At 65.8% G+C, this 57,671-nt stretch carries 51 protein-coding genes and 1 other RNA gene (2 of these 52 only partly in view); 37 read left to right on the top strand and 15 right to left on the bottom strand.

The window, feature by feature from the left end; genetic code table 11:
* Both DJ018_RS15390 and DJ018_RS15385 read left to right on the top strand, forming a co-directional pair.
* On the top strand, positions 1-1,460 hold the 3' portion of the coding sequence (locus DJ018_RS15390) for a carboxylesterase/lipase family protein (RefSeq protein ID WP_165842940.1). Its footprint begins 94 nt before the window's first position; only the last 1,460 of its 1,554 coding nucleotides appear in the window; its start codon lies off the left edge, out of view; the stop codon is at positions 1,458-1,460.
* 39 nt (positions 1,461-1,499) lie between these two features.
* Positions 1,500-2,417 carry a fimbrial biogenesis chaperone gene (locus DJ018_RS15385; protein WP_133254314.1) on the top strand — a complete coding sequence of 306 codons (918 nt, stop codon included), beginning with the start codon at positions 1,500-1,502 and terminating at the stop codon, positions 2,415-2,417.
* A gap of 18 nt (positions 2,418-2,435) precedes the next feature.
* Here DJ018_RS15385 and DJ018_RS15380 read toward each other — a convergent pair whose 3' ends face one another.
* Positions 2,436-3,170, bottom strand: a complete 735-nt coding sequence (locus DJ018_RS15380) for a cytochrome c oxidase assembly protein (protein ID WP_111515858.1) — start codon at positions 3,168-3,170, stop codon at positions 2,436-2,438.
* 524 nt (positions 3,171-3,694) lie between these two features.
* Here DJ018_RS15380 and DJ018_RS15375 point away from each other — a divergent pair.
* Positions 3,695-4,855: an exodeoxyribonuclease VII large subunit gene (locus tag DJ018_RS15375; protein ID WP_205853784.1), complete on the top strand. Its 1,161-nt coding sequence runs from the start codon at positions 3,695-3,697 to the stop codon at positions 4,853-4,855.
* Positions 4,856-4,884: 29 nt separating this feature from the next.
* Here DJ018_RS15375 and DJ018_RS19495 read toward each other — a convergent pair whose 3' ends face one another.
* The 9 genes from DJ018_RS19495 to DJ018_RS15325 form a co-directional block, all read right to left on the bottom strand.
* A complete protein-coding gene (locus DJ018_RS19495; protein ID WP_240609580.1) occupies positions 4,885-7,122 on the bottom strand; it encodes a hypothetical protein in 2,238 nt (745 codons plus the stop codon).
* 276 nt (positions 7,123-7,398) lie between these two features.
* Entirely contained in the window at positions 7,399-8,091 is a 693-nt protein-coding gene (locus DJ018_RS15365) for a hypothetical protein (RefSeq protein ID WP_111515856.1), read from the bottom strand.
* Positions 8,088-8,384, bottom strand: a complete 297-nt coding sequence (locus DJ018_RS15360; RefSeq protein ID WP_111515855.1) for a hypothetical protein — start codon at positions 8,382-8,384, stop codon at positions 8,088-8,090. Before DJ018_RS15360 ends, DJ018_RS15365 begins: the two co-directional genes overlap by 4 nt.
* A 425-nt stretch (positions 8,385-8,809) precedes the next feature.
* Positions 8,810-9,094, bottom strand: a complete 285-nt coding sequence (locus DJ018_RS15355; protein ID WP_133254313.1) for a hypothetical protein — start codon at positions 9,092-9,094, stop codon at positions 8,810-8,812.
* Positions 9,095-9,403: 309 nt separating this feature from the next.
* Positions 9,404-9,901, bottom strand: coding sequence for a hypothetical protein (locus DJ018_RS15350; protein ID WP_133254312.1), 498 nt, complete (start codon positions 9,899-9,901; stop codon positions 9,404-9,406).
* A gap of 3 nt (positions 9,902-9,904) precedes the next feature.
* Positions 9,905-10,351: a helix-turn-helix domain-containing protein gene (locus tag DJ018_RS15345; RefSeq protein ID WP_133254311.1), complete on the bottom strand. Its 447-nt coding sequence runs from the start codon at positions 10,349-10,351 to the stop codon at positions 9,905-9,907.
* 11 nt (positions 10,352-10,362) lie between these two features.
* Complete coding sequence (locus DJ018_RS15340; protein ID WP_133254310.1) at positions 10,363-10,710, bottom strand: hypothetical protein; 348 nt, start codon at positions 10,708-10,710, stop codon at positions 10,363-10,365.
* 553 nt (positions 10,711-11,263) lie between these two features.
* Positions 11,264-12,637 (bottom strand): hypothetical protein, encoded by a 1,374-nt coding sequence (locus tag DJ018_RS15335; protein WP_111515850.1) that lies wholly within the window; start codon positions 12,635-12,637, stop codon positions 11,264-11,266.
* A gap of 978 nt (positions 12,638-13,615) precedes the next feature.
* Positions 13,616-14,968 carry a phospholipase D family protein gene (locus DJ018_RS15325; protein ID WP_111515848.1) on the bottom strand — a complete coding sequence of 451 codons (1,353 nt, stop codon included), beginning with the start codon at positions 14,966-14,968 and terminating at the stop codon, positions 13,616-13,618.
* A 233-nt stretch (positions 14,969-15,201) separates the two neighbouring features.
* On the opposite strand from DJ018_RS15325, the gene DJ018_RS19615 reads away from it, so the two are divergent.
* The 10 genes from DJ018_RS19615 (at position 15,202) to DJ018_RS15280 (ending at position 26,740) form a co-directional block, all read left to right on the top strand.
* Entirely contained in the window at positions 15,202-15,558 is a 357-nt protein-coding gene (locus tag DJ018_RS19615) for a DUF736 family protein (RefSeq protein WP_338066150.1), read from the top strand.
* A 188-nt stretch (positions 15,559-15,746) separates the two neighbouring features.
* Complete coding sequence (locus DJ018_RS15315) at positions 15,747-16,859, top strand: DUF3800 domain-containing protein (RefSeq protein WP_133254308.1); 1,113 nt, start codon at positions 15,747-15,749, stop codon at positions 16,857-16,859.
* Between the two features lie 830 nt (positions 16,860-17,689).
* Positions 17,690-18,622: a HEPN domain-containing protein gene (locus DJ018_RS15310; protein ID WP_111515846.1), complete on the top strand. Its 933-nt coding sequence runs from the start codon at positions 17,690-17,692 to the stop codon at positions 18,620-18,622.
* Positions 18,623-18,894: 272 nt separating this feature from the next.
* Positions 18,895-20,472, top strand: a complete 1,578-nt coding sequence (locus DJ018_RS15305; RefSeq protein WP_111515845.1) for a type I restriction-modification system subunit M — start codon at positions 18,895-18,897, stop codon at positions 20,470-20,472.
* Positions 20,469-21,671 (top strand): restriction endonuclease subunit S, encoded by a 1,203-nt coding sequence (locus tag DJ018_RS15300; protein WP_133254307.1) that lies wholly within the window; start codon positions 20,469-20,471, stop codon positions 21,669-21,671. The genes DJ018_RS15305 and DJ018_RS15300 overlap by 4 nt, the downstream gene beginning before the upstream one ends.
* A gap of 7 nt (positions 21,672-21,678) precedes the next feature.
* On the top strand, positions 21,679-22,350 hold the full coding sequence (locus DJ018_RS15295; RefSeq protein ID WP_111515843.1) for an abortive infection family protein: 672 nt from the start codon (positions 21,679-21,681) through the stop codon (positions 22,348-22,350).
* Complete coding sequence (locus DJ018_RS15290; RefSeq protein WP_111515842.1) at positions 22,343-25,234, top strand: type I restriction endonuclease subunit R; 2,892 nt, start codon at positions 22,343-22,345, stop codon at positions 25,232-25,234. The genes DJ018_RS15295 and DJ018_RS15290 overlap by 8 nt, the downstream gene beginning before the upstream one ends.
* Positions 25,235-25,289: 55 nt before the next feature.
* Positions 25,290-25,742, top strand: a complete 453-nt coding sequence (locus DJ018_RS19015) for a hypothetical protein (RefSeq protein ID WP_133254306.1) — start codon at positions 25,290-25,292, stop codon at positions 25,740-25,742.
* A 170-nt stretch (positions 25,743-25,912) separates the two neighbouring features.
* Positions 25,913-26,269, top strand: a complete 357-nt coding sequence (locus DJ018_RS15285) for a DUF2958 domain-containing protein (RefSeq protein WP_476742287.1) — start codon at positions 25,913-25,915, stop codon at positions 26,267-26,269.
* Positions 26,270-26,479: 210 nt separating this feature from the next.
* Entirely contained in the window at positions 26,480-26,740 is a 261-nt protein-coding gene (locus DJ018_RS15280) for a helix-turn-helix transcriptional regulator (protein ID WP_111515840.1), read from the top strand.
* A gap of 18 nt (positions 26,741-26,758) precedes the next feature.
* Here DJ018_RS15280 and DJ018_RS15275 read toward each other — a convergent pair whose 3' ends face one another.
* Complete coding sequence (locus tag DJ018_RS15275; RefSeq protein ID WP_111515839.1) at positions 26,759-27,820, bottom strand: tyrosine-type recombinase/integrase; 1,062 nt, start codon at positions 27,818-27,820, stop codon at positions 26,759-26,761.
* A gap of 154 nt (positions 27,821-27,974) precedes the next feature.
* Between DJ018_RS15275 and dusA the strand changes: the two genes are divergently transcribed.
* Positions 27,975-28,964, top strand: a complete 990-nt coding sequence (gene dusA, locus DJ018_RS15270; RefSeq protein WP_111515838.1) for a tRNA dihydrouridine(20/20a) synthase DusA — start codon at positions 27,975-27,977, stop codon at positions 28,962-28,964.
* On the opposite strand, the gene DJ018_RS15265 is transcribed toward dusA, so the two are convergent.
* Positions 28,908-29,435, bottom strand: a complete 528-nt coding sequence (locus tag DJ018_RS15265) for a TIGR02281 family clan AA aspartic protease (RefSeq protein WP_240609579.1) — start codon at positions 29,433-29,435, stop codon at positions 28,908-28,910. The two genes, dusA and DJ018_RS15265, sit on opposite strands and share 57 nt — an antisense overlap.
* Before the next feature lie 89 nt (positions 29,436-29,524).
* A complete protein-coding gene (locus DJ018_RS15260; RefSeq protein WP_240609578.1) occupies positions 29,525-29,752 on the bottom strand; it encodes a DUF1289 domain-containing protein in 228 nt (75 codons plus the stop codon).
* A gap of 119 nt (positions 29,753-29,871) precedes the next feature.
* Here DJ018_RS15260 and DJ018_RS15255 point away from each other — a divergent pair, with 119 nt between their 5' ends.
* Positions 29,872-31,356 carry a phospholipase D-like domain-containing protein gene (locus DJ018_RS15255; RefSeq protein WP_240609577.1) on the top strand — a complete coding sequence of 495 codons (1,485 nt, stop codon included), beginning with the start codon at positions 29,872-29,874 and terminating at the stop codon, positions 31,354-31,356.
* On the opposite strand, the gene DJ018_RS15250 is transcribed toward DJ018_RS15255, so the two are convergent.
* Positions 31,353-32,132 (bottom strand): endonuclease/exonuclease/phosphatase family protein, encoded by a 780-nt coding sequence (locus DJ018_RS15250; RefSeq protein ID WP_111515836.1) that lies wholly within the window; start codon positions 32,130-32,132, stop codon positions 31,353-31,355. The two genes, DJ018_RS15255 and DJ018_RS15250, sit on opposite strands and share 4 nt — an antisense overlap.
* A 218-nt stretch (positions 32,133-32,350) precedes the next feature.
* Here DJ018_RS15250 and DJ018_RS15245 point away from each other — a divergent pair, with 218 nt between their 5' ends.
* From DJ018_RS15245 to ftsA, 22 genes are all read left to right on the top strand, one after another.
* Positions 32,351-33,553, top strand: coding sequence for an acyl-CoA dehydrogenase family protein (locus tag DJ018_RS15245; protein WP_111515835.1), 1,203 nt, complete (start codon positions 32,351-32,353; stop codon positions 33,551-33,553).
* A gap of 34 nt (positions 33,554-33,587) precedes the next feature.
* Positions 33,588-34,730 (top strand): acyl-CoA dehydrogenase family protein, encoded by a 1,143-nt coding sequence (locus DJ018_RS15240; RefSeq protein ID WP_111515834.1) that lies wholly within the window; start codon positions 33,588-33,590, stop codon positions 34,728-34,730.
* A 51-nt stretch (positions 34,731-34,781) separates the two neighbouring features.
* Entirely contained in the window at positions 34,782-35,678 is an 897-nt protein-coding gene (locus DJ018_RS15235; RefSeq protein ID WP_111515833.1) for a DMT family transporter, read from the top strand.
* Positions 35,675-36,403, top strand: coding sequence for a peptidoglycan recognition protein family protein (locus tag DJ018_RS15230; protein ID WP_111515832.1), 729 nt, complete (start codon positions 35,675-35,677; stop codon positions 36,401-36,403). The genes DJ018_RS15235 and DJ018_RS15230 overlap by 4 nt, the downstream gene beginning before the upstream one ends.
* A 59-nt stretch (positions 36,404-36,462) precedes the next feature.
* A complete protein-coding gene (locus tag DJ018_RS15225) occupies positions 36,463-36,891 on the top strand; it encodes a VOC family protein (protein WP_111515831.1) in 429 nt (142 codons plus the stop codon).
* Between the two features lie 52 nt (positions 36,892-36,943).
* Positions 36,944-37,328: RNase P RNA component class A (gene rnpB, locus DJ018_RS15220), an RNA gene on the top strand.
* 276 nt (positions 37,329-37,604) lie between these two features.
* Entirely contained in the window at positions 37,605-38,069 is a 465-nt protein-coding gene (locus tag DJ018_RS15215; protein ID WP_111515830.1) for a division/cell wall cluster transcriptional repressor MraZ, read from the top strand.
* Entirely contained in the window at positions 38,069-39,004 is a 936-nt protein-coding gene (rsmH, locus tag DJ018_RS15210) for a 16S rRNA (cytosine(1402)-N(4))-methyltransferase RsmH (RefSeq protein WP_111515829.1), read from the top strand. Before DJ018_RS15215 ends, rsmH begins: the two co-directional genes overlap by 1 nt.
* On the top strand, positions 39,001-39,417 hold the full coding sequence (gene ftsL / locus DJ018_RS15205; protein ID WP_111515828.1) for a cell division protein FtsL: 417 nt from the start codon (positions 39,001-39,003) through the stop codon (positions 39,415-39,417). The genes rsmH and ftsL overlap by 4 nt, the downstream gene beginning before the upstream one ends.
* Positions 39,414-41,159, top strand: coding sequence for a peptidoglycan D,D-transpeptidase FtsI family protein (locus DJ018_RS15200; RefSeq protein ID WP_111515827.1), 1,746 nt, complete (start codon positions 39,414-39,416; stop codon positions 41,157-41,159). The genes ftsL and DJ018_RS15200 overlap by 4 nt, the downstream gene beginning before the upstream one ends.
* Positions 41,156-42,610, top strand: coding sequence for a UDP-N-acetylmuramoyl-L-alanyl-D-glutamate--2,6-diaminopimelate ligase (locus DJ018_RS15195; RefSeq protein WP_111515826.1), 1,455 nt, complete (start codon positions 41,156-41,158; stop codon positions 42,608-42,610). The genes DJ018_RS15200 and DJ018_RS15195 overlap by 4 nt, the downstream gene beginning before the upstream one ends.
* The gene (locus DJ018_RS15190) at positions 42,603-43,994 is read left to right on the top strand and encodes a UDP-N-acetylmuramoyl-tripeptide--D-alanyl-D-alanine ligase (protein WP_111515825.1); all 1,392 of its coding nucleotides are present in this window, start codon (positions 42,603-42,605) and stop codon (positions 43,992-43,994) included. The genes DJ018_RS15195 and DJ018_RS15190 overlap by 8 nt, the downstream gene beginning before the upstream one ends.
* Entirely contained in the window at positions 43,994-45,103 is a 1,110-nt protein-coding gene (gene mraY, locus DJ018_RS15185) for a phospho-N-acetylmuramoyl-pentapeptide-transferase (RefSeq protein WP_111515824.1), read from the top strand. The genes DJ018_RS15190 and mraY overlap by 1 nt, the downstream gene beginning before the upstream one ends.
* Before the next feature lie 18 nt (positions 45,104-45,121).
* Positions 45,122-46,537 carry a UDP-N-acetylmuramoyl-L-alanine--D-glutamate ligase gene (murD, locus tag DJ018_RS15180; RefSeq protein ID WP_111515823.1) on the top strand — a complete coding sequence of 472 codons (1,416 nt, stop codon included), beginning with the start codon at positions 45,122-45,124 and terminating at the stop codon, positions 46,535-46,537.
* Between the two features lie 19 nt (positions 46,538-46,556).
* Complete coding sequence (gene ftsW / locus DJ018_RS15175) at positions 46,557-47,729, top strand: putative lipid II flippase FtsW (protein WP_111515822.1); 1,173 nt, start codon at positions 46,557-46,559, stop codon at positions 47,727-47,729.
* Positions 47,730-47,739: 10 nt separating this feature from the next.
* Positions 47,740-48,834 carry an undecaprenyldiphospho-muramoylpentapeptide beta-N-acetylglucosaminyltransferase gene (gene murG / locus DJ018_RS15170; RefSeq protein WP_111515821.1) on the top strand — a complete coding sequence of 365 codons (1,095 nt, stop codon included), beginning with the start codon at positions 47,740-47,742 and terminating at the stop codon, positions 48,832-48,834.
* Between the two features lie 173 nt (positions 48,835-49,007).
* Entirely contained in the window at positions 49,008-49,430 is a 423-nt protein-coding gene (locus DJ018_RS15165; protein WP_111515820.1) for a response regulator, read from the top strand.
* A 49-nt stretch (positions 49,431-49,479) separates the two neighbouring features.
* Positions 49,480-50,901 carry a UDP-N-acetylmuramate--L-alanine ligase gene (gene murC / locus DJ018_RS15160; protein ID WP_111515819.1) on the top strand — a complete coding sequence of 474 codons (1,422 nt, stop codon included), beginning with the start codon at positions 49,480-49,482 and terminating at the stop codon, positions 50,899-50,901.
* Positions 50,901-51,806, top strand: coding sequence for a UDP-N-acetylmuramate dehydrogenase (gene murB / locus DJ018_RS15155; RefSeq protein WP_111515818.1), 906 nt, complete (start codon positions 50,901-50,903; stop codon positions 51,804-51,806). The genes murC and murB overlap by 1 nt, the downstream gene beginning before the upstream one ends.
* 77 nt (positions 51,807-51,883) lie before the next feature.
* Positions 51,884-53,266 carry a M20/M25/M40 family metallo-hydrolase gene (locus tag DJ018_RS15150; protein WP_111515817.1) on the top strand — a complete coding sequence of 461 codons (1,383 nt, stop codon included), beginning with the start codon at positions 51,884-51,886 and terminating at the stop codon, positions 53,264-53,266.
* A gap of 298 nt (positions 53,267-53,564) precedes the next feature.
* The gene (locus tag DJ018_RS15145) at positions 53,565-54,476 is read left to right on the top strand and encodes a cell division protein FtsQ/DivIB (protein ID WP_111515816.1); all 912 of its coding nucleotides are present in this window, start codon (positions 53,565-53,567) and stop codon (positions 54,474-54,476) included.
* A gap of 15 nt (positions 54,477-54,491) precedes the next feature.
* Positions 54,492-55,832 (top strand): cell division protein FtsA, encoded by a 1,341-nt coding sequence (ftsA, locus tag DJ018_RS15140; RefSeq protein ID WP_420849528.1) that lies wholly within the window; start codon positions 54,492-54,494, stop codon positions 55,830-55,832.
* A gap of 86 nt (positions 55,833-55,918) precedes the next feature.
* On the opposite strand, the gene DJ018_RS15135 is transcribed toward ftsA, so the two are convergent.
* Positions 55,919-57,671, bottom strand: partial view of a TonB-dependent receptor plug domain-containing protein gene (locus DJ018_RS15135; RefSeq protein ID WP_111515815.1) — the 3' portion only. Its footprint extends 527 nt past the window's final position; the window shows 1,753 of its 2,280 coding nt (coding positions 528-2,280); its start codon lies beyond the right edge, outside the window; it ends in the stop codon at positions 55,919-55,921.

Here is a 57,671-nt window from a genome sequence, read left to right as displayed (position 1 = left end):
TGCTCTCGGCGGGCCCCGTGGAGCAGGGCGTTACGGTCTTCAAGGGCGTGCCCTTCGCCGCGCCTCCGGTGGGGCCGCTGCGCTGGCGCGCACCTCAGGCCGCCGCCGCCTGGAGCGGCGTGCGACCTGCCGACCGCTTCGGCGCCAACTGCATGCAGAAGCCGATCGAGGGCGCGCTCGGCCCCTGGACTCCGGAATACCTGGCCCACGGCGACATCAGCGAGGACTGCCTCTACCTCAACGTCTGGACCCCGGCGGAAGGCCTCGGCGCCAAGCTGCCCGTCATGGTCTGGATCCCCGGCGGCGGCTTCAATCAGGGCTCGGGCTCGGTGCCGATCTATGACGGGGCTGGCCTCGCTCGACGCGGCGTGGTCGTGGTGACCGTCAACTACCGGCTAAACGCCTTCGGCTTCATGGCTCACCCGCAGCTTACCGCTGAAGGGCAGGGGGCTTCGGGCAACTACGGCCTGCAGGACCAGATCGCCGCGCTTCAGTGGGTCCAGGCCAACATCGCCGCGTTCGGCGGAGACCCGGCGAGGGTGACGGTGGCTGGCCAGTCCGCCGGCGCCGCCTCGGTTCATGCGCTGCTCGCCGCGCCGGCCGCCAAGGGTCTGTTCCACCAGGCCATCGCTCAAAGCGGTTCGGGCATGGGCTCCGGCGGCACGCCGCTGGCCAAGGCCGAGCAGGACGGCGTCCGCTTCGCCGAGGGGCTGGGCGCCCGAACCCTGGCCGAACTGCGGGCCCTGCCGGCCGACAAGGTGCTGGAAACGCCGTCCGGCATGCGCTTCGCTCCGATCATCGACGGGCGCACCGTCCCCGCTGACCCCACGCGGCCGGGTAACGCCGTGAGCGACGTGCCCCTCCTGACTGGGCTTACCGCTGACGAGTCGAGCGGCATGAACCGCAGCTACGGCAAGTCCACGCCCGCCGAGCTGCAGACCCGGCTGCAGACAGGCTTTGGCGCACTGGCGCGCCAGGCTGGCGCCATCTACCGCGCTTCGAGTGACGCAGACGCTGGGGAGGCGTCCAAGCGCCTGTCTCGCGATCGCGGCCTCGCCGCCACCTGGCTTTGGGCGCAGTCGCGCCTGCAGACCAGCCGACAGCCGGTTTACGCCTACCTCTGGACGCACGTGGAGCCGGGCCCGGAGGAGGCGCGCTACGGCGCCTTCCACTCCTCCGAGATGCCCTACGTCTTCCAGACCCTGGCCGCCTCGCCCGAGCGCCCGTTCACGCAAGAGGACCGCCGCATCTCAGACCAGATGGCCGCCTACTGGGCGAACTTCATCGCCAAGGGCGATCCCAACGGGCAGGGCCTGCCCACCTGGCCCAAGGTCCGCGCCGGCTCGCCGGTGATCATGGAGCTCGGCGCCCGGCCCGCTCCGCGCCCGGTGCTGGAGCCGGAAACCCTGAAGCTGTTCCAGGCCTATGCCGAGGCCGGCGGCGGCCTCAGCCTGTTCTGAAACCAAGTGACCAGCGCAGCCATTCTTCCGGCGAGGGGGATGGCTCCGTTGCTCACCCGCAGGCCTGGTCGTCGGCAGCGCAGGCTCTGGCTCACGCCAGGGCTCGCCTCACTTATCGCATTGGCCGCAGCGCCCGTCCTGGCGCAGGACCCTCTTGTCACGCCCCAGTTGCTGATCTCGCCCACGCGCCTGACCTTCAGCGAGACCCCGGGTCAAGGGGAGGTGACGCTGCGCACCACAGGCGCTCCTCAGACCTACGATGTCCTGCTGGTGGATCGGGTGATGACCCCGGACGGACGCATCCTCGAGGCCACCGATCCAGCTCTGGGACCGCTTGCGGGGCCGTTCCGCGCCAGTGCCCGACAAGTCCTCAGCACGGCTCTGACGACCGTTGCTGTTTCGCCGGAAGCAGGCTCCCGGGTGCGCGTCAGCTACGCCGGCGCGGGTGGGCTGGCGCCTGGCGAGTACCGCACGCACCTCACCTTCAGAGCTCAGCCGACCGCAGCGGCCGAGGCCAGCGCGCCGCGCGTAGTCTTCGCCTACGCCATTCCGCTGATCGTGCGGATTGGCGCTGTGGACGCCCGCGCCGCGATCGAAGCGGTGCGGCTGCGCCGGCTGTCGAGCCCCGGCGCCGCCCCCAACGCCGTCCTACAGACCACGCCGGCGCTTGGCGTCGAGCTGGTCCGTCTCGGCTCGAGCTCCGTCTTCGGAGACGTGGAGGTGCAATCGCTGCGAGATCCCGCCGGCCCGCTGCTGGCCGAGCTGCGTGGCGTCGCCGTCTATCCGGAAGTCGCCCGCCGCACGCTGGTGCTTCCGCTGACGCGGGAGCTTGGCCCCGGAGAGCGCGTGCGCATCCGCTACATCGACCGTGACGTGAAGCCTGGCCGCTTGCTGGCGGATGTGGAGCTGGCGCCCGGCGGCGTCCAGCATGCTCGGTCAGATCGCACGGCGCCCTAGGCCGATCGGCGTGCCGCCTCACGCGCCAGCGCGTGCTTGCGAGCTCGACGCCAGGGTGCGTCCCACGAGCGCCAGCGCCACGCCAAGATAGGCCAGCGCCATCGGCGCCCACATGATCAGCCCGGCGAGTTGCTGGTCCTCCAGGGGCGACAAGCCCCAGGCTGCGGTCGTCGCCAAATGGGGCGCATAGAGCGGTCGGCCAGCGAAAGTCAGCAAGGCGCCCAGCAGCCCCGTCGCCATCATCACCCCCAGCAGGGCGCCTGCCGCCGCCAGGCTCGCGCTCTGCCGAACCGCCATCCAGAACAGCACGGCCGAGCCAAGCAGCGAGACCTGCATCACCCAGTAGAGCAGGTCGCTTGACAACGCCGCGCCATAGGCGGGCGGCGAGTGCCAGATCCAGAATAGCGCCACGTGCGCCAGACTGGCTGCCAGCAAACCGAGGGGCGCCGCCGCTGGCCGGCGCGGCGCCCAGGCGATCAGCGGCGCAGCCGCCACCACCAGCAAAGCATGGTGCAGAACGCGGGCGGAAAAGAGCGCCGAGCTCAGCGCACACAGCGGCGAGACGAAGTTGATGGCCAGCACCGCGATCGCCGCCCATCCTGCCGTGGATTGGACGGTGCTGCGCCCCCGACGGAGGGCAAGCCACGCCGCCGCGATCGCCAGAACGCCGAGCACCCACGGGTCCAGATTCCAGCGCGCCGGCAGTTGGGCCGGAACAGGCCCTTCGCCGCAATAAGGGATCACCCGGTCCATCGCCGCCGACTCCCGTCAGTTCGCCTGCAGGCCTAACCGGCGGCCAAGGCCACGGTTCCCGCTGCGACACCCCGCTCGCGCCTTCCTCTGGAGCCTGTCGGCGCTCTGCCCTACATAGCGGCCTTGCGGCGCTCCAGCCCGCGCGTCTCCGCACTCATTGCGCCAATCCGTGAGCAACGTGAACCACCCGCAATCCCACAGGCTCTCCGTCGCGCCCATGATGGACTGGTAAGAATCTCAAGGAAAAACAGCCGGTTATAAGTGAGTGGGTGCAATAATTGCACGCGGATGTTCGCCTTCTTTTTCCTTTCCGTTCGCACGAAGATGTTCGCGGATCTGCGAGCGGAGGCCGATGCCGGCGTAACGCGACCGCCTTTTTGAACTACCCCAAACTTCGATGCGCGACGGACCGCCTGTTGCTTACCTGAGGCTGCGAGCAACAGCCTTAGCAGCGCAGCAACCACCTTCGTAAACTCCCCCTAAGTGGTCCCTGTTGGCACTCTGCGATGCACGCAGGAGTTGCCATGAACCAAATAGTGCCAAGCTCGACAGCTCCGGGTCGGGGAGCGATCACGCCAGAGATGCTTTGCTCGTCGGTTCGCCTCGAGGGCTTACGGGATAGCTTTCTGATCAAAGGCTACGCTCAGAACGTGAAGCCGTGGGTTCGCGAAGGTGAGCTGAAAGCTGTCTTCGGGAAGCTGAAGCTGGGCAACGTTAGCGTCGGCTTCAAAACAGATCCGTCGAACGCCCCGGAGGAGGGCGCGCCGGTGGTGCTGCGTGGCGTTCTTTCCCTTCAGCCAGGACCAGTCCCTGGCGCTTATCAGATCTTGGTGGTCGGCGAACAGGCCGGGACGTGGTCGCCTGGACGTTCCGAAAGGATCATGGCTGCACCGCCTGACAAGCCAGACCGAACGCCACTAGAGCTGTTCGTTGAACTGCACGGCGCTGAAGGGCTTGCAGTGCTGGTCTCCGGCAAGGCCGAAGGTGACGTTAGCCAAGCTCTGACCAGAGCCAACCTGCAAAGACGGCCGTCGCTGATACGCGCAAACTTCACCAACCCAGACTCCGTACTTGCGGCAGCTCGACAAGCAGCACGCGACGGGTTCGCAGGGCTGGCGATTGCCAGGGGCGGGGGAGTGGCTCTCGAAGAGCTCGGCAACTCAAGTGCCGTAGCTAAGGGGCTTATCGAACTAGGGCTGCCCTTCTATAGCGCTCTTGGCCATGGAGACGATGTTTCTCTGCTGGACAAATATTCGGACCAATCCTTTCCTACCCCGACAGAGTTGGCTGCAGCGCTAGGCCGCGCGGAAGAGCGCGTTGCCTTGTTTGCGGCGCTCCAGTCGCGAGCAGATCGTCTCACGTCGGATCTAGAGCGCTCTGAAGTCGCGCGGGTGAAAGCCGAAGCAGAGGGCCAGGAGCTCGCGTCCAAGCTAAACAGGACCGTCTACGCCACAAGGCGAGGCATCGTCCTCTCGTGGCGGGCGGCTGCAGCGGTGCTCATAGCGGCGGCTGTTGGCACTGGCGGGGGTGTAATCTGGCTGGTCACTCAACGTCTACCTGATCGCGAACCCGAATTAGCCTCCGTGAGGGCGGACGGGACGAGCGGGACGGAAGAGAGCGCACCGCGGAAGGAAAAGAGCGCACGGACAGACGGGCGTTCGGTGCATTCGAAAGAGACGCGGTGAGTAGCACCGCACTTGGCACCAGCAAGGCGTCAGGCGATCTCCCAAGCTTGGTTGAGGACCTGAGCGGCTAAGGCTGCCTTGTCCTGAGGCAGGAAGCGGCCGTAGTGGGCCGCGACCGTCTCGGGTGTGTCCTGGATCGCGTAGCTCGCCTGCTCGTAGGATCCGGTCTGCTTCAGGATGTGGGTGGCGAGGACGTCGCGCACGTTGTGCGGTCCGTGCGGGAGCAGGCCCTTAATGGCGCCGCGCCCTGTCCATGGATTGTGGATCCCGTACCGCTGGATGATCCAGCGCCACGCCTCGTAAAAGGTGTTCTGGTCGTACGCGGCGTCATCGCTCGTCGCCTTCGCCGTCTTGACGAAGAAGGTGCCGGGATCGGCTGCGGGGCCCAGGAGCACCGCGCGGTGCTTGTCCAGGTACGCGGCAATCTCGCTGTAGAGGTCCGCCACGTCCGGCAGCACGAGCCGGAAGGCGCGCCCGCTGAAGAACGAGGAGCCGGCGTTCTTGAAGGCGACATGCGGCACGAACACCTCCCAGCCGCTGTCGCGTTCGTTCCAGCGCAACTCTCCCCGGCGCGCCTCGGCCAACTGGCGCTCTGTGCGCGGACGTTCGCCTCGAAGGCACACCATGAGCTGACGCAGGTTCTTCTGCCGGAAGCCGAGGTGGAGCCCGAGGCGCACCATCAGGATCGCCCTGGAGCTTTCGGCGGCGGCCTTCGGGTAGCGTCTCGCACACGGCCGAAGGCGCACAACCTCGTCAGCGATCTTCTTGTACTCACGTACCGGGCTCTCCGCCTCAAGGACGGGGAGGATCGGCTCGAACGGGTCGCGATGCACCCGGCTGACCCGGGCGATCTCCTTTGACCGTGCGAGCGCAATCCGGTGCATGGCGGCGCAGGCGCCGCTCCAGTCCTGCTGCACCGTCTGGATCTCGGACGCGGTCACAAGGTTCGGGATGGGGACGAGCCGATCCGCGAGAGTAGGCGTCTGCGTCAGCCAACCCGTCTCTGGAGATGTGAGGGCCACGGCCAAGCTCAACATGTCGACTTCCCAGGCGGTGAAGAAGCCGCGCCGCTTCTCCCGCCAGGAGACGTACCAATCCCAGACGCGCGGGAGCACCAGCATGCCAAGGCTGAGGTCAGCCGCCGCGACGCCGAAGCCGAGCACCGGCCCGGTTGGGTGAGCAGCCAGGGCGCCGAGAAGGAGGCTGAGCTGCTCCAGCTTCTGGGCGGCGGTCTCGGCGCCCCAGACGCCGCGCCTCCGGTAGCCGTAGGGCGCAAGGGTCGAGGTCTTGAACGCGAGGAGCGCATGCATCTCGGCCTCCAGCGCGGCCGGCGCGAGCTGGGCGCCCGGTCGTGTGCGAAGGCGCCCGCGCAAGCTCGCCTCGAGTTGACGGAAGCGGATCCCGAAAGGCTGGGTGGCGGCGGTGGCCTGGTAGCGTCGATAGTCGGTCGAGCCAGAGACCACGACCCGGCGCACCCAGTCGAGGATCTCCTCCTGCTCAACCAGCGGCCGGCGATCGAAGTCGTCGGGCAGATGCCAGGCTAGTCTTCGCCGCTCCGCCCTGCCGATCCCGACGACTCTTTGGCCGGTGGTGGCGCGGGAAGGGTGGGGCAGCTTTTCCTTGAAGTAGCCTGCTGGCAGCCGCCATCGCGCCTCCAGCAGCTGCAGGACCCGCAGGCTCTCGCGATGGACGGGCGCTTTGAGGCCGCGCCGCCAAACGCGGAGGGTCGACTGCTCAATCGGACAGGCTTGGTTGGCAAGCACCGTCGCCAGCCCACGTATCGTGTCGCCGTGGCGGCGGATGTGGAGGTCGAGCGCAGCAGCGAAGTCCGGCGGGTCCAGCCAGGTGAGCTCCCGCGGTTCGGGGAAGGAGGGAATCGCGATCGGCTTGGGTGAACGTTTCCGCGATCGCCGATGACGTCCGCCGGCAACTGGCGAGGTCGCGGTCCGCTCGGTGCGCTTAGGATGTCTCAGCGCCGGCGCCTTTCGCAGCTCGCGTCTCAGGGCCTCCAGGCCGGGGCGAAGCGCCTGCTTCGCAGCCTCCAACTGCTCCTCATCAATACGAGCCGCTGCGGCAAGCGCCGGCCAGTCGATGCCGCGACCGCATGCCGGCGGCATCTCGCGACGATGAAACAGGTCGACCAGGTAGTTGCGGAGCGCCTCGACCGCCCTCGGGGGCAACAGCTCCGCGCATCGAAGGCGCACATAATCGGAGATCATGCGCGGGAAGGCGGGGTTGGGCTCCGCCTCACGCATACTCTTTGACATGTAAGTAGAGACCCTCCCGGCTCGTCTGGAAGACGCAGGGGAAGGGCAGTCACCCTAAGGCGGGCGGGTCACGAGTTCAGGTCCCATGATGGCAACCAGCCGCAAGCCGCCGTTTCGGAAGTCTTCTAAGGGTGGGAAGCCGACGTTAGCTCCGCGCCCGCGAACGAACCTCACCAAGGCGCGAAGCTGCACGGCAGCTGCCCTGCAGAGGACCGCTCTATCGTCTGATCTCCAGAACGCCGGCTTTATCGCAGGCTAACCCGCGGCCGCGCACGATCAGGCTCTCGCTGCGGCTTCCAGCGCCGGCCGGCAAATGCGCTCGACGTCCATTACAACAGCAGCCACCTGGGCCGTTACGTCGTCCTCTGGACTGAGCTTGAAGGCGATGCGGTTTTGCTCCCGGATGAACTCGCGCATGTGGTCTGTGTCGATCTCGTCCGGCCAATCCAAGATCGCGCCGGCGGCAGCGAAGACAATGTTGTGCATCCTGATGAGCCGCTGGTACGGCGCATCGATTTCCGGACCGAAGATCGCTAGGGCGACAGGCCGACGTGCCTCCATCCGGGCAAACAATGGCTCATAGCTCCGTACACGGCGCTGCACTGCATACCCGCTGTTCCGGATCACCTCGTCAGGAACACCGTCTTCTGCCTTCTGCTCGTGGCGAGTTATCATGGGTTGGCGGATCACCTCGTAAGCGCGCTGCGCCTCGTAGAAGTCCGTTAGGACCTGCTCTGCGACCTCAACCCGCCGCTTTTCGAATGTCAGCCGCCGGTCATGTGTAGCCTTCCGCTCAGCCAAGTCGCGGTCGATCTCACCCTTTCGCTCCAGCGCGTCTCGCTCGGCTGCGAGCCGCTGGCGGTGGACTTTTTCAGCAAGCTCCTTGTTGACGAGCAGGCTCCAAGCGCCGAAGCCGCCGGCGATGACCGCCGCTGTCACGGCAGGGCCAATTAAGGTCTCCCAGTTCATTGACCGGCGTCGTCCGTCGTCGGCGCGTGGGCTCGCAGCTCAGCGCCGAGCGCGACGAGCTTGATCATAAGGCTGCAGATCGCGTCCCCTTCGGTCTCGCCCACAGCCTGCTCGTGCGCACCGCCAATGTCGTTCATGCTCGACGAATAGGCGACGAAGCGACCGGTCTGATAGCAGCGCGTTACCTGCGGCGTGGTCCACCACAGAAGCATGTACCGGGCGACGCGCTTCGCATCTTCCGGATTGTGGCGCAGCGGAGCGACGCGCTCTGCCCATTCCACCAAGCTTGTCACGGCCGCCCCTCACGCTCGTTTGGCGCGAATGTCCTCCGCGGCAGCCAGCCGCGCAAGCGCGCGCACGGTACAACGAGGAGGGTAGCGACGAGAGTCGCGGAAGCGGCGAGCTTCATCCCTCAGGTTATGCTCGTGCGTTGAAGGTCCGCAACGGGCCGGTAGCGGACCTCGGCGTGTCTCCGCAAAGCGGACGTTGGCCCTCACCGCCGGGGAGCAGACATTTTGTTCCAGACCGCGACACCGTTGTCGCGGCGGGTCAGGTGTTCGAACCTGCTCATCGCAGCCGACTTGCTGCCGCTACTGTATCCCTGGCGTACTTGGTCGGAGTCCGGCCCGCCCTGAAGACCTCGTTGCGCCACGTCATTCACGGGGGCACCCAGAGCGGATAACGACTTGCATCCTAAAGGATGGGGTTCGCGGCCCACTTAGGCCTTGCGCGCGAAACCGACTGACTTGTGGGCGGCAATCCGGATCAGGGTGACCTTGTCGCCGTCATCGTTCCAAACGGCCGCACTCAAGCCCCAATAGAAGCGGTGTTCGGCGGGCTCTCCGGCTTCCCTCGTCGTTGCGTCCTTGCCCTTGCCGGTGAGGAGCACGACCCGGTCACCCTTCGCAACGGTCGTCGGTGGAAACCAAAACGTGTGGCGGTGCAAATTGCTGGTAGTGCCTTTGGAGTCATAAGTGCAGTCAGCGAGGATGTAGTCCGCCAAGTCGCAGGCCTCCACAGCCTCCAGACGCACCAATTCTTGACTCGCATCGCCTCGGGCGCGTGCCGCAACGACCTTCAAGTGCATTCCGTACCCCGTCTCGGCGCCGCTTGCGCGGTCGCGGTTAGTTATGGCGGCGGGTTCGACTCTCGACCGCCAGCAAGGGCTGCTCGCATTCCGCCTGAGCACGTCGTGTCAGTGCTGCCCCATTGGCAGACATTCACCTGCCTTCCTAGAGGGCCTGGCGATTCGGTGACTTGGCAAATTCGCGCGGCTGCTTTGGCGCCGATCAACCTTGATCAGCCCAGCTCCTCACTCAGCGCTCGCTGCGACCTCTTTCGCCGCAGCACGCTCGAAGATCCGCCTGGGCAGGTTACCTTTCAACACCGGTAGCGGAGGCACCTCAGCCCCGGCAGCGCTGCACAAGGCAGCAAAGTGCGCGCGAAAATAGGGGTAGGCAGTGAACCGCCCGACCCGCTCTAGATACGCCTTCGCAGCTTCGGCGGGGGGTTTCCCGGCAACAGAGAACGCAACGACGTAGCTCGAACGCACCTTAAGGACCCAGCGCCGACCAAGCTTGCATCCTGCCTCGACCGCAATCTCACCGATCAAGAAGTTGGAATCTTGATCGTAAGTGCTGCTCTCGAGGTCACACCCGTAGCGGAAGGCGACTTCGTCGCTCGCTGCGAAGAAGGCGGGTTGGAGATCGAAGCTACTCTTCACGAGCTTGACATCGACCAACTCGGCCGCGTCCACCACTCGGTTATAGTCCTGCGGATCCACTTTGGGAGCAGGTTCTTTGCCAGACATTTGCTATGCAGCTCTACGGTAAGCGTCGAGCCAAACAATTTTGGCATGACCGTTGGATGCTGACGTCTCGACTTTGTTGGCGGAAGTCACCTCCTCCGCGCTCCAAGAGCTCACAGCGGAACTCGTGATGTTGAGCCAAGATGCGTCCTCATCGCCCACCACGGACGCTCGTGCGTGCGCGTCAAAGGTTCGACGCGTACAAAGCTTCGGCTCCTCATCCATCGCGGAATAGATTCGCGCGATGGTTCTGCACGTCAGGTTGCCGCCGGCATCTCCCAACAGTTGGCTCACGTACGCCGCGGAGACACCCAACCGTCGCGCAAGTTCAGACCGCGAGACATCCTTACGCTTCAGCATCAGCGAGATCTCATATTGAACTTCGGCAATGAAACCTTCTTCAGCGAACTCGCCGCGAAGTTCTTCGTCATCCAGATCAAAGAACGGCTTCATGAACATCATCCTCATTTAGACCCTAGCGCTTTGATCACCCGAAGCGCCTCCTCCCCAACCCGCTTGTACATCGCTGGGTCGGCCTGATTATCTTTCTTCGCGGGATCGATAGCTGAAACCAAAAATGTTTCTTTTCCCTCAATCTCGCGTGTAAAGCCGTAGTACCTAGCTTGGTAAGACTTGAAGACAGAGACTCGGATGTTGTCGCCAGCGCCCTTCCAACGAGTCTGGAACTTGAACCGTTCCTCGGGAATGGCTGCATCCTTTTGGTCTCGAACCCAAATTTTCATCCAGTGCAGTACCGAGGCTTGGTCTTTTTTCTCGACCTTCTTCTGGGCCTTCGCGAGCCCCGTGTTCACAACAACCCTCCGGGTGTCGCTCTCGGCGACGACCTCGTACTCAGGCAGTTGCTTGCACCAGTGGGGCGGCAATGTGGCGTCCGATCTTTAATATATAACTTAATCCATCCGCTGGATAGGCCCCCGATTCGGATTCGAGTCAAGCGCCTGGAAATCAGGTGCGCGCCCGCTCGCGAGCATCCTGGGAGGAGTCGCTCAGCTGTGTAACTCCGCCACGAATGAACATGCTTGCGACCGCTCGACTTGCCGCAGCAGCTGCAGCCCTCCGCCACATCCGCAGTGAAGTGCGCATATCGAAGGTCAGAGGCAAGTGAGCAGCGGCGCCGCGGACGTCGCTGGTTCGCGCTCGCTTCCATAGAAGCGAGCGCAGGACCGCCGACCGCACGTCAGCGGTTCTGATCCGGTGGCTCTGCTCATCCTGAGTACCTGGCACCCGAATAGTCGAACGTTCAGGCGTTATGATTGCAGCCAACCTGGTGCTCGTTGTGCGCAATCAGGCGGACCTCGCGCCTGCTGCAGAAAGGGACATTCAGCAGATGCGCCGATCTTCGGATCAGGCGGACGAGGGGGGAAAGGCGACGTCCTGTTGGCCGCCGCGGAATGAGAGGTATAGGCCGCGGTAGCCGATGATCGTCAGGACAAAGCGGACCGCCACCTCCCGCATGGTTTGCACATGTTCCCACAGGTCGACCTGATCGGCGGCCGCCTCGCCAGGCTCGTAGTAATAGCCACGATGGACGATACTATTGCGCGCTTTAATAGCAGCGCCGATGTCGAGCGGATTGATGCCTTCGAGCGGCACCTTCCACTGGTCCGCCAGGATCATGATTCGCTCGAAAAGCGGCCGCCGGTTCAAGTCTTGAAGTTTGGCTGGGAGAGCCTCGCGCATGGCGACGATGCTGGCCAACTGCTCCTCAGCCGCGTCAGCGAACGTGGCGCTGAGGTCCGCGCCGACAAACTCCCGAGCCCGTTTGGCAAAGGCGTCGAAACGTTTGCGTGGAAGATAAAGCTGTAGCGAGTTCGGCAGATTGGAATTGGCCAAGTTCTCAAGCGCGGTGACCAGATTGGTGAGCCGGTGCTCGGTGTATGTGGCCGGCAGCGTCATCCATTCGATCGCATAGCCGAGATGCTGGATAGCAACGGGAGGTGCCTCGAAAGACTCAAGCGCCGCTTTGAAAATCTCTTGCATGCGCATGGGGTGATGCACGTGCTGATGCGATCGGCGTGGGCTCGACTGGGAGACGGCGGTCCGCCGCCACATCCCGTCGAGCCAAGCGTCGCGGACCGGGTAGCCGACTTGGTAGGCCATCGCGAAGCTCATGCAGTCGTGGACATGGTGGAAGAGACGCTCGGCGTCGCCGAGCCATGCTGTCGTGTCGGCGATGGGGCCGTGCGCCTCAATTGACGTGACCCCAGAGATCCGGTCCGTTCCCTTGCTCGGATAGTTGCCCGCCATACGGATCGTGCCGACCGCAGTGGAACCGCTGAGGCCTGGCCAGGCCTCGAAGCCCCGCAACGCCCAGCGCAGCTTCGGCGGTGCATCTCCATTGTCCTGAGGTCGTGAGAACTCCGCCTGGCTGTAGCCCAAGTCGAGTGTGACGTGGGCGCTGGTGGGCGTTGCGCGTATGCCCGTGCGCTTCAGGATAACGCTGTTGGACTCGAAGCGGGTGCCCGCAGCCGACACCGCCGTGATTGTGTAGCGCTGCATCTTGGCAGCCTTGTCGCAACCGACAAGGTCAACGCGGAGCTGGAGAGCCTCACTGGTGGCGGGGATCGGGTTGACCCGGAAGCGCAGTTCGCCGTCGAGGCCAAACCGAACCCGGAACCTGATCGGCACCACGAGGCCGTCGCGCGTGATCGTTCCTTTGAAGGAGACGAACTGCGTGAGGTCTTCGGCTTCGCTGCTGGGAGGACTTCTCCGGCTCATCAAGCATCTAAGCATGTTCGGGCCGGCGGCTGTAGCCTGCACGGTGGGCCACCACCTACCTTAGCCGATCGAAAATGAGTGCCGCTGTTCCGGTACCTTACGATTGCGCCCGCCAGTTCGGATACTCGGTTGCGCGCCGGCGAGGGGCTCGAGCTTGCCTCTGGGCTTCGCGAGTAGCCGTCGCCGCGAGGCGTTGGCCGCGAGCGCGCGAGAGCAGATCAGAACCACCGACCTTCTGATGCCAGGTGTTCCGGGCAACCGAACGCTCGACCCCTACAGTTGCCCATAGAGGGGCGTAAGGTGCTCTCCCGACGGTGCGATTTGGTCGAGTCCCCCTCCGATCAGCGCGATTTCGTCGTTGGAGAGGCCGTGCAGCCAAGAGTCAGCAGGTCGTTTCACGCCGCCGCCGTCGCTGAGTTTCTGACCGCGAGCACTGAGGAGGTTGTCGGGCATCGGCAACCCGTGTCCGCTGCTGCTAGTCGGTCTGCCCGACGCCATGTCCTCGGGAGGGGGGGCGCCAGCTCGGCGATGAGGTTGTATAACAGGCGGTGGAACTCGGAATCCTGCTAGCCCAGGTATTGCGCCGCACGGGCCTAGTCCAGCTCCAGCGTCTTGCCGGTGAATTAGGGGCGGGCGGCGTCTGCCCCTGCAAAGTGTGCGAACAGCGGTCGCTTCTCGCGCTAAAGGGCCATAGTGCCATATAGACGGGGCTCCCGCATCGCCGGCAATGCGCGATATTGCGGCGCGGCTTCCCCTGTGGGCGTCGGTGATCATCCGTCGCCAAAGCTCCCAGTACACCGTCGGGGCAGCGAGCGGCTCCTCTGCGCTGATCAGGCCAATTCCGTCGCCAATCATGGCCAACCTGATGATGCGTTGGGCCGGCCGCTCCATGCGCGCCCCCGTGTTGGGACGCGCGACAGCGCAGCTTGAAACGCACGCCGGCGGGCAGGGCAGCTAGCGGCATGTGGTCTACTTGGCTCAGACGTGCACGTGGACGTCGTAGCCCAGGGAGCGGAGCGACTTGCTGGTGCGGCCATTGCGGGGAGGATAAAGGTCGGGGAGGGCCCAGCCGATGATCTCGCCCAGGCTGCTGACGCCTAGAAGCTCGACCTTCCGGCGGCTGTCGTTCAGGGCGTCCCACATCCGGTGTGGGACCTCTTCCGGGGCGCCTCCGTAAAGGACGAACGCTAGGGTCTCGGTGACCGGGATGCCTTTGCTGGTGGAGTCGCGCCAGATGCGGCGGGCCAGGGCGTCCGACTTGGTCTCCATTGGGTAGATGGGGCCGTCGGGTAGGCCAACTTTCGCGTTCTTCACGCGTCGTGCGTACTCGCGGCTTGCGTGGACGTGCCACAGCGCATCGGCGAACGCGTCCTCGGTCATGGTGGCGAGGGAGGCTTCGGAGAAGGTCTCCCGCAGCATGGGGGCCACCAGGTTGAGGGTGTTCTCCTCGTCCTTCACGTCGGCGAGGACCTTCCACCACTGGGCGGCTTCGGCGAGGGCCTTGTCAGGGGAACTCTTGTTCTCCTCGAAGTACCGTTCATAGGCGGCCTTCCGCTTGTCGAACGTCCGCTTGTAGTAGTGCGCATGGAGGAATTGGTCGGCCTGTGCACCGCGGGGCGCATCAGGCGCGACCCAATGGGGCCGGAACTCGTCGCTGCTCACCACATCGGCGATGTTGCGGATCGTCTGCAGTGTGGAAATCCATTCTTGCAGGAACTCATCCCGCGCTTGCGAGCCCGCTGTCGCCGAGCTGATGAACGCTGAGCCCGTGAACTTCTTGACGAGGTCTGTCGCCACGAATGCGTCATCCGCGTCCTTCTGCGCCTGCCGTCGCCGTTGAAGTTCAAGGCTCCGCCGTTCGAGGAGCTCGTAGAGCTCCTTGGTCAGGGGGGAGGATTCCTGGTCGATCTTGGCGAACAGCCGGTTGAGCTCCAGCGCCTGGCCAGAGCCCTCCAGTTCCTCATCGGTTAAGAACATCCCGGCTTCAATGTTGTTGTACCAGGCGGACGGCGTCAGGTTCGCCGAGCCGATGTAGGCGCCGTGTCCCCGCCACCAGATGACCTTCGGGTGGAAACAGCGGACAAGCTTGCAGCTGTAGCGGGCGGCTCGCCGCTCCAGGAAGCGCTTCAGGATCGGCACAGCGACAGGAACGCCTTCGTCGAACCGACCCCAGAATCGCAACGGGACCTCGTTGTTCCAGCACCAGTCGAACAGGAGGTCCTCGCGGGTGGCGTAGGCGACGGCGGCGTCGACGCGTTCCACCTTGTCGCCAGCGTTCTCCATGATCGTGCGCAGGTAGAACCCATTCACGCCGCCGAGCACCAACTGCATCGCCACCCTTTCGCACCTGATCCAGGCCGCTGTCCTCACCTAGCTTTGCCGTTCAAGCACCCGCGGTCGAGTCCTGCCAAGTTGTCTGACCAGGGCAAGCCTCGTGTCGATGCATCGCGTTGGCTCCGATCCCGGGTCGACTGGCTCAATCGACCTGATGGGCTTGATCTGGCCAAGGGGAGCCGGGACTTCGGCCGGGCAGTCCCCGCAACACTGGCGGTCGGCTTCTTCCGCTGGCCTGCGGCCATTCCCCGCCACACAAGCAAGCGACCTTCGACGTCCTCTGCCCCGGCTGCGGGCCTGCAGCTGCAGGGCCTGTAGTCCCCGTCCTGCGATCGCCGTCAGCCCGCCATCAGCGCGGTACCGAACCCAGGGGGACCCGCCATGGCGGCACCTTCACCAGGGAGAGCACCGGCAACTACTACGGCTCGATCAAGACCCTGCGCCTGAAGGTCAAGCAGGCACCCCTCCGGCCGCTAGAGAAGACGACTGACCAGGCCCCGGACTACCGCATGGACATGGGCGATCGACTCCGGGGCGGCGTGTCTCAAGACCGCGCGCGGATCGAGAATACCTTCCGGTCAAGCTGAACGATCCAAGCTTCGCAGGCGCGATATACTCCACGCTGGTCTAGGCCGACGACGGGTACAGCCCGATCTGGTCGCGCGGCCGCCAGGCTGTTTGAGTGCAGGGTTGCGCGCTGCCGCGCTGGCGGGGCGTACATTGCGGTGTGGGCAGGCACTGCCTTAGGCTTCTGGTCGGGCTCCAGAGGGGCAACTTGCGCGAGATCGACGTCAACGCTGTGCGGAACCCCCAAATCCTCCTGCACGGGCTCAGCGGGGCGGATCGGGTCTACACCTTCTATTACGACGAGACGAACAACATCCGCCGTCTCCACGTCACTGCGAACGGGTTCAACGTCCGGGAGCCCATGTGCTTTGTCTTAGGCGGGGTGGCCCATCGTGGAGCGCCGCGCCCCCTGGACATGGCCGCCCTCAAGTCAGCGGTGCGGTTGCAGCCCAACGCGACCGAGCTCAAGCTGGCGCACCTTGGCAAGGGCGACCTGTTCAGCCTCCTGAAGTCGTGGAAGGTAGAGGCCTACCTTGACTGGCTCCAGGCGCAGGACCTCCTCGTCCACTATTCCGCGGTTGACCCCCTCTATTGGGCGACGGTGGATATCGTGGACTCGATCATCACCCACGATCGGCTGGCAAGCATGCAGGCCTTCCACCGGGAGTTGAAGGCGGACCTCTTCACCATCCTCCTGGCGGACATCGAGGATGCCGCGCATCTGTTCCACCGGTTCCGCTATCCCGACGTCGGTGAGGCCAACCGCCCGGCGTTCATTGGCGAGCTACTGCAGCGGCTCGAGCAGCGGGAGGCGCTCATCGACCGGTTCGGCTTCAACGTCCTGAAGGGCGTGCTACAGGCCGGCGCCATGGACCCGTTGATCTACCTGCAGGATGAGGTGGCGGGCACACTCCTCGGAAGTTTCGCTGACTTCACCATCCATCGCATCTGCCTGTTCAAGAACGCCCAACATCGGCTCGACGTGGAGCCGGTGATCCAGGCGCGGCTAGCGGCCTGCACCTTCCTGGACGATGGCCGGGAGCTCAATACCTTTCGCTTCGTCGACTCTCGCGCGGAGGCGGGGGTCCAGGCTTCTGATGCTCTGGTGGGCCTCCTCGGGAAGCTTTTCTCCTACGTTGTACGGACTGGTCCCGCCCAACTCGTCGCCGATCGGCGACGCCTGATCCCAGGGCAAGCCCGGACCTTGGCCAAGCTGAACGCGTTGCTGGACCGCTCGGCAGAGGAGACGCCAGCGTTACTGCACCAGGTCGCCTCGATCAGTGCCCTGCGCGCAGGCCAAGCCTTTCTTGAAGCCACGTGAGCCCGATGATCGGGCTGGCGGCCCGAGGGGACCGGCGGTGAGCAGCGGCGGCCCCCACAGCCGCCGAGGGCGTGATCATGGCGTGAGCGGCTGTGTAGGGCAGGATAGCCTTGCAGGCAGCGTGTAGACATCAGCGGGGCCGCGGCTCCAGCCGAGCGCAATTGGACCTTGAGGTCCGCAGCATGTTGGCTACGGATGTCGGAACCACAGATCGGCGCGCTGCCGCGGCGGTTATCCGGGGGGCTGCACTCGGTAGGGGCCGCCCTTGTTGTTGATGCTTCGGCAGGTCAGCGGTTCGAGTACGCGTTGTGCTCCGCGCAGACTGAGACGTTCGCCTCCCCACCTGGCGGTTTCGGGGGTAAGGGCAGAGAGCGCCGTAATCCGGAGAAGGCCGACTTCGCCGCCTGGCGGTGAGAAGCTCCGAGAGCGAGCGGAGCGTGGAAGATTGGTCGGCCTGAAGTAGCAAAGGCGCGGTTTGCGAGACGGCGGACAGCGCCTTGACGACAATGGCGCGGAGAGGCTCCGGGAAGCGGAGCTCTTGCGAAAGCAAGCGAAGATCAGAGTCACGTGGCTCGTTGAGGCTCGAGCGTTGCTCGGTCCTGAGCACCAAGACGTTGTGTTTGGTGAAGCCATGCATCCGCGTGTGCGTGGCAGCCGGGCATGAAAGCCAAGTGCAGGCGCTAATCCGTGAGCTCCTGCGCCTGCGCCCTCCCACCTGGTTGCGGGAGGCGGAGGTAGGGCGAAGGACGGCGACCCCACCAACCGGAGGTGAGGCGGCTGCGGTGCCGCGGCTCTTGCAACGTTGAAGCGAACAGGGGAGTCTCAGGGCAATGAAGACGAGCCTCGACCATCTGCCGGAGGCCAAGCGCCGCGAGCTGTCGCGGATCGTGGAGATCCTCTTCGCCGAATTCGAGGACGCCCTCGCTGGCAAGACCGCGCCGCACCGCAAGGCCGGCCGCATCCTCAAGGTCGTGCTGTACGGCAGCTACGCCCGCGGCGACTGGGTGCAGGACCCGATCGGCGGCTACACCTCCGACTACGACCTGCTTGTCGTCGTCAATCACGAGGAGCTCGCCGACCTCGCCGAGTACTGGGGCCCGGCGGACGACCACCTGCTGCGCGCCTACCAGATCAGCCGCGAACTGACCGCGCCCGCCCACTTCATCGTCCACGCCCTTTCCGACGTGAACAGGCAGCTCAAGCGCGGCCGCCCGTTCTTCACCGACATCGTCAAGGACGGGGTCGCCCTCTACGAAGCCCCCGACCACCCCTTCGACCAGCCGCAGCCGCTCTCCCCCGAGGAAGCCCGCCACGAGGCGCAGGGCTACTTCGATCAGTGGTTCGAAAGCGCAGAGCGGTATTTCGCGAATGCACGAGAGAACGCAGCTCGCAGCTGGAACAACGAGTCGGCCTTCCTGCTCCACCAGGCCACCGAACGCCTCTACCACTGCCTGCTGCTGGTCCTGACGCTCTACAGCCCGAAGTCCCACAAGCTGAACTTCCTGCGCTCGCAAGCTGAGCGCGTCGCCCCGCAGCTGATCGAGGCTTGGCCGCGCGACAGCCGCTTCGCCCAGCGCAGCTGGGAGCTGCTGCGGCGGGCCTATGTGGACGCCCGCTACTCGCCCCACTACCGCATCACTCCCGAGGAGCTGGCTTGGCTGATCGAGCGGGTCGGTGTTCTGGCAGATCAAATTGAGCGGCTGTGTCGCGGCCACGTTAGAAGCCTTACAGCCCCTCCGGACGAAGTCGCCCAATCGTCCTAGTGAGCCTCATGACGCACCCCGTGCTTCTTCGATCTCCCGAGCTCAGGTTTCTGCCTTCTTCCCTGCTCGTGAGAGTGTTTGCTTCACATACCGGGCTTCCGTCCGTTCCTGACGTAGCTCTGAAGTCAAGTCTGAAGCGCGGGCTGCAGTACGCCTCTTGCTGTTAGTTCGGTCGGGACCGCTCAAGGGGTGAGCGGGCCCGAGAATCTTGCGAAAACGGGAGGTGCCGACTAGGTCGGCCAGGCGAAGGCCAATCGGGCCTGGGGGCGGAAATGACGAACGCGCAAAAGCGCCAGCTCCAGGCGGCGCTCTGGGGAATAGCGAATGATCTTCGCGGCAAAATGGATGCCGACCAGTTCAGGGATTACATCCTAGGCTTCATCTTCTACAGATATCTGTCCGAGCGCATGCAGCAGTATGCCGACCGACTATTGAAGCCGGACGGGCTGCAATTCAGTGATATTCGCGAAGGCACTGCTGAAGGCGAGGAGTATCTCGAAGCGCTTCGCACCGAAGCCATCGACGAGCTCGGCTATTTCCTGCGACCTTCAGAGCTCTTTTCTGCTGTTGCGGCGAAGGGGGCGCAGCGGGGCGACAACTTCATCCTGGATGATCTCAACCGCATCCTCGGGAACATACAGCGCTCCACCATGGGGGCGGAGAGCGAAGAGGACTTCGATCATCTTTTCGAGGATATGGATCTGGGCTCCACGAAGCTTGGTCGCACCGTTGGCGAGCGGAACTTGTTGGTCACCCGCATCTTGGGGCGTTTGAATGATGATCGCGTCGATTTTCGCTTAGACGAGGCCGAGAGCGACGTGCTCGGTGACGCCTATGAGTACCTGATCGCCCAATTCGCAAGCGGCGCAGGTAAGAAGGCCGGGGAGTTCTATACGCCTCAACAGGTGTCCACCGTTCTCGCGAAGATCGTGACCAGCGGGAAGACGCGGCTTCAGAACGTTTATGACCCCACCTGCGGGTCCGGGTCGCTCTTGCTACGCGTGGCGCGCGAGGTCGGAATTCGGAACATCGCTGACGGCTTCTACGGGCAAGAGGCCAATCGCACGACCTACAACCTCGCTCGCATGAACATGATCCTGCACGGAGTGAACTATAGAAAGTTCGACATCAAGCAGGATGATACCCTGGAGCGGCCGCAGCATTTGCATCGGCAGTTCGAGGCCGTTGTAGCGAATCCTCCTTTCTCCGCCAATTGGAGTGCGGATCCTCACTTCCTACAGGATGAGCGATTTAGTGCGTATGGCCGGTTGGCGCCCGCCTCTAAGGCGGACTTCGCATTCGTTCTCCACATGGTCCACCAGCTTGCCGACAACGGCGTTGCCGCGGTGATCTTACCGCACGGGGCGCTCTTCCGAGGCGGCGCTGAGGGAGACCTCCGTCGTATTCTGGTCGCGGAGCGGAATTACCTCGATGCGGTCATCGGCCTGCCGCCGAACATCTTCTACGGTACGGCTATCCCCACGTGCGTACTGGTGCTGAAGAAGCATCGCGAATGTCCCGAGGACATCCTCTTCGTCGATGCGAGCCGGAGGTGCGATCGCGGCAAGAACCAGAACGTGCTGCTCGACTGTGATGTGGACGCAATCGTTGAGGCCTACGTCAGCAGGCGTCCAGAGAAAGGATTCTGCCATAGGGCAACGCTGAAAGAAATTGAGGAGAACGATTACAATCTAAACATCCCACGCTATGTGGACACGTTCGAGCCTTCACCGTACATCGATCTTGCTGAGGTGACCTCTATTCTCAAGGCGCAGGAGCAAGATCTCTCAGCACTTGACGCAACTATAGCCAGCTTTTGCGAGGAGCTCGGGCTGGAGGCGCCGGTTTGAGAACGATCGCCTCACCGCAACTCAGGTTTTCGAACTTCTCTGAACCCTGGTCAGCCCTCCGGGCCGGCGAGGCATTCGACCAACGCCGTGAACGCGGTGTGCCCGGACTTCCGATTTATGCAGTGACCATTGATCGCGGCATGGTTCGGCGCGACAGCCTTGAGCGTGAAATCTCAGCCAACGCCAGCGACGAGGCCAATCTGAGGGCCCGAGCCGGCGACATTGTCTACAACATGATGCGTATGTGGCAGGGTGCTTACGGGCGAGCACCTGAAGACTGTATGGTGAGCCCAGCCTATGTCGTGCTGTCCGCGCGCTCAGGCTATTCTCCACGGTTTTTTGCCCATCTACTTCGCGAGCCGCGTCCTCTATACTGGCTGTGGGCTTTTTCGCACGGGCTCACCAACGATCGCCTGCGGCTTTATTATCGCGACTTCACACGCGTGCCGTTACATGCCCCTTCTTTGGAGGAGCAGGAGAAGATCGCCGATATGCTTGACGCAATGGATGCGCGCGTCGAGCTCTTGCTGAAGCGAGCCGAGACGCTCTCCCAGTACAGGGATGGGGTCATCCAGCAGTTGTTCAGCGGAGAATTGCGGTTTGCGCCGCCAAAGGGCGGCGCCTACGCGGATTGGATCGATGCGCGTTTAGGTGAAGTGGCGAGCTTCGCAAAGGGGCGAGGCGTATCGCGCGAAGACATCGCTCCGGAAGGGCTGACCCCCTGCATCCGCTACGGTGAGCTCTACACTACCTACGGCGAGGTCATAGGGCAGGTGGCCTCAAGGACCCACCTCGACCCCGCGGGATTGATGTTGAGCATTGCCGGGGACGTCATTGTGCCCGCGTCCGGCGAGGACCCTCTGGAGATCGCGTCTGCCGCTTGCGTACTGCAAGATGGCGTTGCGCTAGGAGGCGATCTGAACATCATCCGCTCCTCTCTCGACGGAGTGTTCTTGGCCTATCTGCTGCGCAACGCCAAGCGGCTGGAGATCGCTCGCCTGGCTCAAGGTTACTCGGTCGTGCATCTTTACCCTCACCACCTCAAGCGCCTGAAGATTCGATTCCCGGCGCAAATCGAGGAGCAACGGCACATCGCCGCTTTCCTGCAGGCCCTCGACAGGAAGGTCGCAGCCGTCCGGGCGCAAGCGGCCGCAACCCGCACATTCAAAGCGGGCCTCGCGCAGCGCCTATTCGTGTAGGTGGGCCGTGCAAAGTCTCCGCGAGTTGATCGAGCGGCATAGCGATGAGAACAGTGAGTTCCGCTACTACATCGGCAACATCGAGAAAGCCGAGCGTAACGAGATTGACCACCCAGATGTGACAATCGAATGCTGCGCAGCGCTGTTTCAAGGCCTCTCTAAGACCATCGTCAAGCGGCTTGCACCGGAGCAATACGGCTCGGAATTTGAGAATCTCTCGATAGGTCGCCAAGTAAAGGCGGCGCTCAGATGCCTCGCTGCGGGCGACGAGACGGTTGAGCTGGCGTTTCCAGTGGCGGCCGAAAACCTAGTCCGCATCATCGGTGAGCTAAGAAATCAGCGCGGCGACATAAGCCACGGCCGTCTGGTGCCGAAAGAGCTACAAAGCGATCGAAGCTTGGCGCGGCTGGTGCTGAACGTCACCGAGCCGCTGCTGCGCTATATGTTAGCAACCTACTTTGCATTGCAGCCTCAGCGGCGGCTTGTCTCCGACTACGAAGAGAACGGTATTTTCAACGCCTGGCTTGACGAGCAGAACCCGCTCTTAGGTCGGGTTTCGTATAGCCGCGCGCTTTTTGACCAGTATCCCGAGGAGTACTTGATTCAGCTTCAGGACTACCTCGACCAGTCCGCTGAGATCGGCGACGTGCCGGCGGGTGATGGGAGTTCCAATGACTGAGACCGAAGCGCAGCTGGAGCAGGGCCTAGTGGAGCGCTTGGCCGCGACAGGCTGGACGCCCATCAGAATACGCGATGAGGTAGATCTGCTCGGAAACTTGAAGGCCGAGCTTGAAGCGTTCAACCGTGTAAGCCTCACTGCCAATGAGTTCGAGCGGGTGCTCAACCACCTTGATCGCGGCGGAGTTTTTGACCGAGCAAAGACGCTGCGCGACCGCTACGAACTCACGCGAGAAGATGGCAGCCGCTTATTCATTGAGTTTTTCGACTCTCGTGAGTGGGCTCGTAATCGATATCAGGTTGTTCAGCAGCTGCCGCAGACAGGTAGCTACAAGACCCGGTACGACGTGACCCTCCTGGTCAATGGTCTTCCGCTCGTGCAGGTCGAGCTGAAGCGCCGGGGTGTCGAGATCAAGGAGGCCTTCAATCAGGTCAATCGTTACCATCGCCACAGCTATTCTGCTGGCTACCGGTTGTTCCAATATATCCAGATATTCGTGATTTCGAACGGGGTGAATACCAGATACTACGGGAACAATCGCAAGCAGAGTTTTCGGCAAACCTTCACTTGGAGTGGGCCCGACAACCTGGCGATCAATGCTCTGCCGGATTTCGCTGACGCCTTCCTTGACCGCTTGCATGTAGCGAAGATGATTTCCCGGTACATGGTGCTCCATCAGGGCGACCGGCAGCTCATGGTGCTGCGACCCTATCAGTATTACGCGGTTGAGGCCATTCTTGAGCGGGTTCGTCAGGGCGGCGACGGCGGATACGTGTGGCATACGACTGGGTCAGGAAAAACCCTCACGAGCTTCGCCGCGGCCAAACTTATCACTGATCTTGAGGACGTGAGTAAGGTCGTTTTCGTGGTGGACCGTGCAGACTTGGACTACCAGACCACTCGTGAATTCAACGCATTCAGCGAAGGCAGCGTCGACGGCACGCACAACACACACACGTTGGTCCGGCAGTTTACGGACAACACTAAGTTGATTGTCACCACCATTCAAAAGCTGAATACCGCGATCTCGCGAGTTCAGTTCTTAGAACAGATGCGTGCGCTTTCCAATCAGCGCATTGTCTTCATCTTTGACGAGTGCCATCGCTCCCAATTCGGTGAAACCCACAAACGGATCACAAGCTTCTTCTCGGACCATCAGCTTTTTGGGTTCACCGGGACCCCGATCTTGAAGGAAAACGCTAATCGTAGCGGAGCCTTAGCGCGGACTACGTCCGACCTCTTCGGCGATTGCCTGCACAAGTACGTCATCACGGACGCTATCCGCGATGGAAACGTGCTGCGCTTTTCCGTCGAGTACTGGGGCAACCTTCGTCGCCGTGATGGATCGCTCGTGGACGAGCAGGTAGCTGGGATCGATAAGAAGGAGTTCTTCGAGGACCCTGATCGGATCGGCAAGATCGCAGATTGGATTATCGCTAATCACGCCCGCAAAACTCATGACCGCGACTTCACGGCGATGCTGGCGGTGGGAAGCGTTGACGCGCTGATCGCGTACTACGAGGCATTTCGCGCGCGGAGGGAGAAGGGACTCCACGACCTCCGCGTCGTGACGATCTTCACCTATGGGGCTAATGAGGACGATAAGGACGCTAACGGCTTGATCGGGGAGCCGGAGTTCGAATTAGGGCCGGAAACCCCGCAGAACCGGCACACTCGCGATGCTTTAGAGAGTTGCATCGCTGACTACAACGAGATGTACGGAACTGCCTTCTCCACGAGGGACAGTTTAAGTTTCTACAACTACTACCGGGACATCGGGCGGCGGATCAAGCATCGTGAGCGTGAAGACGCACAACCGGCGGACCGCGTCGACATCCTACTCGTAGTTGGTATGTTCCTGACCGGGTTCGACGCGAAAAAAGTGAACACTCTCTACGTCGACAAGAACCTACAGTACCATGGGCTTATCCAGGCGTACTCTCGCACTAATCGGGTTCTGAATGAGGTTAAGTCGCAAGGGAATATAATAGCATTCCGAAACCTCAAGAAGTCGACCGACGAGGCAATCAGGCTATTCGCCGACAAGAACGCCGAAGATAAAATACTGATTCCACCATATCAGGGTATCGTCGCTGACTTCAACAACAGCACGCATCAGCTACTGGCGATAACTCCTGCTCCAGCCGACGTAGATCGCCTAGCCGATGAAAACGAACAGCTACTTTTCATCAGGACCTTTCGTGAGCTCGCGCGGTTGAGGAATGTCCTGTCCACCTTTGCGGAGTTTGATTGGGGGGACCTTGAGCTCTCCCCGCAAGCTTTCGATGAGTACCGCAGCAAGTACGCCGATCTGTACGAGCTAACCCGCCGTTCGCGCCAAGAAGGGGTTGTCAGCATCGTTGGCGACGTCGATTTCGAGCTTGAGCTGATCCGGCAGGATCGCATCAACGTCGCGTACATCCTACAGCTCCTGCGGGACATCAAGGATGAGGAGTCACGAGGGCAAACGCCGGAGGAAAGCCGCGCAAAGCTCGCTAGTGCACTCGATATGATCTCGGGCGATGTTCAGCTGCGCAGTAAGCGTGAACTGATCGAGAAGTTCGTCCAAAACAACATGCCGCCGCTTCAGACGGGTGGTGATGTACAGCCTGCCTTCCGGGCGTTCTGGTCTGCAGAACGATCCGCTGCCATAGAGGCGCTCTGCGCCGATGAGCGGCTGGACCGGGGGCGGTTCGAGGCCCTCCTGCGCGCCCATGTTTTCTCGCACGTCGTCATGCGTGAAGATGTAGCTGCGGCATTGGAGAAGCCTCCGAGCGTGCTCATGCGGCGGAAGGTCGTCGACCGTGTCTTACAACGGATGGACAGCCTCGTGCGCACCTTCGATGACGACCTCGACGGGATTGAAGATCCCGCTGTCGCTTGACCGATCTACTACTCAGCGCCTACTGAATGATGAGTCAGTAGGGAGATGAGTTGCAGTGCGTACGATCGCCATCGATTTCGAAGTTCACAAGCTCATCGAGATGGAGCGTACTAGCTTCGACGAAACGCCCAATGCGGCGCTGCGCCGTCTCTTGGGGCTGCCACGTTCAAGCGCCCGGACTGAAGGCGATCACGCCAAAGGTCCGGGCTGGACTTGCGACGGCGTACATCTCCCGGACGGCACTCAGCTGCGGATGAGCTACAGTGGCCGCTCCCATCGCGGCGAGATCGACGGCGGGACTTGGTTGGTGGAGGGCCAGCGCTTCCGCTCGCCCTCAGGCGCTGCTTCGGGCGTAGCTCGTACACGATCCGGCAAGCATCCGCGGCTTGACGGCTGGATCTATTGGGAAGCGCTCTTGCCAGGAACTGAAGAGTGGATCCGAATCCTCGAGCTTCGTTCTCGAGTTTTGCGCACTGAGGCGCACCGCTCAACCGATACCGCCATCTAGCGGCAACACGCTCTTGATACGCCGAGCGCTTCCCTCCGAGCCTGTGAAACGAGTGACATGAGCCTGGCCGCAGTTCGGGCGAGCCGGTCAAGCCTACCCTGCGGCGCGTTGCGGGCCTGACCGGCCGCGCCCTGCGGCCCTGCGCCTCCTGACCCTCGCTACGAGGGCTCATGGAGGATCGAATGCCGCTTCTGACCTACACGCACGTGCAGTTATTGCTAGCCAACGGACGTCGCCGCGCCGCAGGCTTGAACGTGGACCCGCCGCCCGTTGTTAAGCTCTTCACACCTGACGGAGCTGCAACCTGGCTGCTCACAGAGCTTGATCCCGACGATCCGGACGTAGCTTTCGGGCTTTGCGACCTTGGTCTAGGCACTCCGGAGCTCGGCCGCGTTCGCCTTTCCGAGCTTACTCGGGTGCACGGACCCCTTGGTCTTCCAGTTGAACGCGATCGTTCTTTCCGACCATCTCAGTCGATTAGCGCATACGTGCGGCGTGCCCGCCGGCTCGGCCGAATTGACGCATAGACGCGCAACTACGTCTTGCAGGGGGATCGGTTCGCGCCGGTCTCCCATTCGGCTGAGCACTTTGGAACCTCAGCGGCGTCACCCTGCCGGTTGCGAAGTGCGTTAGCTAGCGGGAACAGCGGAAGCTTACTGACGCCAGCGCGTAGGTTTCCGCATCGTCGTCGATCGAGCGGCCGGAGAAGCTGACGCTTCTTTATCAGGACGCCCCCGATGATCGAGCATGACCGCACCCCTGAACGCTTCCTCCGCACGGCGGAGGCAGGGCGCTTCCTGGGCCTTTCCGGCCGAACTCTTGAGAAGCACCGCACCTTCGGCACCGGTCCAACGTACCGGAAGATCGGCGGCCGGGTCGTCTATGCCGTCCGAGACCTGCAGGCTTGGGCCGACAAGGGGCGCCAAACCTCAACCTCCGAGCCGCGCGCGCTCAGTCCTGCGCGGCGTCTGGACGAAGTCCGCACCTTCACCCGCTGAGCGGGCTTTAGCGGCGCGTCACGCGACGCGAGCAGCCACAATGCCGTGAAGCGCCTCCGGCCGAAGGTGCGTGTAGCGGCGGAGCATCTTCCAGTCCTTGTGGCCGGTGACGAGCGACACCTGTTCGATCGTGAACCCCGCCTCGAACAGCCGGCTCGTGCCCTCGTGGCGCAGGTCGTGGAAGCGCAGGTCGTCGATCGCCAGCCCCCTGCAGGCCCGCCTGAACGCCGTCCCTGCGGACTTGTGGCAGTAGGGGAAGATCCGGTCGTCCTCGTTGCCGCGGCACGCCCGCTGCTCTTCGATCAGTTCCATGGCGTCGTAACCGGACACCGCCAGCAGCGGGATGCGTTGGTCGTTGCCCTTCTTCACCCGCGGGTCTTTGCGGTCCCGGATGGTGAGCATGCGGGTGCGGGTGTTCAGGTCACTCCAGGTCACCCGGCAGATCTCCTCCTGGCGCATGGCCGTGGCGACGGCGAACTTGATGATCCGACCCATCGGGATCACCTGGCGCGGATTGCCGTCGAAGTGCGCGATGAGCCGCGCGATCTCCTCATCGCTAGGGCGCCGGTCGCGCTCGTTGCTCTTGCCGATGAGGCCTAGCCGCTTAAGGGCGATGCGCGCCATGTCCACGGGCTCGACCTTCACCGGCAGGCCATGGATGGCCACGGCGTGGGAGAGCACCAGCCGGATCGCGCCGATGTCCATGCTTACGGTCACGGGTCCGGCGCCGGCGGCGGCCCGCTCACGCCCGAACTGCACGAGGCGCTCACGGTCGAGGTGGGCGACCTTCTCCTTCCCCAGCTCCCGCTTCAGCATCAGCAGGGTGGCGACCTTCGACCGGCCGGGCGCGCGGCCCACTTCCTTCATGTCGGCCATGTGCAGGTCGACCAGCTCCCCGAAGGTGCGGATGCGGGAGAGCCGTGAGGGCAAGGGTGCATCGCCCAGCTCGATCTGCCGCTCGGTGTCCTGCGCCCAATCCTTCGCGTCGCTGTAGCGGGCGAAGGTCTCGCTGATCGTGCGGCCGCGGCGGCGCACCTGGACGCGCCAGCGGCCGGATTTCTGTTTGCGGATCGAGGCCATTTTCTGGGTGCAAATCCGGTGCAGTGGAATGGCGAAAAGGGGCGAAAACGGGCGTGGATTGTCGTAAGAACGGTGCGCCAGATGCCCGACTAACTAGCTGAGTTATAAGCGAAAAGTGACGCAATATCAAGCGCATAGGCTGTCCGTTGCGCCGATGATGGACTGGACGGACCGGCATTGCCGGGCGTTTCACCGGACTCTCTCGCGGCGCACGAAGCTCTACACCGAGATGCTGACCACCGGCGCCATCCTGCACGGCGACAGGGCGCGCCTCTTGGCGTTCGACGCCGTCGAGCACCCCGTCGCCTTGCAACTCGGCGGCTCGGAGCCTGCCGATCTGGCTGAGGCCGCCCGTATCGGGGAGGCGGAAGGCTACGACGAGATCAACCTCAACGTCGGCTGCCCTTCCGACCGTGTCCAGTCCGGCCGTTTCGGCGCCTGCCTGATGCGCGAGCCGCAGCTCGTCGCCGACTGCATGGCGGCGATCGGCGCCGCTGTGAAGATCCCCGCCACTGTGAAGTGCCGCATCGGGGTGGACGACCAGGAGCCTGAAGAAAGCCTGTTCACCCTGGTGGACCTCTGCGCCCAGGCCGGCGTCACCGAGTTCGTGGTCCATGCCCGCAAGGCTTGGCTGAAGGGCCTGTCGCCCAAGGAGAACCGGGACATCCCGCCGCTGGACTACCCGCTGGTCTACCGCCTCAAGCGCGAGCGCCCGGACCTGACGATCGTGATCAACGGCGGAGTGGGCACGCTGGACGAGGCCGTGACGCACCTGGATCAGGTGGATGGCGTCATGATGGGGCGCGCCGCCTACCACACCCCCGGCCTGCTGGGCGAAGCCGACCAGCGCATCTTCGGCGAAGTCGGCGCCGTCGAGGCCGCGGAGGCGGTGGAGGCTTACAAGAGCTATGTCAGCGCCGAGCTGGCGCGGGGAACGCACCTGGCCGCCATGACCCGGCACATGCTGGGCCTGTTCCATGGGCAGGCGGGCGCCCGCGCCTGGCGGCGCATCCTGACTGTGGAGGGCGTTAAGCCCGGCGCCGGGCTCGAGGTCATCGACGCGGCGCTGGCTGCCGTGACGACCCGGTCACGGCCGCAGGAAGAGAGCCTCGCGGGTGGCCTGGAAGCTGGAGAGGCGGCCTAGGTAGGTCATCCCGAGCAGGGACGCGTCCAGCCCCTTCTCGATGACCACCGCGTCGACGTCGTCCAGCTTGGCGCCGGCCACGGACACCGAAGCGAGCTTGACGGTGGCGGCGCGCGCCTGGCCGCCCGCGGTGACGACCTTGGAGCTGTATTGAAGCTTCGCAGTGTCGATGCCCAGTTGCTGAGCGTCTTGCGGCGTGAGCGCCACCGCCGTGGCGCCGGTGTCGACGAGGAAGCGGACCTTGCGCCCATCAACTTCGCCCTCGGCCCAGAAGTGGCCGTCCTTGGCCTTCATCACGGCCGGGCCCGACACCGCGTCCGCGCCCGTGGAGGTCATCAGCAACGGCGTCTCAGCCTTGGCGGCGCGCAGCTCGAGCGGGGCGCGGGCGAGTACGATCACCGCCTCCGCGCCGATGGCCGCGGAGGTCCCGGCCACCAGAGCCGCCATTACGATGGTGGAAAGTCTCGACACCCAGGCTCATCCCATCAACGGCCTCTTCGGGCCCTGTCTTGATGTGGAAGTTAGCTGGCGCTGGGTTTTCAAGCGGTGAACGGCCGCGCTCAGATCAGCCCGAGCTTCTCGGGGCGTATCTGGGCCCGTCGGGCCGGCAGTTCGGCCATCACGGCGGCGCGGCTTGCATCGTCCAGCCGCGACCACGTGGCGATCTCCTGCAGCGTGCGGAAACAGCCGAGGCACAGGCCGCTTTCGCCATCGACGGCGCACACCTGGATGCAGGGCGTGGCGATCGCTTTCGGCGGGCGTTCTGTCATGAAGCGCGGGTAGTCCATCGATTGGTCCGGCGCAACGCGGATGGCGCTTGCTTCAAGCTTCGCCGGAACTCACCATCGCCATGGGATTTCCTGTTCGGCGGCCGCCAGGGGGCCGCGCAAGCGTTGATCGAGGGCGGATGACGGTCTTCAGACCCGGCGAGACCTGCTGGCGCAAGGCGCATGCGGATCGTGTGGCCTTTCTGATCGACAATGAGGCCTATTTCGCCGCCGTCTACGACGCCATCCAGAAAGCGCGCCGCTCGATCTTCATCCTCGGCTGGGGGTTCGATCCGCGAACGCGGCTGTTCCCTGACGGCTATGACGGCCCTGATGATCCGGACGAGATCGGCCGCATCCTGGTGGACCTGGCCTGCTCGCGTCCTGAGCTCGACGTGCGGCTGCTGATCTGGAAATCGGCGCTGCCTATCAGCGCCAGCCAGGAGTTCTTCCCGCACAAGGCGCGCAAGTTCTTCCACAACACGCCGGTCAAGTTCCGCCTGGACGACCAGGTGCCCTTCGGCGCCTGCCACCACCAGAAGGTGGTGGTGGTCGATGACCGCGTCGCCTTCTGCGGCGGCGGCGACATCTCCATCGACCGGTGGGATACGGCTCGCCACCTGGACGACGACCAGCGCCGCATCATGCCGCGGCAGGACCTGCACGACCCTCGTCACGAAGTCATGATGATGGTCGACGGCCCGGCCGCCGTCGCCCTGGCGGAGCTCTGCCGCGAACGCTGGCGAAAGGCGACGGACGAGACGCTGGGGCCGCCGCCGGACGCGGGCGGTGATCCCTGGCCCGATCATGTCCCAGCGGCCCTGCACGGAGTGGACGTGGCGATCGCCCGGACCGAGCCCAAGTGGAAAGGCCGCCCGACAGTCGACGAGATCCGCCGGCTGATCCTGACCTCCATCGCCGAGGCGAAGGACACGATCTACCTAGAAAACCAGTACTTCACCTCGCCCCTGATCACCGAGGCCTTGGCGCAGCGGTTGGGGGAGCCGGACGGTCCGCAGGTGGTGCTGATCTCCACAGGGCGGGCGCCGAGCTGGTTCGATCAGGTGACCATGGACCGCACGCGAGGCGCCATGATCTGGCGGCTGCAGGCGGCGGACATCTTCGGCCGCTTCCGCGCCTTCTATCCAACCACGCCGCGCAAGGGCGAGGTGATCATCGTCCACTCGAAGGTGACGGTGATCGACGACCGGGTGGTGCGGATCGGCTCGGCCAATCTGAACAACCGCTCCGGCGGTTTCGATACGGAGGTCGAGCTCGGCATCGAGTCCGACGACGAGGCGGAGCGGCTGACGATCAGCGCTTTCCGCGACCGGCTGGTCGGCCACTTCATGGGCTACACGGGCGATGCGGTGGCCAAGGCCAGGGCCGATTTCGGCGGGCTTGTGGGCGCGATCGACGCTCTGAACCGCGAAGGCCGCCTTGCGCCCATCGTGCCGCCGAAGCTCGGACCCGTCGCCGAGTTCATCGCGGCCTACCACCTGGGCGATCCGTCCGACACAGACGACTCCTGGCGGCTCGGCAAGCGTCGTGACCGGCTGTTCCAGCAGGCGCGGCGCCTGGCCGACACCGGCCGAGCCGACACCTGGCGTCAGGCGATGGACTAGGCCTCGGCGGTTTCCCGTGCCGCTTCGGCGCTCGTCTTGATCTCGGGCGTCAGGTCGAAGTCCATAACCAGCGGCAGGTGGTCGGAGGCCAGCCGCGTCAGGGGATCGTAGGGGGCGAACACGTCCTGGACCACGATCTCACGGCTGACGAACAGGTGGTCGATCCGCAACACCGGCAGCTGCGAGGGAAAGGTGGACGTGGGTGAGCGCTTCGGCGCCAGCAGCCGCGCCGCCTCCAGCCGGGCCGTCAAGGTCCGGTAGACGATGGACGTGCCGGTCGCGTTGAAGTCGCCGAGCAAAATCGTCGGCCCTTTGCATCGAGGGTGCTCCAGCCAACTTGGCCCGGCCAGGAACGAGGCTTGCATCTGCTGCTCGCGCGGGACCAGGCCCAGGTGCGTGTTGATGATCTGGACCGGCGCACCCTCGATCTCGACCTCGACCCAGAGCGCGCCGCGCGGCTCCAGCGCCGGAAGCCGCGGATGGCCGGGCAGGGGCCCCACCTGGATCAGCTTCTCCGGGAAGGTCGTTAGAATGGCGTCGCCGTATAGTTCTTCCTCGACCTTGAGGGCCGCGTGGAAGTGGCAGGCCATGTCCAGCTGGCGTGCGATCTCGTGAGCCTGGTCGATGTGGCGGGTCCGGGCTCGCCCGACGTCCAGTTCCTGCAGGGCGACGATGTCGGGTCGCAGGGCGGCGAGCACGTCGGCGACGCGAGAGACGTCCAGCTGGCGGTCGTTTCCGACGCAGCGGTGGACGTTATAGGTCACGATCCTTGGCATAGACTCCAAGCTGTGGCCGCCTTCCATGGCGAAGGCAAGGCGTGGGAACGGGCGAGAGCCAGACAGGGTTTCTCCACATCCCACATGACTCATTCAAACATTTGATTGGACGTTTACGTAAGCGTCATCTTCCCAAGCCGGAGAGGCGGGCGTAAGGTCCCGATCCGTTGCCGATACGCTGTAAAACGGCCGCGCCAGACGGCCGTGGAGGGAGCCTGATGAACCTCGACTTCACGCCCGAAGAGAACGCCTTCCGCGAGGAAGTGCGCGCCTTTATCCAGGAGAGCTATCCCGCCGAACTGCGCGCCAAGCAGAAGGCCAAGCAGGAGCTCTCCAAGGAAGATTACCTGTCCTGGCACCGCATCCTGGCCAGGAAGGGCTGGGTCGCGCCGTCGTGGCCCGAGGCCTACGGCGGCACGGGATGGACGCCGACGCAGAAGTACATCTGGAGCGAAGAGCTGGCGCGCGCCGATGCGCTGCCGCTGCTGCCCTTCGGCCTCTCAATGCTCGCGCCCGTGATCTACACCTTCGGCACCGAAGAGCAGAAGCAGCGCTTCCTGCCGGGTATCTTCAACGGCGACGTCTGGTGGTGCCAGGGCTACTCGGAGCCGGGCGCGGGATCGGACCTTGCGTCGCTGAAGACCCGCGCGGAGCGGATCACCGGCGATGACGGCAAGGAATACTACTTGGTCAACGGCCAGAAGACCTGGACGACCCTGGGCCAGTTCGCCGACTGGGGCTTCTTCCTGGTTCGCACTGACCCGAACGCCAAGCCGCAGGCCGGCATCTCCTTCCTGCTGATCGACATGAAGAGCCCGGGCGTGACCGTGCGCCCGATCATCACCCTGGAAGGCGGGCACGAGGTCAACGACGTCTTCCTCGACAATGTGAAGGTGCCGGTCGAGAACCGCATCTTCCACGAAAACCAGGGCTGGACCTGCGCCAAGGCGCTGCTGGCGCACGAGCGCACGGGCATCGCCGGCGTGGCGCGCTCCAAGCGCGGGCTGGAGAAGCTGCGCAACGTGGCGCGCACGGAGATGAGCGACGCGGGCGGCCCGCTGATCGGCGACGCCTTCTTCCGCCGCAAGCTGGCCGAGTTGGAGATTGACCTCCAGGCGCTCGAATTCACCGAGCTGCGCACCCTGGCGGGCGAGAGCAGCGGCCGCGGCCCGGGGTCGGAAAGCTCCATCCTCAAGATCAAGGGCACCGAGATCCAGCAGCGCCTGCAGGAACTCGCCCTGGAAGCTGCGGGCCACTACGGCGCGCCCTTCCTGCGCGATCTCGGTCACAACGTGCAGATCGGACCCGACTACGCGCGCGGCGTGGCGGGCGACTACTTCAACGGCCGCAAGACCTCGATCTACGGCGGCTCCAACGAGATCCAGCGCAACATCATCGCCAAGATGGTGCTGGGGCTCTGAGCGGCGCGTAACAACAGGTTCGGGGACGACATCGATGGATTTCAACTTCACCGACGAGCAGACGATGCTGCGCGACACGGTCGCGAGCTACCTCTCGGACAACTACGACATCGACAAGCGCCGCGCGGCGCTCGGCAAGGAGCCGGGCTGGCGTCCGGACGTCTGGAAGGCCTTCGCCGAAGAACTTGGGATCCTCGGCGCGCCGTTCCCGGAGGAGCTGGGCGGCCTGGGCGGCGGCGCGGTCGAAAACATGATCGTCATGGAAGAGTTCGGCAAAGCCCTGGTGGTGGAGCCTTACCTTGGGACGGTGGTGATCGGCGGCGGCTTCCTGAAGCACTCCGGCCACGCCCGCGCCGAGGAGTTGATCGGGCAGATCATCGGCGGTGATGCGATCTTCGCCTTCGCCTGGGCCGAGCCGCAGGGCCGCTACAACCTCGCCGATCTCAAGACCACGGCCGCCAAGCAGGGGGAAGGCTTCGTCCTGAACGGCCGCAAGGCGGTGGTGATTGGCGCGCCCTACGCCACCCATCTGATCGTCACCGCCCGCACCGGCGGCGGCCAGCGCGAGCACGAGGGCGTTTCTGTCTTTCTGGTGGAGAAGAACGCCGCCGGCGTGACCACCCAGGACTACCCGACTGTCGATGGCTTCCGCGCCTCGGAGGTCACGTTCGAGAACGTGCAGCTTGGGGCGGACGCCCTGATCGGCCCGTTCGACCAGGCCATGCCGCTGATCGAGCGGGTGGTGGACGAGGCCGTCGTTGCGACCTGCGGCGAGGCGGTGGGCGTGCTGCGCAAGCTGCACGAAGGCACCCTGGAGTACGCCCGCACCCGCAAGCAGTTCGGCGTGCCGCTGTCTTCCTTCCAGGTGCTGCAGCACCGGATGGTCGACATGTTCATCAACCTCGAGCAGTCGATCTCGATGACCTACATGGCGACCGTGAAGCTCGGGTGGGACGGCGAGCGCTCCAAGGCCGCCGCCGCCGCCAAGGTGCAGATCGGCAAGGCCTGCAAGTTCGTCGGCGAGAGCGCCATTCAGATCCACGGCGGGATGGGCATGACCGAGGAGATGGCCATCGGCCACTACTTCAAGCGCGCCAGCATGATCGAGACGGCCTTCGGCTCCACCGACCACTTCCTGGCTCGCTACGAGTTCCTGTCGCTGGGCGAGGCGGCCTGACGCACATCAGCCGGTTGCGGAAGGGGCGCGACGCGGCCTAAGCGGCCCTTCATGTCCCTCCGCGACTTCGGCCTTCTGGTGCTGGTGTGCCTGATCTGGGCCGCCAACAACGTGATGTCGAAGTACGTGGTCGGCCCCATGGGGGTGCCGCCGCTGTTCTACGCGACGGTCCGGTTCGCCCTCGTCACCGTCCTGATCTTCCCCTGGCTGTTCCAGCCCATGCCGCGGCCCCGCTGGCGGCTGATCGTCATCGCCCTGCTCATGGGCGTCGGCAACTTCGCCATGCTGTTTGTGGGCCTGAAGACCGCCACGCCATCCTCAGCGGCGGTGGTGCTGCAGGTTGGCGTGCCGATCACCACCCTGCTGTCGGTGCTGGTGCTCGGCGAGAAGATCGGCTGGCGGCGCGGGCTCGGCATCGGCCTGACCTTCGCTGGCGCGCTGGCCGTCATGTGGGACCCGCACGGTTTCCGCATCACGCCGGGCCTTGTCTACGTCGCGCTCTCGGCGCTGTTCTCTTCGATCGCCGCGATCCTGATGAAGCAGATGGAGGGCGTGAAGCCGCTGCAATACCAGGCCTGGGTGGGCTTCGCCTCCGTCTGGCCTCTGGCGGCGCTGTCGTTCTTCATCGAGCCGGGGCAGGTGGAGGCGGGCCTGGCCGCAGGCTGGCCGTTTGTCGCCGCTGTGCTGTTCTCCGCCGTCGTGGTCTCCATCGGCTCGCACAGCCTCTACTACGTGCTCGTCCGCCGCTATGAAGCGAACCTGATCTCGCCGTTGACCCTGATGACCCCCCTGGGCACCATCGCCGGCGGCGTGCTCTTCATGCACGATCCCTTCGACCTGCGGATGGCGTTCGGAGCGGCCGCCGCCTTGGCGGGCGTCTTGGTCATCGCCCTTCGCCGCAACCAGGTCATGCCCCTCTTCATGGCGCTCTGGAGCCGCTCGCAATGAACCTCATCGAAGCGCCGTCCCCGAACTTCAACAACCGCACCGCGCCGCCCGAAATCCTGGTGCTGCACTACACCGGCATGCCGACCGGCCAGGAAGCGCTGGATCGCCTGCGCGACCCCGAGGCCAAGGTCTCGTCGCACTACCTGGTGGAGGAGGATGGCCGCGTCTTTCGTCTGGTGGCCGAGGAGCGGCGCGCCTGGCACGCGGGGGTCTCCTCCTGGCGTGGCCAAACGGACATCAACGGCGCCTCCATCGGCATCGAGATCGTCAACCCAGGTCACGACTGGGGCTACCGCGCCTTCCCAGACGCCCAAATCGCCGCCGTCATCGAACTCGTGGGCGACATCCGCAGCCGCTGGACCATCGAAGACCGCAACATCGTCGGCCACTCCGACGTGGCGCCTGAGCGCAAAACGGATCCCGGCGAGCTGTTCCCCTGGAAGCGGCTGGCGGAGGCCGGCCACGGGCTGTGGGCGGAGGTTCCTCCCGCGCCCGGCCTGCCGCTGAAGGAGGGGGAAGAGGGCGCCGGCGTGTTCGCCCTGCAGGCCGGCTTCACTCGCCTGGGCTTCGACTGCGCTCCATCCGGCAAGTTCGAGCCGCGCACCACTGCCGTGGTCCGCGCCTTCCAACGTCACTGGCGTCCGGCCAAGGTGGACGGCATCGCCGACGGCGAGACCCGAGCCCGCCTTATCGCACTCCTGCGCCTGGCGTCTCTGACGGAGTAGACCTGCCCCCAATCCGCGGACCCGTGTTACGCTGGCTCTCTGACAACGAGGAGGCGGCCATGGAGACGGAAGAGCTGCACCGCGGTCGATTGGTCGACCACATCCAATTGGTGGTCGCCGACCTCGATGCCTGCCGGAGCTTCTACAAGGCGGTGTTCGAGGTGCTGGAGATCCCGCTGGGCGGCGAGGCGGATGACTACTTCTGGGCCGACGAGCTCTTCGTCAGCACCGCCGACAGCGCGGCGGCGCAAGGCCAGCTGACCGGCCGCCACCATCTGGCGTTTCAGGCCAAAAGCCGGGACGTGGTGGACGCATTCTACCGCGCCGGCCTCGGAGCGGGCGGCCGCGACAACGGCGGACCGGGGGAGCGGCCCTATCACCCCGGCTACTACGCCGCCTTCCTGCTCGATCCGGCCGGCAACAACATCGAGGCGGTCTACCATGGCCCCGCAACCCGCAGCGCGGAGTCGGTCAAGGTCACCTTCTGACGGATAGGATGGGTTGACCCGGGCTGACCCGGCGGTCACTTATCCGCCCGGATCAGACGGCCGGGCGGTCGCGGGCGCAAGCTCGAGGAAAGTCCGGGCTCCACGACGACATGGCGGCGGGTAACGCCCGCCGGGGGCGACCCCAGGGATAGCGCCACAGAAAGCAAACCGCCGGGCGTTCGCGTCCGGTAAGGGTGAAAGGGTGCGGTAAGAGCGCACCGCGTCCTTGGCAACAAGGGCGGCAAGGCAAGCCCCGCCAGGAGCAAGACCGAATAGGGATCCCGCGCTCGCGAAAGCGGGTAGGGCCGTCGCCGGCCCGAGGGATCCGGGTTGGTCGCGAGAACCGGTCCGCGAGGATCGGTCCAGAGGAATGGCCGCCGCGTCCGCAGCTTCGGCTGCGGGCGGCACAGAACCCGGCTTACAGGCCGTCTGATCTCTCCACCCGCACACCAGAATGGGCGTCAATGACACCGGCCGCCCTACACCTTAACGGGTTCCATGTATGTTCTGTGGATACTTATTGCCGGCTCGTTTTTACCCGCTGCGACATCTTTGAATCCGCTCGTTAGAGTCATCTGGAGTCATTGTGTCCCAATCCATCCCGTGTTAACCCATACTCATCATTCGCTAACCAATCCGACGCGCCTGGGGGCGGGCGTTCAGGGGCGAAGACGGGGTGGCCGGCGACGGCTGTGGCAGGGGCTGGAACGGGCGTGTTTCTCTCGACCTTCGAGAAACAGCTGGACGCCAAACGGCGCATCGTCGTGCCGCAGGAGTTCCGCGCCCTGGCGTCTGGTCCGTTCGACGGCGTTTTCTGCTTCCCTTCCATTGAGGCCGACTGCATCGAAGGTGGCGGCAAGGCCCTGTTCGACCGCTACATGGGCGTCATCGAGGAGCTGGAGTTCGGCGATCCGCTGCGCACCGCCCTGGAAACCTCGGTGCTTGGCGGCATGGCCAGGCTCTCCTTCGACACCGCTGGCCGGATCACCCTGCCGGAAAGCCTGTGCGAGACCTTCGGGCTGACCGACTGGGTCGCTGTGGTCGGTCTGGGCGACCGCTTTCAGATCTGGAACCGGGACGCCTTCCAGGCTCACCGCGCCGCGCAGCGCGACGCTGCCCGCGAAGGCCTTGCTCAACTGCGCGCGCAGCAGCGCGCCGCCCGCGTGGGAGCGGCGTGATGAGCGAGCGTCCCCACGTCTCCGTTCTGCTGAACGAGGTTCTCGAGCATCTGGACGCCGGTCCCGGCAAGACCGTGATCGACGGCACCTTCGGCGCGGGCGGCTACACCCGCGCGATCCTGGCGACCGGCGCCGGCGTCGTGGCCTTCGATCGCGACCCCACCGCCCGGCGCTTCACTGAGGGGCTTCCCGCAGACCGTTTCCGCCTGGTCGAGACGACGTTCTCGGAGATGGCTGAGGAAGTCGGCGAGGGCGCGGTGGATGGCGTGGCTCTCGACCTCGGCGTCTCCTCCATGCAGCTGGATGAGGCCGAGCGCGGCTTCTCCTTCCTGCGGGACGGGCCGCTCGACATGCGCATGGGCGCGGACGGTCCCACCGCGGCGGATTTGGTGAACACGGCCGAGGCGGCTGAGATCGCTCGTGTTCTCTACGTCTACGGCGAAGAGCGTCAGAGCCGGCGCATCGCTTCCGCCATCGTCCGCCGGCGCGCGGAACAGCCCTTCACGCGCACCCTCGAACTTGCCGACTTCATCGAGCAGGTGCTGGGCGGCCGGCGCGGCGCCAAGGTCCACCCCGCCACCCGCTCGTTCCAGGGGCTGCGGATCGCCGTCAACGATGAGCTTGGCGAGCTGGAGGCAGGTCTCGCTGCGGCGGAGCGTGCGCTGAAGCCCGGCGGCCGGCTCTGCGTCGTCACGTTCCATTCGCTGGAAGATAGAATCGTGAAGACCTTCCTGGCGACGCGGGCGGGGCGGACGCCGGCGGGCTCGCGGCATGCGCCGCCGGTCCAGGCTGGCGCGCCTCCGAGCTTTTCCCTGCTGTTCAACGGCGCTCTTGCGCCGTCGGATGAGGAGGTTTCGGCCAACCCCCGTGCGCGTTCGGCGAAGCTTCGGGCAGCGGTGCGCACCACCGCGCCCGTGTGGAGTGAGGCGGCATGAGCCTGCTCGACCGCAAGGTCCGCGGTTTTCGGCTGGTCGACCTGCTGGCGCTGGGCCTGCTGGTCGTCCTAATCCTGGGCGTCTACCTGGCCAAGACCATGGCCGGGCGCGAGCGTGCGCAGATCGCACAAGTGGAGCGTCAGATCGCGGCCGAGAAGGCCCGCATCCGCCTGCTGCAGGCCGAAGTCTCCCATCTTGAACAGCCCGCCCGGATCGAGCGCCTGTCGACCGCCTACCTCGGCCTGAAGCCGGTCACCGTAAAGCGGGAGGCCAAGGTCGAAGCGCTGCCGGCCATCGCCGCTCCCGCGCCCCCGCCTAAGCCCTCCACCAAGCCGGAAGAGGCCCCCGCGCCGAAGCTCGACCCGACCCTGGTGGCCGAAGCGCCGGAACCCGTCCCGGGGAACGGCCAATGAGCCTCGGCCTTCAATCCTTCGGCGCCTCGCCCGTTTCGCGCTGGGTGGCCGGCTTTGTCTGGCGCCTGGAGCACGCGTTCGAGCGGGCGCGCGCCTCCGGTCGGGCGGAAGACGACACCCGCCTGCGCATCTTCTTCGTGCTGGCGCTGTTTGCAGCGAGCTTCGCCACTCTTGGCGTGGGGGCGACCCGCGCGGCCTTGTTCTCCGGCCTGCGTGGCGGCGACGCCTATGCGCCGCCTGTTGGCGCGGCGCGCGCGGATCTGGTGGACCGCAACGGCCAGCTGCTGGCCGCCGACCTGCTGCACTACGGCCTCTACCTCGACCCGCGCGAGATCTGGGACGTCGCCGAGACCCGCCGCCTGCTGGCCTCCACCCTCAATGTCACGCCCGAGCGCCTCGAGCGCGCCCTGCGCTCCAAGCGCCGCATCTTCCTGGTCGGAGGGCTGACCCCCGCCCAGAAGGCGCGCATCCACGAGTTCGGCCTGCCCGGCGTGAGCTTTGAGCCGGAACAGCGCCGCGTATACCCGCTGGGCTACACCGCCGCCCACGTGATCGGCTTCTCGGACTCCGGAGGCGAGGGCCTCAGCGGCGCTGAAGCCGCGCTGAACGAGGATATCCGCGGCGCGGCGGCCAAGCATGGCACAGTACCGCTGTCGATCGACCTGCGCGTCCAGGCGGCTCTGGAAGACGAGCTCTACAGCGCCGTTTCCGAGTTCCGGCCGAAGGGCGCCGTCGGCCTGGTGACGGACGTCCACACGGGCGAGATCCTCGGGATGGCCAGCTATCCCACCTTCGACCCCAATAAGGCAGGGCAGGCCAGCGACTACGCCCGCACCAATCGTGCGGCGGCCACTGTCTTCGAGATGGGCTCGACCTTCAAGGCGTTCACCGTCGCCATCGGCCTGGACAGCGGCGTCGCCTCGCCCAGCTCCACCTTCGACGCGCGCGAGCCCTACAAGCTCGGCTACCGCACCATCCACGACTACCACGCCGCTCGGAAGATCCTGACCCTGGTAGAGGTGTTCCAGCACTCCTCCAACATCGGCACGGCCAAGCTGGCGCACGGCGTCGGCGCCGAGCGCATGGGCAAGTACTTCCAGGCCCTCGGCCTGACCCAGCCGGCCAAGGTCGAACTGATCGAAAGCGCGCGCCCGCTGACGCCCAAGAAGTGGGACGACGACGCGGTGGCCTCCACCTCCTTCGGCCACGGCATGAACGTCAGCCCGCTGGCGCTCGCCCGCGCCATGGGCGCGATCCTCAATGGCGGCAAGCTCGCCCCCATGACGATCCGCAAGCAGGAGCCCGGCTACCTTCCCGAGGGCCCCCGGGTCATGAGCGAGCAGACCACCCTGCAGATGCTGTCCATCATGCGCGCCAACGTCACCGGCGGCAGCGGTAAGTCGGCGGACGTGCCGGGTCTCTCGGTCGGCGGCAAGACCGGCACGGGCGAGAAGTACGACCCCGCCATCCGCGGCTACAACCACCAGCGGCAGGTCTCGTCTTTTGCGGCGGTGTTCCCCACCGACGGTCCGGTGGACGCCAAGCGCTACTTCGTCCTGATCCTGATGGACGAGCCGCATGGCACGGCCAAGACCTTCGGCTTCTCTACCGGCGGCTGGGTCGCCGCGCCGGCGGCGGGCCGGGTGATCGAACGCATCGCACCGTTCCTGGGCGTCGAGCGCAAGGAAGACGCCGTGCAGATCGCCGCCGCCGCGCCGGCCGTGTCGGAGGATGGACATTGAGCGCGCGTCTTTCCGAACTGGTGCGCCGCGATCTGGTGGTCGATCCGCAGATCTCGGGCGTTACGGCCGACAGCCGCAAGGTTCGTCCGGGCTTCCTGTTCGCGGCTCTGCCAGGGTCCAAGGTGGATGGCGCCGAGTTTGCCGCGCGCGCGGTGGACGCCGGCGCTGCGGCGGTCATTTCCGCGACCGACCTGAACCTCGCCGTGCCGACCATCGTCACGCCCGATCCGCGCCGCACCTATGCCTTGGCTGCGGCGGCCTTCTGGGCGGTTCAGCCCACCACCTGCGTGGCGGTGACCGGCACCAACGGGAAGACCTCGGTCGCGAACTTCTGCCGCCAGATGTTCGCCGCAGCCGGCCGCCCGTCCGCCAGCATGGGCACCCTGGGCGTCCTGGCGTCCTTCCCCGATGGCCGTGACGAACAACTGACGCCGCCGGGCCTCACCACGCCGGACGCCGCCGATGTCGCTGAGATGCTCGCCCGTCTGGCCGGAATGGGCGTGACCCACTTCGCGATGGAGGCGTCCTCCCACGGCGTGGACCAGCGCCGGCTGGATGGGGTGAAGCTCGCCGCCGCGGGTTTCCTGAACCTCACGCAGGATCATCTGGACTACCACGGCGACATGGAGACCTATCGAGCGGCCAAGCTGCGGCTGTTCGAAACCCTGCTTCCGCGCGGCAGCACGGCCGTGCTGAACGCCGACAGCGACGCCTTCCCGCACTTCGCCGCCGCCGCCATGACCGCAGGCCAGGCGGTGTTCAGCGTGGGCGAGGCCGGGCAGGGGCTGAAGCTCGTCGAGCGCACCCTGCTGCCGGAAGGCCAGCGCCTGAAGATCGAGGCCGAAGGGCGGGTTTATGACGTGCGCTTGCCGCTTGCCGGCGGCTTCCAGGCTTCCAACGCCCTTGTTGCTGCCGGGCTCTGCCTGACGGCGGGGCTGACCCTGGACGAAGTCTTCGCGGGCCTCGAGCGTCTGCAGGGCGCCCCGGGGCGGCTGCAGCGGGTGGGCGCAGGTCCGCGGGGCGGGGACGCCTACGTCGATTATGCCCATACGCCCGACGGCCTCGAGACGGTGCTTAAGGCCCTTCGCCCGCACGTCTCGGGCAAGCTGATCGTGGTGTTCGGAGCCGGCGGCGACCGCGACCGCACCAAGCGGCCGATCATGGGCCGCATCGCCGCCGAACTGGCCGACGTCGCCATCGTCACGGACGACAACCCGCGCAGCGAGGACCCCGCGGCCATTCGGGCTGAGGTGCTGGCCGGCGCGGCGGGCGCGCAGAACATCGGCGACCGCCGCCAAGCCATTCAGGCCGGCGCGGCGCTGCTGAACGAAGGCGACATCCTGGTGGTGGCTGGCAAGGGCCACGAGCAGGGCCAGACCATCGCTGGCGTGACCCATCCCTTCGACGACGTAATCGAGACCGCACAGGCGCTGGAGCTGGCCCGTGGCTGAACCCCTGTGGACCTCTGACGAGATCGCCGCCGCGACGGGCGGGGCGCTGGCCGGCGAAGCCTTCCAAGCTACGGGCGTATCCATCGACACGCGCACGATCGAGCCTGGCGACCTGTTTGTGGCGCTGGCCGGCGTGCGGGACGGCCACGAGTTCGTCGAGCAGGCCCTGGCCAAGGGCGCTGCGGGCGTGCTGGCGACCCAGCCGGTGTCCGCGCCGGCCATCATGGTCGAAGACACCCTCAAGGCGCTGGAGCTCCTGGGCGAGGCGTCCCGCGATCGCGCGCCGGCCAAGCGCGGGGCCGTGACCGGCTCCGTTGGCAAGACCAGCGTCACCCAGGCGATCATGGCCGGCCTGAAGCTGGCGGGCCGCGCCCATTCCTCGATCAAGAGCTACAACAACCACATCGGCGTGCCGCTGACCCTCGCCCGCATGCCGCGCGACGCGGAACGCGCCGTTTTCGAGATCGGCATGAACCACGCCGAGGAGATCCGTCCCCTCAGCCGCATGGTTCGCCCGCACGCGGCGGTGATCACCACGGTGGGGCCGGTGCACGTCGAGAACTTCCCGGAAGGGGAGGTGGGCGTGGCCCGCGCCAAGGCCGAGATCTTCTCCGGCCTGGAGCCGGGCGGCATCGCCATCCTGAACGCCGACAACCACTGGTTCCACGTCCTGAAGCAGGAAGCCGAATCCGTCGGCGCGCTGGTGCGCACCTTCGGTACGGGCGAGGGCTGCGACGCCCGCCTGATCGACTTCCAGGCGGCGGAGGGGAACGCCTTCGTCCAGGCTCGCCTGCATGGCAAGGCGATGGACTTCCCCATCCTGCAGACGGGCGCCCACTGGGGTCTCAACAGCATGGCCGTCCTGCTGATGCTGGAAGCGCTCGACGTTGACCTGAACGACAGCCTGGCGGCGCTCGGCTCCTTCGAGCCCCTCGCGGGCCGCGGCGCCGAACGGGCCATCCGCATCGCCGGCGGCGCCTTCACGCTGATTGACGAGAGCTACAACGCCAATCCGATCTCCATGCGCTCGGCCATGGCCACCCTGGGCGGGCGCAAGACGTCTGGCCGCAAGATCGTCGTGCTGACCGACATGCTCGAATTGGGCGAAGAAGCGCCGGCCTTCCATAAGGGGCTGGCCGAGCCGATCGAGGCTGCGTCGATCGACCTCGTCTTCTGCGCCGGTCCGCTCATGAAATCGCTCTGGGACGCCCTTCCGTCGACTCGGCGCGCGTCGTACGCCGAGACAGCGGCGGAGCTAGCTCCGCTGGTCGCACGGGCCGTAGAGCCTGGCGACGTGGTGATGGTTAAGGGGTCCAACGGCTCGAAGGCCGGCGCTGTCGCTGCAGCGCTCGCCGCGCTCGACGCCGTCGGGGAGGCGGGCTGATGTTTTACTGGCTCTATGAGCAGCTGTCGGCCGGCGGGCACGTGCCCGTCCTCAACCTGCTGCGCTACATCACCTTCCGTTCCGGCCTGGCGCTGTTCACCGCCCAGCTGATCGTCGTGGCCATGGGCTCGCGCTTCATCCGCTGGATGCAAGCCAAGCAGGGTAAGGGGCAGCCGATCCGCGCGGAGGGCATCCAGCGCCACGTGATCGAAAAAGCCGGCACGCCCACCATGGGCGGGGTGATGATCCTGGCCGGGCTGCTGATCGGCACCTTGCTGTGGAGCGACCTGTCCAACGTCTACGTCTGGGCCGTCGTCATCGTCACCGCCGGTTATGGCGTCCTAGGCTTCCTGGACGACTACGCCAAGGTCACCAAACAGAGCACCGAGGGGGTCTCGGGACGCGTTCGCCTGCTGCTCGAGGCGGCGATCGCCATGACCGCGGTGTTCCTGATCATCATGTTCGGGCCCAAGCCGCCGGAGACGCCCGGCCTGCTGACCTCGATCACCTTCCCCTTCTTCAAGCAGGCGATCCTGAACCTCGACTGGTTCTATCTGGTGTTCGGCGCCGTGGTCATCGTGGGCGCGGCCAACGCGGTGAACTTCACCGACGGGCTGGACGGCTTGGCTACCGTGCCCGTCATGATCGCCGCCGCCGCCTACGGCTTCATCGCCTACATGGTCGGCAACTTCGTCTACGCGAACTACCTGCAGCTCCACTTCGTCCCCGGGGTCGGCGAGCTTGGCGTCTTTGCTTGCGCCCTGATCGGGGCGGGCATGGGCTTCCTTTGGTACAACGCGCCGCCGGCCAAGATCTTCATGGGCGACACTGGCTCCCTCGCGCTCGGCGGCGCTATCGGCTCCATCGCCGTCGCCACCCGCCATGAAATCGTGCTCACCATCATCGGCGGCCTGTTCGTGGCGGAGACCCTGTCGGTGATCATCCAGGTCGCCTGGTTCAAGCGCACCGGTCGCCGGATCTTCCTCATGGCTCCCATCCACCACCACTTCGAGAAGAAGGGCTGGTCGGAAAGCACCGTGGTGATCCGCTTCTGGATCGTCTCCCTCATGCTGGCCCTCGTCGGGCTGGCCACGCTCAAGCTGCGATAGGGAGGGCGAGCGCGCGTCATGATCCCCGTCCGCGGCTTTGAAGGCAAAACGGTCGCCGTGTTCGGCCTCGCCCGCACGGGCCTGGCCACCGCGCGCGCCTTGCAGGCCGGCGGTGCGCAGGTCGCACTGTGGGACGAGAAGCCGGCCACGCGCGCGGCCGCCGAGGCGGAGGGCTTCACCCTCACCGACCTTTCCACGGCTGACTGGTCGACTTTCGCCGCCCTGATGCTTTCGCCTGGCGTGCCTCTGACGCACCCGGCGCCGCACTGGACCGTGGAGCGGGCCCGCGAGCATGGCGTGGAGATCCTGGGCGACGTGGAGCTGTTCGCCCGCACGGTGAACGCCGCGCCCGAGCACAAGCGCCCCAAGATCATCGCCATCACCGGCACCAACGGGAAGTCGACTACGACGGCGCTGATCGGCCACATCTGCAGCCAGGCCGGCCGCGACACCCGGGTGGGCGGCAACATCGGCGTCGGCGTGCTGGGCCTTGAGGACATGCACGGCGGGGCGGTCTACGTCCTCGAGCTGTCGTCCTACCAGCTTGACCTGACCTCCAGCCTGAAGCCCGACGTCGCCATCATCCTGAACATCTCGCCCGACCACCTGGACCGCCACGGCGGCATGGAGGGCTACGTCACCGCCAAGCGGCGCATCCTCCTCAACCAGGGCAAGGGCGACACCGCTGTGATCGGCGTCGACGATCCTTGGGGCGCGCGGATCTGCACCGAGATCACTGCCGCGAACCGCCGCACCATCGTGCCGATCTCGGCTTCCAAGGCCATGGGCCGCGGCGTCTACGCGCTAAACGGTCTGCTGTACGACGCCACGGCCGAGCGCGCCGTTGAAGCCGCCGACCTGCTTCGCGCCCGCTCCCTGCCGGGGCGGCACAACTGGCAGAACGCGGCCGCGGCTTATGCCGCCGCCAAGGGCATCGGCATCCCGGCCGAGGACGCCGCCGAACACCTGATGACCTTCCCAGGTCTTGCGCACCGCATGGAGACGGTCGGCGCAGTAGGCCGCGTGCGGTTCGTGAACGACTCCAAGGCGACCAACGCCGACGCCTCGCGCCAGGCCATGTCCAGCTATCCCAAGTTCTACTGGATCGCCGGCGGCCAGCCCAAGGCGGGCGGCATCGACTCCCTGGTCGATCTCTTCCCGAGGATCGAGAAGGCCTACCTGATCGGCGAGGCCGCGCCCGCCTTCGCCCAGACGCTCAAGGGCAAGGCGCCGGTGGTCGAGAGCGGAAGCATGGACGCCGCCGTGCGGCAGGCCTTCGCCGACGCGCAAGGCTCCGGCCATGACGCCATCGTCTTGCTGTCGCCGGCCTGCGCCTCCTTCGACCAGTTCACCGACTTCGAGGCGCGCGGGGAAGCCTTCCGCGCCGCTGTTCAATCTCTTTCGGGCTCCGCCCAAGCCAAGGGCGCGGCCTAAACCCGCGCTTCAGGTCACGATGACGCCGTCGCAAGCTCACGCCTTTTCTCGCGCTGACCGGACCCACATCGGGGTCTGGTGGTGGACGGTTGACCGCTGGATGCTGGGCGTCGTCGCCCTGCTGATCGCTGTCGGCGTCGCCATGTCGTTCGCATCCAGCCCGGCCGCTGCGGCCCGGATGAACATCGGCGATCCCTTCCACTTCGCCGTGCGCCAGTGCGTCTTCGGGTTTGGCGCTGCCGTCATCCTGTTGGGCGTCTCTATGCTGGAGGTCCGGGGCGTGCGCCGCGCGGCCTTCTTCATCTGGCTGGTGGCCATCGCCATCATGCTGGCCCTGCCTTTCCTGGGCCACAACGCCAAGGGCGCCACGCGCTGGATCCAGCTGGGCGGCTTCACCCTTCAGCCCTCGGAGTTCATGAAGCCGGCGTTGATCATCCTGGTCGCATGGATGTTCGCCGAGGGGCAGAAGGGGCAGGGGGTGCCCGGCGTTTCGATCGCCTTCGGCCTCTACTTCGTCTCGATCGCCCTGCTGCTGATCCAGCCCGACGTCGGCCAGACGGTGCTGATCACCGTGGCCTTCGGCGCGGCGTTCTGGATGGCCGGCGTGCCGCTGTCATGGGTCATGCTGCTGGGGGCCACAGCCATAGCCGGCCTCTCATCCACCTACTTCCTGTTCCCGCACGTCGCGAGCCGCGTCGACCGCTTCCTGTCGCCGGACAAGGCCGACACCCACCAGGTCGACCGCGCGGCCGAAGCCATCGCCGCGGGCGGCTTCTTCGGTCGCGGGCCGGGGGAGGGCGTGATGAAGCGCCACGTGCCCGACCTCCACACCGACTTCATCTACTCGGTGGCGGCGGAAGAGTACGGCCTGGTCTTCTCTTTGCTGCTGATCTCGCTGTTCGCGTTCATTGTCGTGCGCGGCCTCTATCGCGCCATGAAGCTGAGCGACCCCTTCGAACAGGTGGCCGCCGCCGGGCTCTTCGTCCTTGTCGGGCAACAGGCCTTCATCAACGTGGCGGTGAACCTCAACATGATCCCGACCAAGGGCATGACCTTGCCGTTCATCTCCTATGGCGGCTCTTCCATGCTCGCCATGGGCCTGACGTTGGGGCTGGCTCTGGCGCTGACCCGCCGGCGGCCGGGCGCCTATACCCCGACGGAAGGCCTCGCCAAGGCCGGCGCGTTCGCCTAAAGCCCGCCGCATGCGCAAAGTCGCCGTCGTCGCCGCTGGTGGAACCGGCGGTCACCTGTTCCCCGCCCAGGCCCTCGCCGAAACCCTGATCGGCCGCGGCTGGCGGATCGTGTTGGCTTCCGACGAGCGCGTGGCCAACTTCGCCCAGGATTTCCCGGCCGAGCAGCGGATCGGGCTGTCCGCCGCCACCTTCAAACCCGGCGATCCGATCGGCATGGCTCGCGCTGGTCTGGCCGTCATGCGCGGCGCGCTCCACGCTCGCTCCGTTTATCGCAAGCTCGACCCGGCCGTTGTCGTGGGTTTCGGCGGCTATCCCTCGGCCCCGGCGCTTGTGGCTGCGCTGCTCGACGGTCGGCGCACGGTGATCCACGAGCAGAACGCCGTCATGGGCCGGACCAACCGCATGCTGGCGCCGCACGTGACCACCGTCGCCTGCGCCTTCCCGACGCTGCAGAAGGCTCCGCCCAAGGTTGCGGGCCGGGCTGTCGTGGTCGGCAATCCCGTCCGTCCGCCGATCCGCGAACTGGCGAGCGTTCCCTATTCGCCGCCTGAGGACGACGAGCCGATCCGGCTGCTGGTCACAGGCGGGAGCCAGGGCGCGCGCTTGCTGTCCGAGCTTGTTCCGGAAGCGATCCGCACCTTGCCCGAAGCTCTGCGCCAGCGCCTCGTCGTGCAGCAGCAGACACGCCAGGAGTCGATGGAGACGGCGCGGCGGGTCTACCAGGACGCCGTGGTCAATGCCGAGATCGCTCCGTTCTTCCGGGACATGGCCAGCCGGCTCAGAGACGCGCACCTGGTGATCGGGCGCGCGGGCGCTGGTACGGTGTGCGAGTTTGCTATCGCCGGTAAGCCCTCGATCCTCGTCCCGCTGGCGATCGCGCTTGATGACGACCAGGGGCAGAACGCGCGTCTGCTAGCCGAGGCGGGCGGGGCCGAGGTCGCTCGCGAGCACCAGCTCACCGTGGATAGTCTCGCCGGTGCGCTGGAGAAGCTGCTCAGCAACCCGGCGCGTCTCGCCCGAATGGCCGCCGCCGCCCGTTCCGTCGCCATCCCCGACGCCGCCGAGCGTCTGGCCGACGTGGTCGAGAAGACAGCGCAACTCTAAGGCGCTCCCCGTCCCGCATCACAAGTAACGCTCTCGCCGACAGCGCGAACGCGCTGCAATGCGCGCGTGCGGCATTTGCGGCGATGCTCCGGTTCCGCTCGCGAATGCGGCCGGTTTTGTGGCATTTCGTTAAGTCTTAATCTTTACCTTCTGCATGCATTGAGTAGCGTGCGATGTATCATCAAGTAGAAGAAACCCATTTTGAGCCGATCCGGGTTCTGCATGTCGATGACGACCCGCTGAACCTCCGCGTGGTCGCCGACATCCTCGGCGCGTTCGGGCTGGAAGCTCATCAGGCGGGTGACGGCGCGCAGGCGCTCGAGCAACTCGGGCGGCGTTACTTCGATCTCGTGCTCATGGACATTCACATGCCGGGGATGACCGGCATCGAGGTGGTGCGACGCCTGCGGGAGTCGGTCGGTCCCGAGCGCCACGTCCCAGTGATCGCCCTGACCGCCGACGTGATGAGCCGGACACCGAGCCAGTATTTGGCGCTGGGCTTCAACGGCTTCGTCAGCAAGCCGATTCAGGTGAATGAGCTCTACCAAACCATGATGCAGGTGACGGCCGAGCGGCAGGCTGCGTCCAAAGCCTGAGCCCGCGCTCGCTGTTTCCCCGACGCAAAGACTGCGCTAGCACGGCCGGATGAACAGACGCCCTGTGCCCTTTGACATCGGCCCCGTGCACTTCATCGGCATCGGAGGCATCGGCATGAGCGGCATCGCCGAGATCATGCTGCGCATCGGCTACACCGTGCAGGGCTCCGACGCTAAGGCGAGCGCCAACACCGAGCGGCTGGAGAAGCTGGGCGCCAAGATCTTCGTCGGCCACGACGCCGCGCACGTCGATGGGGCGTCGGCCATTGTCTACTCGACTGCTGTAAAGGCGGATAACCCGGAGATGGTGGAAGGGCGAAAGCGTCGCCTGCCGCTGGTCCGACGGGCCGAGATGCTGGCCGAGCTGATGCGCCTGCAGTTCTCCGTCGCTGTGGGCGGCACCCACGGCAAGACCACGACCACCTCGATGGTGGCCACCCTGCTGGACGCCGGCGGCATGGACCCGACCGTCGTCAACGGCGGCATCATCAACGCCTATGGCACCAACGCGAAGGTTGGGGCTGGCGACTGGATTGTCGTCGAGGCAGACGAGAGCGACGGCACCTTCCTGCGGCTCAAGTCCACAGTGGCAATCGTCACCAACATCGACCCGGAACACCTCGATCACTACGGCAGCTTCGACGCTGTACGTAAGGCCTTCCGTGACTTCGTCGAGAACATCCCCTTCTATGGCTTCGCCGCCGTCTGCACGGACCATCCCGAGGTGCAGAGCATGGCGGCCAAGGTCGAGAACCGCCGCCTCGTGACCTATGGCGTGAACCCTCAGGCCGAGGTGCGGGCGGAAAACTGCACCATGGGCCCCGACGGCGCGAAGTTCGACGTGGTGATCCGGCCGCGGGACGGCGAGGCGATCCGCTACGAGAACCTGCGCCTGCCCATGGCCGGCCAGCACAACATGCTCAATGCTCTCGCGGCCATCGCCGTCGCCCGGGAACTCGGCGTCGCTGCGGACGACATCCGCAAGGGCTTGGCCGGGTTCGGCGGGGTGAAGCGCCGCTTCACCACCACGGGGGTGGCCAACGGTGTGCGGGTGGTCGACGATTACGGCCATCACCCGGTGGAGATCGCCTCGGTGCTGAAAGCCGCTCGGGCGGTGAGCGAGGGCAAGGTCATCGCCGTGGTGCAGCCGCACCGCTACTCGCGGCTGAAGGACCTGTTCGACGACTTCAGCCAATGCTTCAACGACGCGGACACGGTGATCGTGGCGGACGTCTACGCGGCCGGCGAGGCGCCGCTGCCGGGCGTTGACCGCGATGCGCTCGTGGAAGGTCTGCGGCGCCACGGCCACCGTCGCGTGCTGCCGCTGGAGGCGAGCACCGACTTACCGGCGCTGATCAAGGCCGAAACCATGAGCGGCGACCTCGTGGTCCTGCTGGGCGCCGGCGACATCACCACCTGGGCCTACGCTCTGCCCGGCCAGCTGGAAGCGCTGAACGAGGCGGCGGCCTGATGAGCTGGCAGGATCAACTCCCCGCCGTCCGCGGCAAGCTTCTGAAGGACGAGCTGCTGGGCCCGTTCACCTGGTTTCGGGTCGGCGGCCCGGCCGATGTCATCTTCCTGCCTGAGGACGCCGAGGACCTCGCCGCCTTCCTCAAGGCGCTCGATCCGGCCGTGCCCGTGACCCCCATCGGCGTGGGCTCCAACACCCTGGTTCGCGACGGCGGCGTGGACGGCGTGGTGATCCGCCTGGGCAAGGCGTTCGCCAAGGTGGAGTCCAGGAGCGACAATCGCATCTTTGCAGGCTCGGCCGTGCTGGACGCCATCCTGGCGCGCGAGGCGGGCAAGGCGGGGATCGCAGGACTGGAGTTCTACCGTGGCGTCCCGGGCTCCATCGGCGGCGCCCTGGTCATGAACGCCGGCTGCTACGGCTCCGAGACCAAGGACGTGCTGGTGGAAGCCTACGCCGTCACGCGCAGCGGCGAGCAGATCACCCTGTCCAACGCCGACCTGGAATACAGCTACCGCAAGTCCGCCCGGGCGGCCCGCGAGCAGCTCATCTTCACGGGCGCTCTTTTCGAGGGACGCCCGGACGAGCCCTCCGCCATCGAGGCCCGCATGGCCGAGATCACCGAGCGGCGCGAGAAGACCCAGCCAATCCGTGAGAAGACCGGCGGCTCCACCTTCAAGAACCCGCCGGGGCATTCGTCGTGGAAGCTGGTGGACGACGCGGGCTGGCGCGGCAAGCCGTTCGGCGGCGCGATGTTCTCGCCGCTGCATTCCAACTTCCTGATCAACACCGGGGAGGCCACGGCCGCCGATCTTGAGGGACTTGGCGAAGCGGTGCGGGCGGACGTGAAGTCCAAGTTCGGCGTCGAGCTGGAATGGGAGATCAAGCGCATCGGCAAGCCCGCCTAGCGGGCGCCTTGCGCTGCTGACACGCCCTGGCAGCAGCAAAGCTTGACCGGAATCTTCCCCGGGCGCACCGACAGGGCATGCGCAAACTGATCCTGCTGGCCGCCACGGCTCTCACCCTGTCGGCCTCCGCCGCCGCCGCCCAAGACCTTTCCGCCACCGCGGCGCAGCTGCGGGACAAGGCGCTCGCCGACACGACGGCCTGGACCGTCACCGAGCAGCTGACCACCGACATCGGCTCGCGAATGGTCGGCTCCGAAGGCATGGTGCGAGCCCGGGACTGGGCGGTCGCCACCTTCAAGCGGTACGGCTTCGAGAACATCAAGGTTGAGAGCTTCAAGACCCCGGCCTGGTCGCGCGGCGCGGAAAGCGCCGAGGTGGTGGGGCCCACGCCGCACAAGCTGCACATCCTGGGCCTCGGCGGCTCGGCTCCGACGCCGCCGGGCGGCCTCACGGCCGAGGTCATGGTGTTCAAGACCTACCAGGCCATGCTGGATCAGCCGGAAGGCGCGCTGACCGGCAAGATCGCGGTGGTGACCCAGGCCATGCCGCGCACCCAGGACATCTCCAGCTACGGCCTGACCGGCGTGCAACGTCGCGCTGGCGCTGGCGAAGCAGCCAGGCGGGGCGCGGTGGGCTATCTCGTCCGCTCCCTGTCGACCGACGACACCCGGCTGCCCCACACCGGCGGCGGCTCGCGCGCCGGCATCCCCTCCGCGGCCTTGTCCCCGCCGGACGCCGAACTGCTCGAGCGGCTGGCTGAGCGCAAAAAGCCCGTGACGGTGCGCCTGCAGATGGAAAGCAGCTTCAATCCCGCCGCCGACGCCTGGAACATCTCGGGCGAGATCCGCGGGACCGGCAAGACGGCCGACGAAGTCATCGTCATCGGCGGCCACCTGGACTCCTGGGATCCGGGCACGGGCGCGATCGACGACGCCTCCGGCATCGGCATCACCCTGGCCGCCGCCAAGCTGGCGGCCCAGCCGGGCAAGCCGAAGCGGACCGTCCGCGTGGTGATGTGGGGTTCGGAAGAGCAGGGCGGCTCCAGCGGCGCCTATCTCGAAGCGCACCGGGCCGAGCTGCCGAAGCTCGTGGTGGCGGGCGAAAGCGACCTCGGGGCGGGCAAGATCTTCAGCATCAACCTGCCGGGGGGCAGCCTGGACCATCCGGCCATGAAGGCCTTCCGCTCGACCCTGCCGGCCCTGGGCGTCCTGGTGACGCGCGAGCCGGCCAGCTCCGGCGGCTCGGACATTTCCGGGATCGTCGGCGCGGGCGTGCCCGTGGTGGACTTCAACCAGGACGCCAGCCGCTACTTCGACCTGCATCACTCGGCTGACGACACCCTGGACAAGATCGATCCGAAGGAGCTGGCGCAGAACGTCGCCGTCTGGACCAGCTTCCTCTACACCGTGGCCAACAGCGACATCGATTTCCGCGCCCTGGCGGCCGCTTCGCCGAAGTAGGACGCCCCCGGGAGATTATTTACGTTCGTCCACAACCAAAGGGCGGCCCAGGTCTGCGGCCGCCCTTTGCGATTCTGAGGCTTTGTCTCTGTTTCTGCAGATGAAACCGGCAATCGCCAAGCGACTCGCCACAGCACGGCACCACTACAGCAGCGCTTTAACGTTATCACGACATTAACCGCCTCCGTGGTCCTTCTGACCCTCACACCCGAACGGCCCGATCTCCCGTCGCGCGAACGCGCGAGGGCGGCGGAATCCGGGAGGGTTCGGTCAGGTTCTGTGGATCACGGAGAACGCTATGCCCGCGGCAGTGCGGGGGGGATCGCGAGCACCCGCGAAACCTCGGGCCAAAGCGCCCCCTAGTCAGAAGCGCCAGGCTCAACGCGCCCCCGCCGGGCGCGCCCCGGCCCCTGCGCAGCGCCAGCCGGTGGCCGGCGGCGTCCCGCCCAAGCTCGTGGCCGCGGCCGCGGCAGGCCTAGTGGCCTTGGCGATCACCGTCACGCTGGCGACGGGCCAGCGAGGTGAGCGCCTGGCTCAAGGCGCTGCAGCCGGCGTCGCCAACAGTTTCGGACAGGCCGGCTTCCGGCTCCGCGCCATCCACGTCGAAGGCGCGTCCCCGCTAGCCACCGCCGACATCGTCCGTGCGGCCGGTGTCTACAAGGACCAGCCGCTGATGGGGCTGGACCTCGAAGGCGTGCGCGAACGCGTGCAGGCCGTGGGCTGGGTCAAGGAAGCTCGCGTGGTCCGCCTGATGCCAGACACCCTGGTGGTGGCCGTGGTCGAGCGTCGCCAGATGGCCGTTTGGCAGCGTGGCGGCCGCAGCGTCGTTATCGACGACAAGGGCCAGGTGATCCCCGAGGCCGATCCTGCGCGCTTCGCCAACCTGCCGCTGATCGTCGGGGAGGGCGCGGCTGAAGCTGCTCCCGTCATCCTCCCGGTGATCCACCAGCGGCCGAACCTGATGCAGCGGCTCGACGCCATGGTGCGTGTCGACAACCGCCGCTGGGACCTTCGTCTCAAGGACGGGGCGCTGATCCAGCTGCCTGCGGTCGGCGAGGAGGAAGCCCTGATGCAGCTCGAGCAGCTGGACCAGCGCCAGCGCATCCTGGAGCTGGGTTTCGAGCGCATCGACCTGCGCAATCCCGATGTCGTGGCCGTGCGGCCCCGGACGAGCGCCCCCGCGGGCCAGCTCGTCGCCGCCGGCGCCTAAGGACCTGAAAGCAGTATGCTGAAGACCTTGAACCGAGCCGAGGCTGAGAAGAAGGACGGGCGCGAGGGCCTCAAGGCCGCCCTGAGCCGTCCGCCTGTGGTGGCCGCCGTGGACCTGGGCGCCTCGAAGGTGACCTGCTTCATCATGAAGCCCGACGGCGTGCGTCGCGGCGATCGCACTCTGACGACCGCCGGCGTGGGCTATGTCCAGTCGCGCGGCGTCCGTGGCGGCGCCATCGTCAACCTCGACGAGGCCTCCGAAGCCATCGCCCAGGCGGTGGAGCGGGCTGAGAACGTCGCCGGCGTCAACGTGCAGGGCGTCACCGTCGCTACCGCTGGCGGCCAGCTGACCTCCTCGCGGGTGCATGGCCGCGTGTCCATCGGCGCGCGTCCAATCGGCGATCATGACCTCGTGCGCGCCATCCAGCACGCCCTGTCGCAGATCAAGCTGCCGGGCCGCCGCGCCGCCCACATCCTGCCGATCGCCTGGGCGGTGGACGGACAGGGCGGCGTGCGCGACCCGCGCGCCATGTTCGGCCGCACCCTGGGGGTCGAACTCCTGGTGGTCTCCGTCTCCGAGGCCGTGTTCCAGACCCTGGGCGCCTGCGTTGAGCGGGCCCACCTGCAGTTCGAAGGCGTCGTCGCCGCCCCGTTCGCCTCCGCGCTCGCCGCGCTGGAAGAGGACGAAATGGATCTGGGTTCGGTCTGCATCGACATGGGCGGCGGATCGACCTCCGCGGCCGTGTTCACCGCCGGCTCGCTGGTGCACGTCGAAACCGTGCCGGTGGGTGGACAGCACGTCACCCAGGACATCGCCCGTGGCCTGTCCACGTCGATCGCCGGCGCAGAGCGGATCAAGACTCTGCACGGCTCGGCGATCGCCTCGGCCAACGAAGACCGCGAGATGATCGAGGCGCCGCCGCGCGGCGATGACCCCGGCGCCGGTCCTGTCGTCGCCCCGCGCAGCCTGCTGAAGGGCATCATCGCCCCGCGCGTGGAAGAGACTCTGGAGCTGCTCCGTGATCGCCTCAAGGCCTCCGGCGCTCCGGTGGAGCCGGGCGCGGGCCTGGTGCTGACCGGCGGCGCGAGCCAGTTGGCCGGCGTTCGGGAAGTAGCCGTGCGCGTGTTCGACCGCCCGGTTCGCCTCGGCCGCCCTCGCCGAGTGCCGCACCTGGCTGACGCCGCGTCGGGCCCCGCTTTTACCGCCGCCGCGGGCATCCTGCACCGCGCCGCCTTCGGACCGCGCGAGGCGGTCAGCGCCAAGGCCCTGGCATCGGCCAAGCTGAAGCGCGAGCCGCTGGATCCGCACGCCAACCCGGTGGCCAAAGCCGCCGCCTGGCTGCGCGACAACCTCTAGTCCCAGAAACGACAAAGGCCGCGGCTGGCCAGCCGCGGCCTGTTAGATCGTAGCCGGCGGGGCGAGCCCCGCCGGCTTTTTCTTGTCTAGAACGTCAGGCGGGTGACCAGCTGGAACACCGGCCCAGCCTGCTCGGCCTCGAGCTCGTACTCGTCGAACGCCCGATCGATCTGGTCCTCGACCGTGGTGAACTTGTTGAAGGTTTCTTCCTTCTTGCTGTCCAGCAGGTTGGAGCCGGTCAGGCGCACCACGAAGCGGTCGTTGAAGCGCTTCTCGAGGAAGATCTCGAGATCGGCGCCGTAGGTGGTGGTGACCTCCTCGCCGATCACCCGGCCGTAGGCGTCACCCTGCTTGCGGTAGGTGGCGCCAAAAGCGGCGTTCCACTGCGGCAGGTCCTGAATGAAGCCGACGTTCAGGACGTACTCGGCCTGGTCGTTGAACCGCCGCGAGCCGAACTCGTCGTCGATTTCGCTGTCCAGCCAGGAGTAGTTGAAGAACACGCCGGTGTTCTCCATGCCGATGACGGTGAGGGGAGCCGACAGGTCGAACTCGACACCCCAAACCTCGCCTTTGCCCGCGTTGCGGGCGCTGAACACGAAGGTGCCGTCCCCTTCGCTGCCTTCTTCGCCCGTGCCCGCGATTTCGATCAGATCGCTGACCTTGCGATAGAAGAGGTTGACGCCGGCCACGCCGCTGCGGCCCAGGCGGCGCTCATAACCCACGTCGGCGCCCCAGGCCGTTTCCGGCTTCAGGTCAGGATTGCCGATGAAGTCGTTGTCGCCGAGCTCGGCTTCGAGCAGAGCCGGCGAAAGACGGTTGAAGTCCGGCCGGCGGACGGTGCGCGCCGCCGACACGTTGATCCGATCGCTCTCGCTCAGGCGCCAACGCAGGTGCCCGGACGGCAGCAGGAACTGGTAGTCGTTCTCCACGCTCTGTGCGCCATCTTCGGCCGTGGCGTCCTCGATCGTCGAGGAGGTGGTCTCATAGCGCAGGCCGGCTTCCCAGCTGATCGCCGGCATCTCGCCGGACAGCATCACGTACGGATCGATCCGCCGCTCCTCGATGGTGTTGAGGCCGCCGGGCACGGGCAGGAAGGGACCGTAGACGCCGGGCAGATCCGGACGCGCGGCCGGCGGGTTGTTGATGGTCACCCGGTTGCGGTCGGTGGTGATGTCGGTGTCGCGGTCCTTGCCGATGTACTGGACGCCGAAATCCAGCTTGGCGCCGCCGCTCAGCTCGCGACGATGAGACAGTTCGGCCGTGACCTCACGATCCTTCAGACGCGTGAACGTCAGGTCGCCAGTGAAGCGGTCGTCGTCGGGGAAGGGGCGGACGTCACGCAGGTACTCGTACTCTTCCTCAACCTCGTCCTGATGGTCTTTTAGTTGGGCATAGCCGAGCTTGAAGCGGGTCGTTCCACCCAGCATCTGCTTCTCGTACCGGGCGTTCAGCGACCAGCTGTCGGTGAGGATGTCGACGTTGTTGTCGTTGAAGGTCAGGTAGTCGGCGACACGGACTCGGCCGCCCGCATACTCACGGGAGTCCTCATCCTCGCGGCGATCGGTGCGCACGAAGAAGCCGCTGAGCTTCAGCGTGCTATCCGCCATCTCGATGTCGTAGCTGGCGTTGACGGAATAATCCGTGCCGTTCCGCGTGTCGCTCTGCTGTTCGATATCCACCAGCTCGCCGTCCGGCTCGCTGTAGCGCCAGCTCATCTTTTCCTTCGGATTGCGACGGCCCTGAATGTTCGCGCCCAGAAGCAGGCGGCCAGGGCCCACCTGGCCGCCCCACACGGCGCCCAGCGTTTCGCGAACGCGCTCATCGTGGAACATCAGGGCG

This window comes from Phenylobacterium deserti (genome assembly GCF_003254705.1).
GTDB classification, from domain to species: domain Bacteria; phylum Pseudomonadota; class Alphaproteobacteria; order Caulobacterales; family Caulobacteraceae; genus Phenylobacterium; species Phenylobacterium deserti.
The sequence above is the reverse complement of the archived record's forward strand: the minus strand, read 5'-3'. Positions and strand labels throughout refer to the sequence as shown.

Excerpts from the sequence above, each read along its gene's own strand:
- DJ018_RS15385 (WP_133254314.1), top strand. The coding sequence starts at position 1,500 with ATGGCTCCGTTGCTCACCCGCAGGCCTGGTCGTCGGCAGCGCAGGCTC.
- DJ018_RS15380 (WP_111515858.1), bottom strand. The coding sequence starts at position 3,170 with ATGGACCGGGTGATCCCTTATTGCGGCGAAGGGCCTGTTCCGGCCCAA.
- DJ018_RS15375 (WP_205853784.1), top strand. The coding sequence starts at position 3,695 with ATGAACCAAATAGTGCCAAGCTCGACAGCTCCGGGTCGGGGAGCGATC.
- DJ018_RS19495 (WP_240609580.1), bottom strand. The coding sequence starts at position 7,122 with ATGTCAAAGAGTATGCGTGAGGCGGAGCCCAACCCCGCCTTCCCGCGC.
- DJ018_RS15365 (WP_111515856.1), bottom strand. The coding sequence starts at position 8,091 with ATGAACTGGGAGACCTTAATTGGCCCTGCCGTGACAGCGGCGGTCATC.
- DJ018_RS15350 (WP_133254312.1), bottom strand. The coding sequence starts at position 9,901 with ATGTCTGGCAAAGAACCTGCTCCCAAAGTGGATCCGCAGGACTATAAC.
- DJ018_RS15345 (WP_133254311.1), bottom strand. The coding sequence starts at position 10,351 with ATGAAGCCGTTCTTTGATCTGGATGACGAAGAACTTCGCGGCGAGTTC.
- DJ018_RS15335 (WP_111515850.1), bottom strand. The coding sequence starts at position 12,637 with ATGAGCCGGAGAAGTCCTCCCAGCAGCGAAGCCGAAGACCTCACGCAG.
- DJ018_RS15325 (WP_111515848.1), bottom strand. The coding sequence starts at position 14,968 with ATGCAGTTGGTGCTCGGCGGCGTGAATGGGTTCTACCTGCGCACGATC.
- DJ018_RS15310 (WP_111515846.1), top strand. The coding sequence starts at position 17,690 with ATGAAGACGAGCCTCGACCATCTGCCGGAGGCCAAGCGCCGCGAGCTG.
- DJ018_RS15305 (WP_111515845.1), top strand. The coding sequence starts at position 18,895 with ATGACGAACGCGCAAAAGCGCCAGCTCCAGGCGGCGCTCTGGGGAATA.
- DJ018_RS15290 (WP_111515842.1), top strand. The coding sequence starts at position 22,343 with ATGACTGAGACCGAAGCGCAGCTGGAGCAGGGCCTAGTGGAGCGCTTG.
- DJ018_RS15285 (WP_476742287.1), top strand. The coding sequence starts at position 25,913 with ATGGAGGATCGAATGCCGCTTCTGACCTACACGCACGTGCAGTTATTG.
- DJ018_RS15280 (WP_111515840.1), top strand. The coding sequence starts at position 26,480 with ATGATCGAGCATGACCGCACCCCTGAACGCTTCCTCCGCACGGCGGAG.
- DJ018_RS15275 (WP_111515839.1), bottom strand. The coding sequence starts at position 27,820 with ATGGCCTCGATCCGCAAACAGAAATCCGGCCGCTGGCGCGTCCAGGTG.
- dusA (WP_111515838.1), top strand. The coding sequence starts at position 27,975 with ATGATGGACTGGACGGACCGGCATTGCCGGGCGTTTCACCGGACTCTC.
- DJ018_RS15260 (WP_240609578.1), bottom strand. The coding sequence starts at position 29,752 with ATGGACTACCCGCGCTTCATGACAGAACGCCCGCCGAAAGCGATCGCC.
- DJ018_RS15255 (WP_240609577.1), top strand. The coding sequence starts at position 29,872 with ATGACGGTCTTCAGACCCGGCGAGACCTGCTGGCGCAAGGCGCATGCG.
- DJ018_RS15250 (WP_111515836.1), bottom strand. The coding sequence starts at position 32,132 with ATGCCAAGGATCGTGACCTATAACGTCCACCGCTGCGTCGGAAACGAC.
- DJ018_RS15245 (WP_111515835.1), top strand. The coding sequence starts at position 32,351 with ATGAACCTCGACTTCACGCCCGAAGAGAACGCCTTCCGCGAGGAAGTG.
- DJ018_RS15240 (WP_111515834.1), top strand. The coding sequence starts at position 33,588 with ATGGATTTCAACTTCACCGACGAGCAGACGATGCTGCGCGACACGGTC.
- DJ018_RS15235 (WP_111515833.1), top strand. The coding sequence starts at position 34,782 with ATGTCCCTCCGCGACTTCGGCCTTCTGGTGCTGGTGTGCCTGATCTGG.
- DJ018_RS15230 (WP_111515832.1), top strand. The coding sequence starts at position 35,675 with ATGAACCTCATCGAAGCGCCGTCCCCGAACTTCAACAACCGCACCGCG.
- DJ018_RS15225 (WP_111515831.1), top strand. The coding sequence starts at position 36,463 with ATGGAGACGGAAGAGCTGCACCGCGGTCGATTGGTCGACCACATCCAA.
- rsmH (WP_111515829.1), top strand. The coding sequence starts at position 38,069 with ATGAGCGAGCGTCCCCACGTCTCCGTTCTGCTGAACGAGGTTCTCGAG.
- ftsL (WP_111515828.1), top strand. The coding sequence starts at position 39,001 with ATGAGCCTGCTCGACCGCAAGGTCCGCGGTTTTCGGCTGGTCGACCTG.
- DJ018_RS15200 (WP_111515827.1), top strand. The coding sequence starts at position 39,414 with ATGAGCCTCGGCCTTCAATCCTTCGGCGCCTCGCCCGTTTCGCGCTGG.
- mraY (WP_111515824.1), top strand. The coding sequence starts at position 43,994 with ATGTTTTACTGGCTCTATGAGCAGCTGTCGGCCGGCGGGCACGTGCCC.
- murD (WP_111515823.1), top strand. The coding sequence starts at position 45,122 with ATGATCCCCGTCCGCGGCTTTGAAGGCAAAACGGTCGCCGTGTTCGGC.
- ftsW (WP_111515822.1), top strand. The coding sequence starts at position 46,557 with ATGACGCCGTCGCAAGCTCACGCCTTTTCTCGCGCTGACCGGACCCAC.
- murG (WP_111515821.1), top strand. The coding sequence starts at position 47,740 with ATGCGCAAAGTCGCCGTCGTCGCCGCTGGTGGAACCGGCGGTCACCTG.
- DJ018_RS15165 (WP_111515820.1), top strand. The coding sequence starts at position 49,008 with ATGTATCATCAAGTAGAAGAAACCCATTTTGAGCCGATCCGGGTTCTG.
- murC (WP_111515819.1), top strand. The coding sequence starts at position 49,480 with ATGAACAGACGCCCTGTGCCCTTTGACATCGGCCCCGTGCACTTCATC.
- murB (WP_111515818.1), top strand. The coding sequence starts at position 50,901 with ATGAGCTGGCAGGATCAACTCCCCGCCGTCCGCGGCAAGCTTCTGAAG.
- DJ018_RS15150 (WP_111515817.1), top strand. The coding sequence starts at position 51,884 with ATGCGCAAACTGATCCTGCTGGCCGCCACGGCTCTCACCCTGTCGGCC.
- DJ018_RS15145 (WP_111515816.1), top strand. The coding sequence starts at position 53,565 with ATGCCCGCGGCAGTGCGGGGGGGATCGCGAGCACCCGCGAAACCTCGG.
- ftsA (WP_420849528.1), top strand. The coding sequence starts at position 54,492 with ATGCTGAAGACCTTGAACCGAGCCGAGGCTGAGAAGAAGGACGGGCGC.